At 45.9% G+C, this 57671-nt stretch carries 46 protein-coding genes (2 of these 46 only partly in view); 34 read left to right on the forward strand and 12 right to left on the reverse strand.

Features of this window, described 5'->3' with window-relative positions; all coding sequences use genetic code 11:
* The 3 genes from ACRBG0_RS01660 to ACRBG0_RS01670 all read right to left on the reverse strand — a co-directional run.
* Window positions 1-495 carry the 5' portion of a LytR/AlgR family response regulator transcription factor gene (locus tag ACRBG0_RS01660; protein ID WP_431485192.1) on the reverse strand. It extends 264 nt beyond the left edge of the window, so 495 of the gene's 759 nt are visible here — the first part of the coding sequence; it begins with the start codon at window positions 493-495; its stop codon lies beyond the left edge, outside the window.
* Window positions 476-1546: a sensor histidine kinase gene (locus ACRBG0_RS01665; protein ID WP_431485193.1), complete on the reverse strand. Its 1071-nt coding sequence runs from the start codon at window positions 1544-1546 to the stop codon at window positions 476-478. The genes ACRBG0_RS01660 and ACRBG0_RS01665 overlap by 20 nt, the downstream gene beginning before the upstream one ends.
* Before the next feature lie 156 nt (window positions 1547-1702).
* Entirely contained in the window at window positions 1703-2101 is a 399-nt protein-coding gene (locus tag ACRBG0_RS01670) for an NUDIX hydrolase (RefSeq protein ID WP_431485194.1), read from the reverse strand.
* A gap of 450 nt (window positions 2102-2551) precedes the next feature.
* Between ACRBG0_RS01670 and ACRBG0_RS01675 the strand changes: the two genes are divergently transcribed.
* From ACRBG0_RS01675 to ACRBG0_RS01715, 9 genes are all read left to right on the forward strand, one after another.
* Window positions 2552-3145, forward strand: coding sequence for an RNA polymerase sigma factor (locus tag ACRBG0_RS01675; RefSeq protein ID WP_431485195.1), 594 nt, complete (start codon window positions 2552-2554; stop codon window positions 3143-3145).
* Between the two features lie 17 nt (window positions 3146-3162).
* Complete coding sequence (locus ACRBG0_RS01680; RefSeq protein WP_431485196.1) at window positions 3163-3870, forward strand: tetratricopeptide repeat protein; 708 nt, start codon at window positions 3163-3165, stop codon at window positions 3868-3870.
* A gap of 130 nt (window positions 3871-4000) precedes the next feature.
* Entirely contained in the window at window positions 4001-4582 is a 582-nt protein-coding gene (locus ACRBG0_RS01685) for a hypothetical protein (protein WP_431485197.1), read from the forward strand.
* 148 nt (window positions 4583-4730) lie between these two features.
* Entirely contained in the window at window positions 4731-4973 is a 243-nt protein-coding gene (locus tag ACRBG0_RS01690) for an HTH domain-containing protein (protein WP_431485198.1), read from the forward strand.
* Window positions 4974-5141: 168 nt separating this feature from the next.
* Window positions 5142-6443, forward strand: a complete 1302-nt coding sequence (locus ACRBG0_RS01695; RefSeq protein WP_431485199.1) for a hypothetical protein — start codon at window positions 5142-5144, stop codon at window positions 6441-6443.
* 92 nt (window positions 6444-6535) lie between these two features.
* The gene (locus ACRBG0_RS01700) at window positions 6536-7315 is read left to right on the forward strand and encodes a hypothetical protein (RefSeq protein ID WP_431485200.1); all 780 of its coding nucleotides are present in this window, start codon (window positions 6536-6538) and stop codon (window positions 7313-7315) included.
* Between the two features lie 36 nt (window positions 7316-7351).
* Window positions 7352-9481, forward strand: coding sequence for a T9SS type A sorting domain-containing protein (locus ACRBG0_RS01705; RefSeq protein ID WP_431485201.1), 2130 nt, complete (start codon window positions 7352-7354; stop codon window positions 9479-9481).
* An 87-nt stretch (window positions 9482-9568) separates the two neighbouring features.
* Window positions 9569-10075 (forward strand): hypothetical protein, encoded by a 507-nt coding sequence (locus ACRBG0_RS01710; RefSeq protein ID WP_431485202.1) that lies wholly within the window; start codon window positions 9569-9571, stop codon window positions 10073-10075.
* A 278-nt stretch (window positions 10076-10353) separates the two neighbouring features.
* Window positions 10354-10680, forward strand: coding sequence for a hypothetical protein (locus tag ACRBG0_RS01715; RefSeq protein ID WP_431485203.1), 327 nt, complete (start codon window positions 10354-10356; stop codon window positions 10678-10680).
* Window positions 10681-10795: 115 nt separating this feature from the next.
* On the opposite strand, the gene ACRBG0_RS01720 is transcribed toward ACRBG0_RS01715, so the two are convergent.
* Window positions 10796-11380 carry a hypothetical protein gene (locus ACRBG0_RS01720; protein WP_431485204.1) on the reverse strand — a complete coding sequence of 195 codons (585 nt, stop codon included), beginning with the start codon at window positions 11378-11380 and terminating at the stop codon, window positions 10796-10798.
* A 518-nt stretch (window positions 11381-11898) separates the two neighbouring features.
* On the opposite strand from ACRBG0_RS01720, the gene ACRBG0_RS01725 reads away from it, so the two are divergent.
* The gene (locus tag ACRBG0_RS01725; RefSeq protein WP_431485253.1) at window positions 11899-13389 is read left to right on the forward strand and encodes a Na+/H+ antiporter NhaC family protein; all 1491 of its coding nucleotides are present in this window, start codon (window positions 11899-11901) and stop codon (window positions 13387-13389) included.
* Between the two features lie 46 nt (window positions 13390-13435).
* On the opposite strand, the gene ACRBG0_RS01730 is transcribed toward ACRBG0_RS01725, so the two are convergent.
* Window positions 13436-13708 carry a cold shock domain-containing protein gene (locus ACRBG0_RS01730; protein ID WP_431485205.1) on the reverse strand — a complete coding sequence of 91 codons (273 nt, stop codon included), beginning with the start codon at window positions 13706-13708 and terminating at the stop codon, window positions 13436-13438.
* Between the two features lie 33 nt (window positions 13709-13741).
* Window positions 13742-13936: a 30S ribosomal protein S21 gene (rpsU, locus tag ACRBG0_RS01735; protein WP_020536548.1), complete on the reverse strand. Its 195-nt coding sequence runs from the start codon at window positions 13934-13936 to the stop codon at window positions 13742-13744.
* A 415-nt stretch (window positions 13937-14351) separates the two neighbouring features.
* Between rpsU and ACRBG0_RS01740 the strand changes: the two genes are divergently transcribed.
* Window positions 14352-15095: a sulfite exporter TauE/SafE family protein gene (locus ACRBG0_RS01740; protein WP_431485206.1), complete on the forward strand. Its 744-nt coding sequence runs from the start codon at window positions 14352-14354 to the stop codon at window positions 15093-15095.
* Window positions 15096-15181: 86 nt separating this feature from the next.
* Here the strand turns inward: ACRBG0_RS01740 and ACRBG0_RS01745 are convergent, their stop codons facing one another.
* Window positions 15182-15478, reverse strand: a complete 297-nt coding sequence (locus ACRBG0_RS01745; RefSeq protein WP_431485207.1) for an SCP2 sterol-binding domain-containing protein — start codon at window positions 15476-15478, stop codon at window positions 15182-15184.
* Between the two features lie 272 nt (window positions 15479-15750).
* Here ACRBG0_RS01745 and ACRBG0_RS01750 point away from each other — a divergent pair, with 272 nt between their 5' ends.
* Window positions 15751-16170, forward strand: a complete 420-nt coding sequence (locus ACRBG0_RS01750; RefSeq protein WP_431485208.1) for a hypothetical protein — start codon at window positions 15751-15753, stop codon at window positions 16168-16170.
* A gap of 117 nt (window positions 16171-16287) precedes the next feature.
* A complete protein-coding gene (locus ACRBG0_RS01755; protein WP_431485209.1) occupies window positions 16288-17748 on the forward strand; it encodes a lectin-like domain-containing protein in 1461 nt (486 codons plus the stop codon).
* Window positions 17749-18106: 358 nt separating this feature from the next.
* Here ACRBG0_RS01755 and ACRBG0_RS01760 read toward each other — a convergent pair whose 3' ends face one another.
* Window positions 18107-19537 (reverse strand): T9SS type A sorting domain-containing protein, encoded by a 1431-nt coding sequence (locus ACRBG0_RS01760; protein ID WP_431485210.1) that lies wholly within the window; start codon window positions 19535-19537, stop codon window positions 18107-18109.
* Between the two features lie 164 nt (window positions 19538-19701).
* On the opposite strand from ACRBG0_RS01760, the gene ACRBG0_RS01765 reads away from it, so the two are divergent.
* Entirely contained in the window at window positions 19702-21234 is a 1533-nt protein-coding gene (locus ACRBG0_RS01765; RefSeq protein ID WP_431485211.1) for a DUF6503 family protein, read from the forward strand.
* 70 nt (window positions 21235-21304) lie between these two features.
* Here ACRBG0_RS01765 and ACRBG0_RS01770 read toward each other — a convergent pair whose 3' ends face one another.
* Window positions 21305-22909, reverse strand: coding sequence for a family 16 glycosylhydrolase (locus ACRBG0_RS01770; RefSeq protein ID WP_431485212.1), 1605 nt, complete (start codon window positions 22907-22909; stop codon window positions 21305-21307).
* Window positions 22910-23090: 181 nt separating this feature from the next.
* Here ACRBG0_RS01770 and ACRBG0_RS01775 point away from each other — a divergent pair, with 181 nt between their 5' ends.
* From ACRBG0_RS01775 to kduI, 17 genes are all read left to right on the forward strand, one after another.
* Window positions 23091-27197, forward strand: a complete 4107-nt coding sequence (locus tag ACRBG0_RS01775) for a two-component regulator propeller domain-containing protein (protein ID WP_431485213.1) — start codon at window positions 23091-23093, stop codon at window positions 27195-27197.
* A 244-nt stretch (window positions 27198-27441) separates the two neighbouring features.
* Window positions 27442-30330, forward strand: a complete 2889-nt coding sequence (locus ACRBG0_RS01780) for a TonB-dependent receptor (protein ID WP_431485214.1) — start codon at window positions 27442-27444, stop codon at window positions 30328-30330.
* Between the two features lie 404 nt (window positions 30331-30734).
* On the forward strand, window positions 30735-32327 hold the full coding sequence (locus tag ACRBG0_RS01785) for a T9SS type A sorting domain-containing protein (RefSeq protein ID WP_431485215.1): 1593 nt from the start codon (window positions 30735-30737) through the stop codon (window positions 32325-32327).
* A 79-nt stretch (window positions 32328-32406) separates the two neighbouring features.
* On the forward strand, window positions 32407-33618 hold the full coding sequence (locus ACRBG0_RS01790) for a glycoside hydrolase family 88 protein (protein WP_431485216.1): 1212 nt from the start codon (window positions 32407-32409) through the stop codon (window positions 33616-33618).
* A gap of 17 nt (window positions 33619-33635) precedes the next feature.
* Window positions 33636-36110 (forward strand): glycoside hydrolase family 2 protein, encoded by a 2475-nt coding sequence (locus tag ACRBG0_RS01795; protein WP_431485217.1) that lies wholly within the window; start codon window positions 33636-33638, stop codon window positions 36108-36110.
* On the forward strand, window positions 36097-37077 hold the full coding sequence (locus ACRBG0_RS01800) for a DUF4861 family protein (protein ID WP_431485218.1): 981 nt from the start codon (window positions 36097-36099) through the stop codon (window positions 37075-37077). The genes ACRBG0_RS01795 and ACRBG0_RS01800 overlap by 14 nt, the downstream gene beginning before the upstream one ends.
* The gene (locus ACRBG0_RS01805) at window positions 37064-38278 is read left to right on the forward strand and encodes an alginate lyase family protein (protein WP_431485219.1); all 1215 of its coding nucleotides are present in this window, start codon (window positions 37064-37066) and stop codon (window positions 38276-38278) included. Before ACRBG0_RS01800 ends, ACRBG0_RS01805 begins: the two co-directional genes overlap by 14 nt.
* Window positions 38271-39461 carry an alginate lyase family protein gene (locus tag ACRBG0_RS01810; RefSeq protein WP_431485220.1) on the forward strand — a complete coding sequence of 397 codons (1191 nt, stop codon included), beginning with the start codon at window positions 38271-38273 and terminating at the stop codon, window positions 39459-39461. The genes ACRBG0_RS01805 and ACRBG0_RS01810 overlap by 8 nt, the downstream gene beginning before the upstream one ends.
* Before the next feature lie 267 nt (window positions 39462-39728).
* Entirely contained in the window at window positions 39729-42230 is a 2502-nt protein-coding gene (locus ACRBG0_RS01815) for a fibronectin type III domain-containing protein (protein ID WP_431485221.1), read from the forward strand.
* Between the two features lie 42 nt (window positions 42231-42272).
* Window positions 42273-43070: an SDR family oxidoreductase gene (locus tag ACRBG0_RS01820; RefSeq protein WP_431485222.1), complete on the forward strand. Its 798-nt coding sequence runs from the start codon at window positions 42273-42275 to the stop codon at window positions 43068-43070.
* Window positions 43071-43079: 9 nt separating this feature from the next.
* Window positions 43080-44258 carry a mannonate dehydratase gene (gene uxuA / locus ACRBG0_RS01825; protein WP_431485223.1) on the forward strand — a complete coding sequence of 393 codons (1179 nt, stop codon included), beginning with the start codon at window positions 43080-43082 and terminating at the stop codon, window positions 44256-44258.
* A gap of 9 nt (window positions 44259-44267) precedes the next feature.
* Entirely contained in the window at window positions 44268-45665 is a 1398-nt protein-coding gene (uxaC, locus tag ACRBG0_RS01830) for a glucuronate isomerase (protein ID WP_431485224.1), read from the forward strand.
* A gap of 54 nt (window positions 45666-45719) precedes the next feature.
* A complete protein-coding gene (locus tag ACRBG0_RS01835) occupies window positions 45720-46694 on the forward strand; it encodes a TRAP transporter substrate-binding protein (protein WP_431485225.1) in 975 nt (324 codons plus the stop codon).
* Window positions 46695-46708: 14 nt separating this feature from the next.
* Window positions 46709-47203: a TRAP transporter small permease gene (locus ACRBG0_RS01840; protein ID WP_431485226.1), complete on the forward strand. Its 495-nt coding sequence runs from the start codon at window positions 46709-46711 to the stop codon at window positions 47201-47203.
* Window positions 47204-47206: 3 nt separating this feature from the next.
* The gene (locus ACRBG0_RS01845) at window positions 47207-48511 is read left to right on the forward strand and encodes a TRAP transporter large permease (protein ID WP_431485227.1); all 1305 of its coding nucleotides are present in this window, start codon (window positions 47207-47209) and stop codon (window positions 48509-48511) included.
* Between the two features lie 24 nt (window positions 48512-48535).
* Window positions 48536-49300 carry an SDR family NAD(P)-dependent oxidoreductase gene (locus ACRBG0_RS01850; protein ID WP_431485254.1) on the forward strand — a complete coding sequence of 255 codons (765 nt, stop codon included), beginning with the start codon at window positions 48536-48538 and terminating at the stop codon, window positions 49298-49300.
* A gap of 258 nt (window positions 49301-49558) precedes the next feature.
* Window positions 49559-50398: a 5-dehydro-4-deoxy-D-glucuronate isomerase gene (gene kduI / locus ACRBG0_RS01855; RefSeq protein ID WP_431485228.1), complete on the forward strand. Its 840-nt coding sequence runs from the start codon at window positions 49559-49561 to the stop codon at window positions 50396-50398.
* Between the two features lie 336 nt (window positions 50399-50734).
* On the opposite strand, the gene ACRBG0_RS01860 is transcribed toward kduI, so the two are convergent.
* Together ACRBG0_RS01860 and ACRBG0_RS01865 are read right to left on the reverse strand one after the other, a co-directional pair.
* Window positions 50735-53353, reverse strand: a complete 2619-nt coding sequence (locus ACRBG0_RS01860) for an ABC transporter permease (RefSeq protein WP_431485229.1) — start codon at window positions 53351-53353, stop codon at window positions 50735-50737.
* A 12-nt stretch (window positions 53354-53365) separates the two neighbouring features.
* Window positions 53366-53701: a PadR family transcriptional regulator gene (locus ACRBG0_RS01865; protein WP_431485230.1), complete on the reverse strand. Its 336-nt coding sequence runs from the start codon at window positions 53699-53701 to the stop codon at window positions 53366-53368.
* A gap of 387 nt (window positions 53702-54088) precedes the next feature.
* Between ACRBG0_RS01865 and ACRBG0_RS01870 the strand changes: the two genes are divergently transcribed.
* From ACRBG0_RS01870 to ACRBG0_RS01880, 3 genes are all read left to right on the forward strand, one after another.
* Window positions 54089-54940, forward strand: a complete 852-nt coding sequence (locus ACRBG0_RS01870) for an SIR2 family NAD-dependent protein deacylase (protein ID WP_431485231.1) — start codon at window positions 54089-54091, stop codon at window positions 54938-54940.
* A 129-nt stretch (window positions 54941-55069) separates the two neighbouring features.
* Entirely contained in the window at window positions 55070-55876 is an 807-nt protein-coding gene (locus ACRBG0_RS01875; protein WP_431485232.1) for a hypothetical protein, read from the forward strand.
* Between the two features lie 163 nt (window positions 55877-56039).
* The gene (locus tag ACRBG0_RS01880; protein WP_431485233.1) at window positions 56040-57056 is read left to right on the forward strand and encodes a serpin family protein; all 1017 of its coding nucleotides are present in this window, start codon (window positions 56040-56042) and stop codon (window positions 57054-57056) included.
* A 38-nt stretch (window positions 57057-57094) separates the two neighbouring features.
* Here the strand turns inward: ACRBG0_RS01880 and ACRBG0_RS01885 are convergent, their stop codons facing one another.
* On the reverse strand, window positions 57095-57671 hold the final stretch of the coding sequence (locus ACRBG0_RS01885; protein ID WP_431485234.1) for a gliding motility-associated C-terminal domain-containing protein. Its footprint extends 1289 nt past the window's final position; 577 of the gene's 1866 nt are visible here — the last part of the coding sequence; its start codon lies beyond the right edge, outside the window — the gene reads right to left on this strand; the stop codon is at window positions 57095-57097.

Here is a 57671-nt window from a genome sequence, read left to right on the forward strand (position 1 = left end):
GCTATAGAGGTAAGCGATGTCTTTTACCAGCAAATAGCCCAAGGATTTACCTTGTTTGGTGAGGAAGCGTTGGCGGTAAGCATCTCCTTGATTGATTTGGAGATTGGCAATTAATTCCTGCCATTGGGTAACTTGTGGTTGGTAATACTGACCGTATTTGTTTAATGCTGCTTGCAACTCCTCTTCTTCAATAGGTTTGAGGAGGTAGTCAATACTATTCATTTTGAAAGCCCGTAGCGTATATTGATCAAACGCGGTTGTGAAAATAATGGGCGCACTGATATTGACGTGTTTGAAAATATCAAAGCTTAGCCCATCGGCCAATTGAATATCCATGAAGATGAGCTCAGGACTAGGGTTTTGTTGCAACCATTGGACTGATGCTTCAATGCTATCTAGTGTGCCTAATATTTCTAAGTCAGTGATGAGGTTATTCAATAAGCCTTGCAGGTATTGAACAGCTCGGTATTCGTCTTCAATAATCAGCACTTTCATACAAGGAGGATTTGTTAGGGTGGATGAGGGGGAGAGTGACGGTAAAGTATTGTTCACTTTCCTCTACTTTGATATCTTCTTTGGAAAAATAGGCGTAACGCCTGCTGATGTTTTCCAGCCCGGCTTGGGTAGAATCCAGTACTTGGCGCTTGCGCTGGAGGTTGTTGCGGACGACCAGGTGCAAATGCTCATTGACAAATACTTCGATAAGTAAAGGATGTTGTTTGCTGATGATATTGTGTTTGATGGCGTTTTCGAAAAGAATCTGCAGGCTCAGGGGAACAATATGGTGTTGTTTAAAGACACTATCAATCGTAATTTCTACTTCGAGGTTACCCTGGAAGCGCTCTTGCTGTAAGAAGACATAGGCATCAATAAATTTTAGCTCTTCCGCAAGAGGGATGAGTGGAGAGGTGCGGCTTTCTAAAATATAGCGATACACTTTTGATAAACGTTGCAGGAATCGTTTGGCAAGCTCCTGGTCTTCACTCACAATATGCATGAGTGTATTGAGGCTGTTAAAAAGAAAATGTGGATTTACCTGATTGCGGAGACCATCCAGCTCGGAGCGAATCTGCGCCTGGCGTGCCTGCTCTCTTTCTGTTATTGATGCACTAAGTTGGGCATAAAAATAGATGGCTTCATAAAGCGCGATAATAGTAAAGGAAACAAAGTAAGTAGTGAGGTAGGCTTGATAAATATTGGGATCGTAAGCATCTTTCATTTGGCAAAGGTGAAAGACTGATACCAGTGTAATATTAACGATAGGGACTAGGCAGATATAATAAATCAGCATTTTTTTGATGCGAATCTTAATCTGAGAAAAAAGCGGGAAACGCTTACGTAAGCGGATCATCAATGTCCGGAAAAGGACCCAAAAAGAAAGAGTAAAAAGGAAAGATTCTTGCCATTCATGCCGAAAAATTTCCCAGCCATCCCAAGGGTACAGCTGGAAAAAAATCTGCGGAATAAAGAAACTGAGCAATGGTAGCCCAATTAGCGCAAGATAAAAATCATTAAACCCAAGATGTTTGAAGGTATTCTTTTGCATAAGCTTTGCCTGAGTTGAGGCGAACCAGACAAAAATAACAATTGGAGGCCAGTGCCCCTATTTAATTCCCGCGGATGGTCGTTTTTAAAGGATGAATGGTAATCTAAAGCTCCAAACTCCATCCAACCATCAAACAACCAAACCATCCAACCAAAATTACCAACCCAACTTTTGCAACGCCAGCAGTGTGATGTCTAGGGAATAGAAGGCGCTTTCATCGTGCTGCATCCATTCCTTAAACTCGGCCAAAGGAAGGGTGAATACCTCTAGAAATTCGTCGACATCGCCGCTAGGGGCTTGTGTTGGCGTACAATCGGTGGCCAGGAGGCAAATTCTTTTTTCGGTACTATATGCGGTGCGCAATGTGCGCAAGTATTGAATATTGCCGGCTTGGTAGCCTGTTTCTTCCAGCAGCTCACGCGCAGCGGCTTGTTCGGGGCTTTCATTCGTATCAATATAGCCTTCACAAAAACTACTAAGAACTTGCTCCGGCCCTGGGCGGAACTGACGAACCAGGATAGCATCGCGGTTTGCTGTAAAAGCAGCAACCACCACATAAGCACCATTTTCTATTACATCGTATCGCGCTCCTTACCATCTGGTTGCAGGAAGGTACGTACGAGCATACTGCGCCAGCCTTGGTAGGCGTATCGTTCTTTGATTTTTTGCCAGGGAGATGGGGACATGAAGGGGGAGTTGATTTAGCGTAATAAACGCAGGAAGTGCTTAGTTGTTGACAAAAAAGAGAGAAGAGGCCGGTGCTGTAGCACCATACCTCTCCTCAAAGACAACTGTAATCACTAAATAAAACGGGCTGCTATTAATTTGCCTACTAAATATCTATTCTAAATAATGGCGCTAATAATTGAATTATAATGTTCTTCCTTTGTATAAGATTGAAAAAGGCAAAACGTGACATTTTTAGCCTAAAAAAAATATTTTTCACTTTTTATGTCACGTTTTGCTATTTCTGAGCTTATATAAAGGAACACGGACAACTGTATCATGAAAAAAACATCCAGCGTAAAAATTGGAAGCGAAATGAAAAGTAAAAATTTCGGCCTTAGTCGATCCGCTTTTCAGGAGCTTCTCAAAGCATTGAAGGAGGGCGACGACGATCTGTATCAACAGATTTTTTTGGCCCATTTTGAAGACTGTCTTAATTTTCTGAAACGTCAGTATAAAGCCAGTCATCATGATGCCTACGACGCTAGTATGGATGCCCTGGTCGCTTTTTGCGATCGATTGAAAAAAGAGCGTATTCAGTACGGAAATCTGCGTTTTCTGTTCACCCGAATGGCTGGACAGTTGTATCTGAAGAAAACAAAAGATGATAGCAGATTAACGGAATTGACATCAGAATGGGATGTGGTAGATGAACCCGATGGGGATGTGCCCGCTGATGTAATGGATACCTTCAATGATGCCTGGCCCCGGCTAGGTAAAGGGTGTCAGAAATTGCTAAAATCATTTTTTTATGACCAGAGAAAATTGAAAGAAATCGCAACACAACTTGAAAAAAACGAAGCTACAGTGCGCAAGCAAAAGCAGCGTTGTATGAGTAAGTTGCAGGAAATATTTCAAACACTCTGTCAATAACCAAATCCGCGTTTCTTATGAAATTATTTGAAAAATACCGAGTTAATAACATCAACGAAGATGAACTCAGTACCGTGACCCAGCAACTGATAAAGCAAAAGTTTGACCGTGAGCTAAGGGACAAAATGACTTATCGCCTCCAAGAGGAATATGGCATTACTCGAGGAATGGCGACTAGCGGCCGGATCTCAGGAAGAATGATTCTACGCTGGAGCCTTAGCGTTGCGGCGGCACTACTGATAGGTATTGTTGCATGGCAAGTCGTTGGTGATCATTCACCAACTTACCAGTCACTTACCAAGGAGTATCTGGCTACCTATTATCCGAATAATGAACTCAGAAAAGGAGCCACCGAAATTTCTAAAAAGAGAAGTGAAGCCATTGCTGCCTATAACAAGGAAGATTTTGAAACTTCAGCTCGATTACGAGAAGAAGTGGTTGTTCTGCCGGGAGCTAACAGTGAAGATTATTTTTTCCTCGGAGTCAGCTACCTCTATCAGACCCCATCAAAAGGGGAGAAAGCCATCGAACCACTACTGAAAGGATTGGCAGATCCTACAAGAACTAGCTTGCTGGAAGAAGAAACCAAATGGTACCTGACACTGGCCTATGTGCAAGCCGGACAATTTGCCCCCGCTCGTGAATTATTGGAAGAAAGAATCCAAAAGGGCGGCTGGAATGCTGGTAAAGCGAGTGATTTACTCCATAGTTTACCGCTAGAATAACCTCAGTGTCGGTGTAGCCGACCTTGTTCATCATTAGATTTTGAAGCATGCTTTTTCCGTATTCGGAGGAATAATCCCCCGGATACCCTGAGGAAAGTATGCTTCCCCGAAAAACCAAAAAATCAATATCATGCGTGCTCTCTTAACTTTTAGCTTATTCCTGTTTTTTGTTTGCTTTATTCCTTCCAATGCCCAGGGCCAGAGTGCCCGGTGGAAGAAAACTCACCAGTATTGGCAAATTCGTAGTGGGGTAGGGCTGTTGCCCACCTTTGCTAAAAGCCATACGACCTCGGAAGTACCGCCGCTTTCTTTAGCGTTGCGGTATCGTCCCAGCCCTCTATTCAGTGTGAGTTTACTAGCAGGAGGTTCGGTATCCTCGGCCACTCAGCACCACCGCAGTGGGAGTAGCCTGTCGTTGAGGAATAACTTTCGAATGATTGCATTGAGGGGAGCAGTTCATGCCCAACGTTGGACGAAATGGGCGCCCTATGCAGGTATTTCCCTGGCCTATCAGCATTGTAGAGTGGAGGATATAGGAAACAGTCAGCGGGCTCCGGAGGAATCTATGATTCATTATATGCCTCGCAAAGAAGGTTTGTTTTATGGGGCTTTTGTGGGCACTTGCTATCAACCAATTCCTTCGCTGGAAATTTTCGGTGAACTGGGCTATGGGCTCTCTATTCTGACTATGGGGGTAGGCTTTAGTTGGTAACCTACCCACAAAGCTCTCCAATAAGATAAGATATAAGAATTCATGTTTGTGTGTGTATTAGTTTTTGAAAACGCGCTCGGAGGGTGGCAAGCCCTGTGTTTGCTTGCAGATATCGGTGTTTGCTGCCCCATTTTAAAATTAAAAGATTATGAGTTTTATAGAACAACTCTTACTGCTGCGTCGCCTACATAATCTTGTCCAGCGAAAGGCAACAGGCTCCTCTGAGGAGCTGATGGAAAAGTTAAATGTATCCAAGTCTGGGCTTTACCGGCAGTTAGAATTATTGAAAAATTTAGGTGCTCCTATTAGGTATGACCGTGCCGAACAACGCTACTACTATGCTCGCGAATTTGAATGGCAATGGGAAGTGCTGAGGAGGAGTGAAAATTGATTTTCTATAGAAAAGCCCCAAAGTAAAAGGTGGGCAATTAAATATCCTTCTCTGATGGTTTTGTGGTCAGGATAAAGCGAAAATAGTGAGCGACTGGTAAGGAGCGTCATTTTTGTTTTTGATTGACTTTAAACACAAAAAAGATCAGAGAACCTTAAAACACGTAAGATGAAATATTACAAGATTATCCATTATTGTTTTTTACCTATCCTGATGTTATTTTTTATGAGTTGTGAAAAGGATCGCGATAGTTACAGTGCCCCTGAGGCAAAAGCCTACGATAATTACAGCGAACTTACTACTATTCGGGCGGCCATCTATGAACAGATGAAGTATGAATTGGCCTTCATCGATCCTTATGAATTGGTGCCTGAAAACGAGCGAACAACCTTTCAGCAAAAGTTTGAAGAAGACCTCGCTGCTTTTCAAGGAATGCAGCTATCTGCGATACTCGATACCTACGTTCAGCAGGAAATCATTAGCCCGACATTCAGTGAGGTTTATACCAAACTTATGGCTGCCTATCAAGATGATTATAACGCAAGTAATTTTGCTTTCGCCAACCAACGGCTGGATCGAGAGTTGGCAGCGATCAAGAAGCATACTTTGTTGACAACAGCTGAAAAGAAACAATTGACCACAATGGTAGCAGTCTTCCAAGGGGCTAATCAATATTTCCTGGATACGGGTTTTCAACTGCCAGACAGCCAGGCACGAGGAGGGTGTAGCTGGAGAGAATCTTGGGGCTGTATTAAAGAATATACCGGAACTGGAATGCTGGTTGGTTTCGGCGTAGGTATTGGTATGGGCCCTGGTGGTGGCGTTGCTTTTGGGGTGGGTACAGCTGCAGGTTTTACGATAGGCTTGATCCAGGTAGTTCGTGGCGAAAACGGCCCTTGTTGTGAATCTCCGGATTGTAATTTAGTACTGGGAGTATCATTGCGGTTTGATGATTGTAACCCCACGGCCACCTACCTTGCTTATGGTTTTGGAGCAGACAACACGACGCTGGATTGGACGAATACTGGCGGCACTCCTGCCTCAGCGACTACGCCAACCAGTGATCCCAGGGTAGTGATTACTCAAGATAATCCAACAGTAGCAGTCAATACAGACATTGTAGCCGTTTGTGTAGATGGCACAACAGAGGCTAATACCTTGAGTTTCTCCCGCAACCTCGCGGAACTGGTCAAGAGCGTTAGCGGTGTCAATTTATTAGGGCCTGATCAGATTTACCCAGGCGAAACCTATACTTATACCGGTTATGGCATTTCTGCCAACAGCAACTATACCAGCCAGTGGTTTGTGGATGGCGGCACGATTGTTACTTCGTCTTATAATAGCGCTACTGTCCGTTGGGATGATAATTTGAGTGAAGGCCGTTTACAGCTGCAGGTTGGTAATAATTGCCCCGGCGGAGAACAGCGCGTCTTTACGCTCAACGTTAGCGGCGATGGGCCAATTCCTTAGGGTTAATTTAATTGATTTTAATATTCTTCTAACAAAAAGAGATTTATTCAGGCCCTATATTTCGGTCCAGTAAATTCTAAAATTAACAGCTTATGAATCGGTGCCTTTCACTCTTGTCTTTTGTAGCCATTGTTTTAATTTCGGCTTGTGGTAAAGAAGAATACGATGTACGTAAAGCTTCCGAACAGTATTGCCGAGATAATATGGTCTTCAAGTGTGAGGATGACCCCGATGCGGAGATTTATTTTCGCGGTAAGCTGAATGGAGAAGAATTTTGTATTTCCGTTCCTCAGGACGGTTACTTTGCGAGCAATGGTGTGGCCACGACTTCCACTACTTCGGTAGAAGAAGGTTACAATGCGAATACACCCCTTACAGGAAGCTTTTACCGAATGTCGATCCGGCCACCCATTTTTGATAACCTCAATGGTATTACCCGCGATTTTGCGCCGGTATTTACCCTGGATTCACCGACGATCAATGATACCGTTGCTTATGCTCCGGAATATTACCTGGATGAATACTTTCAGGAAGGTGAACTCCCTATTCGTAAAGACGGGGAAGCAAACACAGAAGGCTATCGCTTTTTTATCACCTGGTCTACGGTGTTGCGCCCAGGGTACGATCATTATCAGCGCAAAGATCCCTTTATGATTCCTGTCGTAGGGATGGGAATAAGCCCCACTTTCGGGCCAGCCAATCACGCAAAGCTGGAGTTGACGGAAATGGAAAAAAGAGAAACCCCAGAAGGGATACGGTATTACTTTACATTTAAAATAGAAGCAGAACTTTTTTACCTGTGTCAGTATTTTTCTGGCGACCGTTTTGGGACTTTAGAAGATGGAGAATTTAGAATGATTATTGATATCTAGTTTGTTTATAAAATTTAGTATTTAAAATTTAGAAAAATGAAAAATTTAAAAACGCTTTTCTCTCTTACATTGATGATTTTAATTTATTGCAGTAATTTTTCCTGGGCGCAAGTAGCGCATGAAACGAAAAATCATGAAACTGGAGCGGTGTACAAAAGCCCGGAACGAATAGATCCAGTCGCGGCCGTGAGTATTCGCTTTCGAGGTGATGCGACGGGTTACTTGAAATGGAAAGCCGTGGACAATTCAAGCAGTGATTACCTCTTGCGTTACAAGCCCGCTGATAGCACAACGGAATGGGCAGAAGTGACCGTCCGTGAACCAGAAGCAGTGATCGAAAATCTACCATTGGATACGGAATACCTGTGGGAGATAATGGTTGCTGTAGGCGAAGAAATGATGAGCTCTGGTACGGGTAAGTTGTCGACTTTTTCGCAATCAGAACCGATTGCGGTATCTGATCCATTGTTCCGGAGGTTATCGGGCTGGTTTGCCCAAAAGAAGGGGCAGCGACCTTTTTGCAGCTTTATCGAAGAGGTAAACCTACACCCTCTGGAAAAGCTGGCTTTCTTACAGGCTTATTCTTTTAACAATGAGCCGTTGCTCAAGAACCAGGACATGAATAACCTGAGTAGCTGGTATCCGATGGCGTATCAGGAAGACTGTACCGGTTTTGTGCCAAACAGAGATGTAGAAACCAACTGTCGCTGCCAGGTGATCACCCGGGCCAGTATTAATGTAGGCCCTTACGAGGAGATTGACTACGTGAACAGGGTTATTTACCCAACGATCGACCAACATACAGAAGAGAGTGGTAATGATCGTACTTATGTTGACCAGTTTAAAGCAGGGGCAGCTAAGTACCTGGCTTTACGCCAAGATGAGAGCGGCGGTAGTGCCGATTTTTCTCTCTCTAATTTACAAGGAGATGAAGCCGCACAAGGTATTTCCACCACATTTTCGGAGATAAAGTTCCTATTGGGGTGTATCCGTTACGGAGGGTTTAGTACCGATTTGCCGAAAGATTGTACCTGCGACCGTCCATTGGATGTAGAGTATGAATATACCACTAGTTTGCACATTAAAGCTCGGAAAAAGGGCTGTATTTTCAGTAAAGGAGCTGCTGCGCAGGCCGAAGATTTTGCCTTTGTTGTTGCCCGAAACCTAGGCACCGGCGAACTCACGCCATTGGATGCTGGACACGCAATGATTGGACGTCGTTGTAGTTCTAGCTGGAATCCAGAATTCTGGATCAATACCTTGAATGTATTAAAGCCAGTATTCGATTTCTTTCTGGATACACAGCAGCAGGAAGAACCAGAGGAAGGCGAAGAACCAGGTCCGGTACTCCCCACAGAAGATCAGGTAGATAGCTTCTGGGATGCGATTACGGTCTTAGCGGGTACGCCTTTTAGCAATAATGAGGGCTACTGTTCCAATTCACCACTGGTTGAAGAGCAAACGCTTGTGTCTGGGATTGGTCTCTTGACGCTTTCTCCGAATCAGCCTATGGAGGTGATCCTTTTTTCTAATCATTATCTGCGCACCCGTGGTTATGGCTGTTATGAAGCTCAGGCCAGTGTTGCTAGTGATTATTACTTGGTAGGCGTTGTGGAAAGTGGTGGTGTTCAAAACTCCCTTTGTTGTTCCGATAAGGTAGCCACTTACGTTGCCGGATCTATTCCCACACCTGGAAATGCAGGTATTCAGAACGATCCTGTGAATAATATCAATAATCGTATAGGTCAGGTGGGCAGCTTCCTGGCTAACTACGGAGATTGGTACGACCATGAGCTTTTATCGACCGGTACCATCAAAGTTAGTGGAGAGTTTGACCTCTTGTCTGGTCCTTCTTGTAAAAATACTAATACTACGGATTACAGGCTGCCTGGTGGCACAGAACTGACACCAAGTCCGAGCGCGTTTAAGGTCTATCCTACGTCTGCCAAAGACCAGGTGACCATTGCTATTCCGGCTGCGGCCCAAAGTGGTGCGACCCTCCGTATTTATTCTGCCCAAGGGCAGGAGCTACACCGAGAAGTACTACTCAACAAGGATGCTGCTATCCAGCGGTCTATTGATATCAGCAACTGGACTGCCGGTAGCTATTGGGTAGAGGTAGTGAGTGGTGACAATGCCAGTACACAACCCTTTTTGAAAATTTAAACCATTGATTCCAGGCAGCTCGCTGCCGTAAATACAGTTTGGGGCGTGCCAATTAGGTACGCTCCCTACTATCAAAACCAATTTCAGATGATTCACAAAATGCTATTAGGGCTTATACTGCCCGTTTTATTTCTTGCCTCCTGCTGCGATGATGACGAGAATGCTTGCGTCTGCCCTGAGCCGCTAGAATGTGTAGAAGGGGAGTGTGTATGGCCAAGCAATTATGTCAACATTGGCGGGAGTGGCATTATCAGTGACAACCTCTATTTCGGGGTTTTGCCGGACCACCTTTGTCTGGATACGATTGCTTTCATCACCTATCCGGGAGAAGAACGCTTTTCGATGCACCTCAATACAGTGCCCAGTAATGTGACTGGTGTGGACATCGTGCCCATCGAAGAAATTACACCGGACGTTTGGACATTGGGTCACGTTGAGCCTTTGTGCAGTAACGATGGTGGCTGGTACGCAAACATAGTAGCGGAATTGTTTGAGCCTGATAGTGTGCGCCTGAAATTCCGGTTTTGGTTAAATGATACCCCCGAAGGCGAATTTATAGATAGTACCACTGTTACGTTGGTAAAGCCTGGGTAAGACAGACTTTCGGCTTTTGCCAAAAAGCCGGAGTAAGACGTTTTGTTTTTTAAATAATTTGTCACGCCCCATCTGCTGAACAGAACCATGTTTTGTGCAGATGGGGCCTTTTATTGCGCAAAAAACAACTTGTGATTTTTTCAAGTTTCCCGAACAGCCGACACGCTTAAAATGAAGCGCTTAGCCACCTGTTCTGGAAACAAAATCACAATTTATTTTTGTGCTGTTCTTTTGTTGCGCAAAAAAAAACAATTGCGATTTTTTAAAATAGAAATAGTATGAAAAAGAAATATATCCTCTTAGTTATAGTCATATTGAGTCTGGGTAGTTTTTATGCCAAGAATAATTTAGTAAGCATGAAAACTCCTGCTAGGCAACAGATAGAAAATACAAAGGAATGGCGAGAGTCCTATGAACTGGAGCGAACTTCACCGATAGAGGAGACTCCCCAAGCACTTTCGCCATTGCCACCGAAGCAAGCATCTGACAGTGTTGTTTTTATCCCGCGAGGCGTAGGAAAGCATTTTATTTTCAATGAAAATGCTTTAGCAACGTATCATTCAGGTCATGCCTCGGGCTGTTTAGGTAGGAAGCACTGGGTGTAGTGGCTTTGGGTGTCCCCAAAGGATACGCTCTGCCTTAGTCTAGTATATACAAAAAAGCACATTGTGGTCTGGATAAGACCACAATGTGCTAGTTTTTCAGGGAGGGGGCTATCGATTAATCTATTGATTCCACAGTCAAGACACAATCTTCGCAAGAACAAGATGCAGCAGGAGGATCAAATTCAAACCTAGAGCGACAATCGCAAGTCCCGTCGCAGGATACTTTGTAAGTTTTTCCTCCTCGTTCAGAAACAATAATTACGTCATCGGCGACCAGCTTGTTGACAAGGTAATCAAAACGAACGGCCTTTGATTCACCCGATGTTTGTATTTCAATTTCAGTGATGGAAATATCATCGCTTTCTTTATAGTTTTCACTGATGTGTTGGTAAAAATCCTTGAGGAAGGGAATCTCTATTTCCGCATCGACCAATTCAAATCGCTTGCCGTCTCGCTCAATAATCATGACGCATTCTTCACACTTGCAGGATACGTGATCAGTTGTGTTTCCTTCAAGGCCGCAATCGCATGGCCCTTCACAGTGAATTTTGTAGTTGTTGTTGATGGCGCTAACGTCAGGAGAGGTATTGGCGTCAGATTTTTCCAGGTTCTCTACCGAGGGTTGAATGGAATGAATGGGTTCAGCTTTCTCACACGCTAAGAGGAGGAGAATAAGTGAAAAATAAATAAATGGTTTCATGATAAATAAAATTTTTATTTGCCTTCATTAACCCATTCAGGCGCCGGGTCTTACTTTCCTATTTGAGAGCGGCTGGTTTCAGAGGTTATTCCACCGAATTAGTACTAATTTTAAAATTCAAAAACTAATTTATTTTTTTTTTGAATAATGCAAGTATTACAATGTTTTTTCTGGTAAGGGATGATTCAGTAATTAAGTTTACATTTCTCTGCTTGTTATTTTCCCCTTTGCAGAAGGAAAATTAACTAACTCAATAGTGTAAGCTATGTGGGTTGAGAAGTGTAAACTATGTCCCTTACTATACACACCATTCCTAAGGCTACGGTTTTTGCCTTGCCAGCTAAAAAAAATAGCGTTGTCAAATTTTTACACCACGGAGCAGCCGCGAAGCGAAATCTAGGCTTACCAAAGTATAAACATCAGCCTAAATCCTTATATTCCATCCAAAATTGGACCACAGGGTGATACAAAGGTTGACCACCAACCTTCAACCACCAACGATCAACCACCAACTTGTTATGGAAGAAACACTCCACCACGGCTTTTGGAGCCTATTGCCGCCACTTATTGCTATCATTTTGGCCATCCTGACCAAGCAGGTATTTATCTCCCTGATCTTTGGCATCTTTTTGGGCTGGACGATGCTCAACGGCGGCAACCCACTTTATGGCTTATTTGATACGCTGCAAGCTTTGGTTGATGTATTCAAAGATGCTGGCAATACTCGTACCATCATGTTTTGTGCCTTGGTAGGAGGACTCATCGTTTTCATGCAGCGCTCGGGTGGGGTAGCTGGTTTTATCGCTTTGGTACAGCGAAAGCTCCAGGCTTACGAAGGCCAAGATGATCAGAAAAGCAAAGTTATCGTCAGTCTGTTGGCTTGGTTTACGGGTGCGCTTATTTTTGTAGAGTCCAGTATTTCTGTGCTTACAGTGGGTGCGCTTTATCGCCCGTTGTTTGACAAGCTGGGCATTTCACGCGAGAAGCTGGCTTACATTGCCGATTCCAGCTCTGCACCCAGTAGCATCCTCATTCCATTCAATGGTTGGGGGGCATTTATTATGAGTTTGTTGGCTGCGCAGGGTTTTTCTGACCCCTTTGCTACCATGCTTCGTAGCATCGGGTGGAATTTTTATCCCATCTTGGCCCTTTTGATTGTGCCGGCGATTATCCTCTGGAAGAAAGATTTTGGGCCTATGAAAAAGGCGGAGGATCGTACTCAAGGTGGAAAATTACTTTGGGACGATGCTCAACCCATGGTTACCGATGAACTTACCGAGCAGGAAGTAGCTCCGGGGGTTACGCCCAAGGCTTATAATATGGTAGTTCCTATCGTGGTGATGGTGGTGCTTATGCCCGTGATGCTGGCTTATACCGGTTGGGCAGATGCGGCTACCGCTGTACCGAGCAGTGGGTGGGACCATTTACTGCTGGCGATCGGCAAGGGCTCAGGTTCTACGGCGGTGCTTACCGCTGTTGTTGGAGCGTTGCTGGTGAGTATGGCGTTTTACAAAGCACAGGGCATCATGGGCATTCGCGAGATGGTCGACCTCACACTCAAAGGTATTGCGGGCATGATTCCGCTTTCCTTACTTATGCTGCTTGCTTTTGCGATAGGTACACTCTGTAAACAACACCTTGGTACCGGTATTTATGTAGCAGAGATTACCCAAAGCTGGTTGTCGCCTGCTTTGGCACCCTTCCTTGTCTTTGTCGTGAGTTGTTTTGTAGCCTTTTCTATCGGCTCCTCCTGGGGGACCTTTGGCATCATGATCCCTATCGCCGTAGGCATGGGGCAGTCATTGGGGGCCGATCCTCATATTATCATTGCTGCAGCCTTGGGTGGTGGTGTCTTTGGTGATCATTGTTCACCCATCAGTGATACGACAATACTTTCGTCAATGGCTTCCGCCACAGATCATGTAGATCACGTCAAAACCCAACTACCCTACGCTTTGATCGCGGGTGGTTTGGCTGCGCTGGGGTATTTGATACTAGGATTTGTGTAGAATAGGGTAGCGGTATGATCGCAATGGTACGATGTACGATCAGTACTTACTTTACGACCTCTACTTCGCGCGCACGCGGTCCCTTGTCTTCCTGTTCAATACGGAAAGTAACACGGTCGCCTTTTCGCAACGACCCGTTGGTGTCAGAAACGTGGACAAAGGTGTCATCTTCCAACTCTGGGCAGGAGATGAAGCCGTAGCCTTTGCGGTAATTGAAATAACGAATGGTGCCAGTACGCTGGCCACCGGTACGCTTGGTAGTGCTGCTGCCGCCTTTTGATCCGGAACGGAAAAAGGCTTTAATCTTGTCGAGAATCATAACTCAAACGGTTAAGAAGAACCCTATCTTAATCTAAAGCTCTTCGTTCTGTATTTTTTGGTCGCGGTAGATGGCCTTCAGGACCTCTTTGCGTCTCACGTCAGATGGCTTTTCAAACTGCTTGCGATTACGCAATTCACGGCGTAATTTCACATCGCGGTGCTTGCGTTTGTAACGGCGCAGCATACGATCAATGTTTTCTCCATCTTTACGGTCAATAATAATCATAATACGTTTAAACTTATTTGACTTAGCCTGTCAATCATCCACTGGATCGCAAAAGGCCAAGTAGTTAGTGTTACGGAAATGCCAGTTAATCAGGTACGCGGAATTTTTCTGTACATATTCCATGAAGGAATGTGAAGCTCGTTTTGATATGTTGCACCTTTATTTAAGTGCATAAACAGCAACCCGACTACAAGAAAAAGCGCTAGCTTAGATAAAACTATTGCAACTAATAAAATGCAAAAGTAGGCCTAACTAACGAATATATCTACCATTTTTTTATAATTAATACAAGATCATCTTGGTCTTGGTGCTTAATTGGTTGATTGTTAGTTTTTTGTGTGTGTTTTTGTGGTGCGGTTTTACTGCTTGTTCATCACCAATAATCAAGGTATTTGTCAGAGAATCAAAATAAGTAATGAACGATTTACAAACAATTCAGTGGATTACACTAGCTGGGGCCGCCTTTATGGTCGGTTTATCGAAGGCGGGCCTCAAAGGGTTGGGCATGGTTTTGGTCGTGTTAATGGCACAGGCTTTCCCGGCCAAAGCATCTACGGGCCTGGTGCTGCCATTGTTGATTATTGCGGATACACTAGCAGTGATTTATTATCGCCGCGACGCCAAGTGGCCTTACCTGCTGCGTCTGTTGCCAGCGGCGGCTATGGGGGTGTTGTTGGGCGTCTGGATAGGGGAAAGTTTGGATGACGAAACCTTCGGTAATATCCTCGCCTGGATTGTTATACTGGGCCTCGTACTGCTCATTTGGCAAGAACGTAGCCCCCCTTCTGCAAGTTTTATGAAGCATCCCTTGGTGAGTGGCTTTGCAGGGCTGGCTGGTGGTTTCACGACGATGGTGGGCAATGCTGCCGGCCCTGTTATGTCTGTCTACCTTCTGGCTACACGCTTACCCAAACGGCAATTTATTGGCACTGCTGCATGGTTTTTTATGCTCATCAACTGGTTCAAGGTGCCCTTTCATATTTGGTCGTGGCACACCATCTCCTGGCAGAGTATACGCCTCAATTGCTACGTTATACCTGTCATTTTTATCGGCTTTTGGGTGGGTATCAAGGTGGTAGCAATGATTCCTGAAAAGGCATTTCGGTATTTTGTCATGGTGGTTACTGCCCTCACGGCGCTACGGATATTGTTGGGGTAGTGTTAGTCGATTTTGGGCCCTGCTAACAAGAAGAGGGTATAGCCAGCAAGTGCCAGCTATACCCTCTATGTTTTTGGAAGGATAAGTTACCCCACCAACGACTGTAGTTTCATCGCTACACCCATATCTCCTTTAATCTTCACTTTGCCAGTCATGACGGCCATCATGGGGTTGAGTTCTCCTTTGACCAGTTTCATGAAGTTCTCTGTAGTGATGATGATGACACAATCAGCATCAGCGTCACTGGCTGTTACGACATTTTGATCGCCGGTACCGTCTACGTGTACTTGGTGTTCTCCGAAATCAATTTTAAGGGTGTTGCCTAGTGGGGGAGCGGCGGCTGCTTTGGCGTTAATACCTTCTACTACTGCGGAAATATCCATTTAGTTCTTTTTTATTGATGTATTGAAGAGAAAACACAATATCCGTAATTATTGTTGTTTTTCAGCAATACCAAACGATCGGAAATATGTTTGTATTCTAACTCATCAAGAAATAAGGATTCTCTGACAATTTTTGTGTTTAGAGTCAACCGAAAGTGAAAATAACGCTCCTTAACAGTCGCTTAGCATTTTCACTTTAGCTTGACCACAAAAATTGTCAGAGAAGGGAAATAAGAAGCAGCAAGAATTGATTAATTTGGGGTCAATTTTGTGTGTTAGGAATGGATGACGGGCTGTTTGAAATGGAAGTATTTAAGGATGACGTGAATGCCGATCCATTTGCGGAAGACTACAAAAGAGAGATTTTGGAAGTAGAGAAAATCACGAAAGAACAAGCGGAAATCCTTTCCCGGATAACCAAGAGGTCTCTTGTTGCAACACCCCGAAAATACGATAACTATGTTCTTGTAGAGCGGAAGGGGAAAGCATTTATTGTGAAAACAACAAGCGGTATCTTCCAAAAACGACTCATTAATATTTTTGACGAGACTCAAGTAAGTGAATCAACGACTGTTGTATTGATCGGGCAAGCAGAGTCGACCATTTTTATGCTTTGCACCCGCAAAGGAGTGAGCGATATTCAGCGCTATGATTCATATATGGATTATTTAGAAAAAGGAGCGTTTGAATAGAAAATCTATGGTGCGAAAAGTGCTAAGTACAGGCGGAGTAAATGCCATAGAGTGGCTATTTATTGATAAATTTGCTTCGCATTAGATGACAAAATATTGCGCAAAAAATTAGTAAACATGAATCACATTGCCCAAAGGCTTAGTTTATTCGCTATCCTTTATCTCTTTACCTGCTTTTCCGGGCAGGCACAATTTTTTCTGAATGGAAATGCCGTCGCTACCAATGACAGTTGTTATCAGCTTACTGCTGCCGTAAATTGGGAAGCAGGTTCCTTGTGGAATGGGCAAAAAATCAACCTGAATTCATCTTTTGATTTATTGGCAGACCTGTTTCTTGGTTGTGAAGACCTGCAAGGAGCAGATGGAATTGTTTTTGGTTTACAACCCATTAGTACGTCTATTGGGACCAGTGGAGGAGCGATCGGTTTTGGTGATGTAGAACCCTCTCTGGGAGTTGAGTTTGATACGTATCAGAACCTGGATTTTGGAGACCCCGATTTCGATCATATTACCATTATTAGCGACGGTATCGTTAATCATATACTGCCTCAAGGAGCATTAGCCGGCCCTGTTCAAGCGAATGTAGATGATCCTAATATTGAGGATTGCGAATACCACCAATTACGAATTACCTGGGATGCAGAAACACAAACGCTTTCTATTTATCTTGATTGTGATCTGCGTTTAACCTACACAGCTGACATTGTCAACGATATTTTCAATGGCGACCCACTCGTATTCTGGGGGTTTACCTCCGCTACAGGCGGACTCAATAATGTCCATGAGGTCTGTTTTTCTTATACTTCTTTCCTTAATGAATTGGCGGATCAGACCATTTGCCCCGGTGAGTCGCTACAATTAGAAGCAAATGGTGGTGCAAGTTACCTTTGGTCGCCAGCAACCGGACTATCTGATACGGGGATTTCCAACCCTATTGCTTCTCCTACGGAAACCACCTTGTATACCGTTGAAATTCTCGACGATTGTGGCATTCCTTTTTATGATGATGTCTTGATCACAGTAGATAATGATCAGTTTGATGTGGCTATCGATATCATGCCCAATACAACTACCGCCTTTCCTGCGGGTACGGAATTGGAGTTGAGTGCGAATCCTACGCCGGGTGGAGAAAATTATAGCTATATCTGGTCTTCTTCTGTGAATAATACTTTTTCTGATCCGGCAGCAGACTCAACTACGGTAACTACCTTAGTGGATCAGGAGGGGACGGAAACCTACACGGTCACCGCTACTTCCGAAGATGGTTGTGTACAGGAGGCCAGTATCAGCATTGAGAACCTGGGGATACTCTACAGTGTTCCGAATATTTTTTCGCCAAATGGCGATGGCAATAATGACGTCTTTGGTCTATTCACGAATGCTGATGTTGATACTTACACCTGCAAAGTTTTCAACCGCTGGGGCAAAGTCGTTTTTGAAACCAGTACGCCAGAGGTGTTTTGGGATGGCTCCTTCAATGATAATCAAGCTCCTTCGGAATCTTACCTTTATATGATCAACTTTCAAATTGGCAGCCAGCAGTTTGAAGAACAAGGTAGTCTCACTTTGGTGAGGTAGGGGAACCTTACTAGGTGCTTAGTGTAAGGGGTAGTGCCCGATCTGGCTGGTTTAATTTGGCTTAGATTCACGACCCACCCCAACCCTTCCCTGTGAGGCGAGGGGCTTTTGCAAACTACCAAGTCGCGGCCAAAAAATATTAAAACGTCATCTAAATCAACACTTTATATATTGCAAGTCCTCCCTCCACCACAAGGGAGGGAGATAGAGGGGGGGTCGTGAATACAGGCCTAAAGTTGTCACGCTCCTTTAACATCAGATTGAACAGCGCTATAGCGCATAAGTAATGTATGCATGCCAAATAAAAATGCCGCTACTGATGAAATCAGTAGCGGCATTTTTATAAAATCCAAAGGATTTAGTTCTTGATGAACTTCATCACTTTGTTCCCTTCTTCGGCTTGAACGCTAAGGAAGTAAGTACCAGCAGCTAGATTTGTTACATCTATCTCCTTGGTAGCGTTACCACGCTGTACCGTCTGCCCTAAAAGCGTTACAATCTGGTAAGATTGAACTTGTGCATCACTTTTGATGAACAACGTTTCATGGGTAGGGTTAGGGAAAACGCTCATCGCGATTTCTAGATTGTTCAAGTCGTTGACAGACACCGTGCCTGGACCGATGACTACGCTACCCAATGCCGCTTCGTTAGCAGGGTTTGCATTTCTACCGGTAACGCTGAAGCCGCACTGTATAACTAAGCCAGGTGCCAATTCAGCACCAGTTGCGCTTACCGTAAATGCTCCACTGGTAGGCAGGTCAAGAGTTTTTGAACCAGCCAAAGCATCAGTAAAACCATTATTGGGATCAAGTGCTTTGATAAAGAACTTAACTGTGTAGGCGTCATCTAGCGTGTAAGAATCGACCGTTCCTGAAAAAGTGAGGTCAGAGCCATTAAAGGTAGCCCCAGGCTCTAGTATGGTGTTAGCCTCCATGGTGGCAACGCCCTCGCCAGTTGTCTGGTCTACCCATTCTGGATCCATGGAGTTGGCAGCATAAGTATTGAAATTAGGCTGCAATATAATGTTATTCGCGCCTACATCAAGTGTTGTCTTTAGATCCGCAACACTCCAAGGGTCACCAAACCAATAATCACCATTGGCTCTGAAAACATTCATAAAGGAACTCCAGTTGTCGCTGGCATTACATAGAATATTGTTTGAACCAGAAGGAGTACCTTCTCCTGTAATCACAACGCTACCCAGGGCCGCTTCGTTAGCAGGGCTTGCATTTACACCAGTAACACTGAAGCCATACTGGACAAGTAAGCCAGGTGCCAATTCAGCACCGGTAGCGCTTACCGTAAAGTCTCCACTGGTAGGCAGGTCAAAAGTTTTTGAACCACCCAGAGCATCAACGAAACCATTTTCGGGATCAAGTGCTTTGATAAAGAACTTAACTGTGTAAGCGTCGTCTATCGTGTAAGATTCTACCGTTCCTGAAAAAGTGAGGTCAACACCATTAAAGCTGGCCCCTGGCTCTACGAAGGTACTAGCTTCCATAGTGGCAACGCCTTCACCTGATGTCTGATCTACCCATTCTGGATTCGTGGGATTATCAGCGTAAGTGTTAAAGTTGGGTTGCAATGTCATTGTGTTTGCGCCCGTACTAATTGTGGTCTTGAGGTCAGCAACACTCCAAGGGTCACCAAACCAATAATCACCATTGGCTCTAAAAACATTCATAAAGGAACGCCAGCCGTCGCTGGCGCTAAACTCTACATTGTTTTGCCCCACCAACAGCGGAAGCGAAAAAAGACAGAGTACAATACTTGTAATAAAAGTTTTCATAAATACACTTTTAAATGGTTGAAAGTAAGAACTGCCAAGATAGGGCAATTTGAGCTACTGTGCAGTCATTCTATCTGACATTTTTACGATATACAGTGTCCTCTTTTTGCACAATACTTGCGTATATTAGCAGGATTGCCGTTACCCTTCAACCCCCAATTGCTATGAAACTTAGAACATCTTATTCATTCTCTGGACTACTAAAGTGGTACAGCCTGTGCCTGTTGTTGTTTCCAATGGCGCTCAGTGCTCAGTTTACTTTGCCGCCAGCCAGTGCGCCGGCACGTGTAGAAACGCAGGTTGGTTTGACTAACTTTACCTTGGATTATCACCGCCCTGGCGTGAAGGGGAGAACGATCTTTGGAGAGTTGATCCCCTATGGAGAAGTTTGGCGTACAGGTGCTAACGAAGCGACTCGATTCCGTTTCGATCGGGAGATAAGCATTAAAGACGAGCTGGTTTCGGCAGGTACCTATGCACTTTATACGATTCCACGGGAAGATGCCGAGTGGACGTTGATCCTGAGTAAAGATACGAGCCTTTGGGGTGCTCGCGGTTACGACCCTTCCAAAGATGCCCTACGGGTAGACCTACCCACAAAAGCCCTCTCCGAACGAGTAGAAAGCATGGAGTTTCGCTGGATGAACATCACGCATGCGAGCGCTGACCTTGTGCTGGAGTGGGAGAACACCCGTCTGGAAATTCCAGTGACTTTGGCGACCCATGATCAGGTTGAAAAACTAATTAGCCAATCTTTTGGAGCAAAGACCACCGGCCCCGACTATTACCGTGCTGCACGCTACTATTTAGATAATAACCTGGATCTGGAACAGGCTAAAGAATGGATGGATCGCCGGCAGAGCCTCGATGGCGACCAGTTTGGGGTGATGCGCTACCATGCCATTATTGAGCATAAATTGGGCAACTATTCCGCCGCCAATAAGATCATGGCACGTTCGCTGGAGCTGGCCGAGGCGGCTCCCAACCCGCACTACGTGCGCATGAATACCCAAACCCTTCGTGAGTGGAACAAGGAGAGCGTCACCTTCCTTAGCGGTACCCAATTGCTGGAAAAAACCATTGCTTACCATGATCCTCAGGCGCAGTGGGGCGTGCTGCCTGTTAGCATTAAACTTTACGAGTCGCGCCCCGGTGGTAGCTACCGTCGCTCGGAAGTGACGATGGATGAAGGACACGAAATGTTTACCCTCGCACAGCTACGAGGGAGAGACGAAATCTATCGAGCATACAATGCAGAAGGTTGCACCTTTAGCCTTAATGGCCGAACCGATGGGTTTACTCCCGAAGAAATTCGCCAGCACCGATTAAGTTGCGAAGCCGGCGCTGTTTATAGCAACTACTACACCTACCTCTGGGGCCTGCCTATGAAGCTGCGGGACCCTGGTACCATCATCGACGATAAGGTTTACCGTGTTGACTTCTTCGGCCAAGAGCTGCTAGAAATGAAGGTCACCTATACCGAAGAAGTGGGCGGCGATATATGGTACTTCTACTTCCACCCGGAAACCTACGCCCTGAGCGGCTACCGCTTCTACCACGACGAAGCCGCCAACGACGGCGAGTACATCCTGCTAGAGGGTGAAGCCCAAGTGGGCAACCTCCGCATTCCCGCCAAGCGCCACTGGTACACCCATGGTGATAGAGCGTATTTGGGGAGCGATGAGGTGTTGAAGTGACTTGATATGATCCATCCCGAATTTTGATGACAATCAAAATTCGGGATGGATCATATCAAAAAAACTCCCCTTAAATCTTCACCACCTTATAACTAACGCGCTCACCCCCTGCTTCAAAGACCAGGATGTAAGTCCCCGCCGGATAACCCGACCAGTCGAGCGTCAGCGAGGTAGAATCCTGTATGAATTCCTGTACGAGTACCTGCCCAGCGGCAGCGTATACCTTCACCTGAGCCTTTACCAGCGTGGCAGGAACAGTAATGTTTAATGGCCCTTCTACCGGATTCGGAAACACTTGAATCTGCTGCAATTCTTCCGTCTCAGAGCTTGCATTCGTGCCTTCCTGGTAAACCCTGATGTAATCAATCACCATCGGGCTTTGGGTGAAATTACTAGCCACTTCGCCTTGTATGGCTACATTGAGCAGCAGGTATTGGTCGGCATCAAAAGGCCAGGTTGCCGGGTTTTGGTTGTTCGGAGCATAGGTGTAGTACACACTCCCGTCAATACTGAAACGCATCTCCTCTGGTGTCCATTCCAGTGCGTAGATGTGGAAAGTATTCGAAACATCTTCTGCCAGTGTGCCTCCATGATTCTCTGTAGCGCCAGATGAAGAAGGCGTGTGCAAGGCACTTTGTACAAAATTCTGGTTGTAACCCCAATGCTCCATGATGTCAATTTCGCCACACGCTGGCCAGCCGGTAGTGCCGTGGGTACTGGCCCAGTAGCCGCCAGTTTCTGTCACGTTTTTGCCCAGCATCCAGATGGCAGGCCAGGTGCCTTGGCCGAATGGTAATTTAGCCCTTGCTTCTACCCGCCCGTAGGTGAATGCAAATTTGGAGTTGAGCCGCGCTGAGGTGAAAGATTTGGTATGGCCTTGGTCGGTAAAGTTTTCTCGCTTGGCTACAATGTGCAAAAACCCATCCTCCACGTACGAATTGTCTATTCGGTTGGTGTAGTGTTGGCGCTCATTGTTGAACCAGCTGCCACCATTAGGTAGCTGCGTTTGATGGTGCCACTTGGTGGGGTCAACAGGGCCACTGCCGTCAAACTCATCGGCCCATACCAGTTGGTTGTAGATGGTCTCTTCTCCCGTGTCAACGCCGTAGACAAAATCATCAATATAGGCTGTAACGAGATCGTTGTTGTTTTCGCCGTTTACCTGCAAGACGACCCGGTTGAAGTCGGTACGTGTGACAGGATGCGGCGAGCCCTCATTCAGGTTCTGAAAAGGGTCATTCGCAAAATCAAAGGTCACCACCTGCCATTGATCCAGCACAATGGGTTTGATGATTTCCGTCTGTGTAGACCACGGCTCTGGTAAATCACCATCCTGAAGTTTAAGTGACACCTGGTTGGGTTGATTACCAGTGATACTGCTGGACGTAACGTAGATTTTTAAAGCAAAAGCTGCGTTTTGTGATAAGGCAAAGGTCTCGTCAATCTCGAACCGAATATTGGCATATTGCCCACCATTATCCTGGTACTGCAAAACCGTAGCCGAAGTATTAATGCCTTCCTGAAATGGATTGCCATAGGCATTGTCCATCCCACAGTCGTCGCCATACCAGCTAGTGATGGTACTGCTGCCCTCGAAGTCGTCTTCGGCACTTTGCGTGAACCCAAGAAGAGGGACAAAAAGAAGAATGCTTAGTAGAAAGTTTAATTTATGCACTGTATTAAAAATTTGAAAGTTGAAAGTTGCGCTAAAGATAAGGCTAAAAAGGTTTTTTACTTTGAAATTAACAGCGATCAATAGGATAGATACTGTAGAGGTAGACAGGTTATTTGAAATTTAAGGGGGTGACTCATGTTTTACAAATACCCTATCTTTGATGAGGTAAAGCAGTGAGGCGATGGACACAAACCGATTGTTAATATTTGGGGTATTATTTTTCCTTTTCAGCACGTCCGAAACACAAACGGTATCCTTCCAGCATTTGTCGAAGAAAGAAGGATTGTCGCAAACCTCCGTATTTGCTATTGCCCAAGATGCGGCAGGCTTTATGTGGTTTGGTACCAGAGATGGCCTCAATAAATTCGATGGCTATCAATTCGAAATTTATCGCAACGATACTACAGATAACAGCTTGGCAGGCAACGATATTCGGACTTTGTATGCCGATACCCTAGACCATAAGTTGTGGGTGGGCACTATTTCGGGGCTCAGTTGCTATGATTCTTCTACAGATAAGTTTACTAGTTATTATCATAATGAAGACGATACTTCAACGCTGTCGGATGATGCAATTCGAAGTGTTTTCCGTGATCGTAAGGGCCGGATATGGGTAGGTACTTCCGTTGGGTTAAACCTTTTTAACGAAAAAGAAAAAACTTTTCAGCAGTACTATTTTACCAATAATTCTTCACCCCAGTTAGGGAGCAACGATATTGAAGTTATTTTTGAAGATGCACAGGGGCAGTTGATTTTTGGTACAGCTAGCGGCCTGTACTATTTGTCGGAAACAGCCGAATCTGAGCCTTACGAGTTTCAACGATTATTTTTGCCTTTATCTTCTTGGCCTACGGATATCCACATCAAAAGTATCCAGGAAGATGAAGCGGGCAACCTTTGGCTTGGAGCCCTCAAAGACGGGGTTGCTTACTGGAACCGGACTAGCCATACTTTGACGGTTTACCGTAATGAGAAAAATGCAGCCAATGTATTGAGTAACAATAATATCCGTGCAATGTGCCTGGATAACAATGGCGATCTTTGGGTAGGCACTTTCGATGGGCTCAATGTTTTGAAAAAAGGGTCGCACGAATTCATCCGCTATAAGAAAGCTACCACAGGTAATGACGGTTTGTCCGACAATTCTATCCGCTCCCTTTTTATTGATCAGCGGGGCAGCTTGTGGGTAGGAGCCTACTATGGGGGAATCAATCATTTTGACGAAAACTACAATCGCTTCACCAATTTTCATTATGCCCCTTCCGGAGATGGCCTGGGGGCTGATGTGGTTAGCTCTTTTGCGGAAACGCCTAAGGGGAATCTGTGGATTGGCACGGAAGGCGGCGGGCTGAATTTCTACGACCGTAGCACGGGTCAATTTAAACAATACCCGGCGCAACTGCAACAAGGGAATGCCCTGAGTGGGAACAATGTGAAACAACTACTGCTAGATGGCAACCAACTCTGGATTGGCACCTTTCAGGCGGGCCTTAACCTACTGGATTTAGAAACCGAAACTTTCCGTCATTACCAACACGATCCGCTGGTAGAGAACTCGCTGGCCCATGATAATGTCTACGGGTTGAAAAGAAAGGGCCACCATCTGTGGATACTGACCTATGGAGGTGGGCTTGATATATTGGATTTAAAGGAGGACCAGTTTTGCAATTTTCGGCATGATGATCTGGATAGTAATAGCTTAAGTTCAGACCTTGCCAGGGTTTTTCTCGAAACCCAGGATGGTCAGCTTTGGATCGGCACCGAAAGAGGAGTGAATAAGGTATACCTGGGAGAAGATGGGCTTCCTGCCCGATTTGAGGTTTTTCTGGACGAGGAGAGAATTTATACCCTTCAGGAAGACAGTAAGCAACGAGCCTGGATCGGAACCATCAGTAATGGCGTTTATTGTTTGAATCTCAAATCAGGAAAACTCGACCACTTTACCATGAGTGACGGCCTTCCAGGGAACACGATCTTTGGTATTCTGGAAGCAGCTAATGAAGAGTTATGGATAAGCACCAATAATGGACTGTCGAGGTATAGCCCCGAACAAGGGACTTTTACCAATTACAATTATTCCAATGGATTGGAGAACCTGGAGTATAACTTCAACGCCTATTACAAAACCCGCGCCGGGGAGTTGCTTTTTGGAGGAATCGATGGTTTTACCTTGTTTGATCCGGAAAAAATATTGGCCAATGAATTTATACCAGCCCTCGTATTTACCCAGTTGAAAAAAAATAACAGACCAGTTGTTATTGCGGAAGAAGGAAGCTGCTTACAACGAAGTATCAATGAAACCGAAAGCATCACTTTTAAGTACAATGAAGCCAACTTTACCCTGGGCTTTTCTGCGCTTGATTATTTCAGTCCAGAGAATAATCACTACGCCTATAAACTGGAAGGGCTTGATCGGGAATGGAAATACAGTGTGGGGGAAACCGAAGCCTCTTACACCATTCAACGAGAGGGCACTTACGTCTTTCGCCTGCGAGGAGGCAACAGCGACGGTATCTGGAATCCAGAGGAACGCACCTTGGAAATTATTGTTCTACCGCCACCGTGGCGCAGCTGGTGGGCTTACCTTATCTACCTTGCTTTGGCTAGTGGCCTGGCCTTTGGTCTGGTTAGGTTTGTTCGTTTACGGCACAGGTTGCAGTTGGAGCAAATTGCCAAAGAGCAGCAGGAGGAACTGACGGAGATAAAGTTGCGCTTCTTTACCAATATCACCCACGAGTTTCGTACGCCGCTGACGCTTATCCTCGGGCCGCTACAAGACTTGTTGAGGAGGGAGAAACATCCGGAGCCCGTTTTTCAGCAATTGTCATTGATTGAACGCAACGCCCAGCGCTTACTCAATTTAGTGAACCAGGTATTGAACTTCCGAAAACTGGTGACCGACCACGAGACGATGAAGATCGTTCACAGTGATTTTGTCAATTTTATCGGCGAGCTGTTTTTACCTTTTCAGGAAACGGCTAAATTGAAGAACATCACCTACACTTTCGTCACAGAAACACCAGCTGTCAATTTATGGTTTGATCAAGATAAGCTGGAGAAAGTGTTTTTTAACCTGTTGTCCAATGCCTTCAAATTTACGCCACCAGGTGGTGAAATCACCTTGCTTATTACCGAAAGTGAAGATTATGTGGAGGTCAGGGTAAAAGACAATGGTGTAGGAGTAAGCCCTGAGTTGGAGGGGCAAATCTTTAAGCGATTTTACGAAAAATCCAACCTGGCTAATTCTAGTATTAAAAGTACAGGAATTGGGCTGGCAATTTCCAAGCAGATGGTAGAGCTCCATCACGGGAAAATCTTCTTGGACCCTACCAGTAACAACAACGATGAAAAGGCAAAAGGGGCTACGTTTGTGGTACAACTCCTCAAAGGCCGTAACCATTTCACAGATGCCGAAATCCTTACGGACTATTCGGACCCGGAGGAAACGGCGAATTACGAACCCATGTTAACTTTGCCTGCCACCTTGGCGGCACCCCCAAACAAAGGAGAGCAAGCGTCTCCTCCTCCTACTGCTCCCCTGTTGCTGATCGTAGAAGATAATCCTGAAGTACGCAGCTATATTGAGCAGGTCTTCGCGGAGCAGTACCGGTTGGTTACCGCAGAGAATGGCCTGGAAGGTTTAGCGATGGCCAAGAAGCATTTGCCCGACCTCGTTGTCAGTGATGTGATGATGCCCGAAATGGACGGGATTACTTTTTGCGGTAAGCTGAAAACCGACCTGGAAATCAGTCATATTCCCGTGATATTGCTTACTGCTCGTACGGCCTCCCTCTTCAAAATTGAAGGCCTGAGGATAGGAGCCGATGATTACATTACCAAGCCTTTTCATCCTGAGGAGCTGGTCTTGCGGGTGCGCAACACCATCCAGTCGCGGCAGGAAGCGAGAGATAAATTTGCCAGGGTACTCACGCTTGATCCTAAGAAAGTAACGATCACTTCGGCTGATGAGGATTTTTTAAATCGCGCACTTCAATTTGTAGAAGTTAATATGAATAACACGCAACTTTCGGTAGAAAATTTTGCACATGAAATGGCTGTTAGTCGTCCTTTGTTATTTATTAAAATTAAAGCACTTACCAATCAGACGCCAAATAATTTTGTGAAAAGCATCCGGCTCAAGCGTGCTGCTCAGCTCTTGCAGCAGGGGAAGTTTCGCGTCACAGAAGTTGCTGACCATGTCGGTTTCCGAGACCCACGTTACTTCAGTAAATGCTTTCAGAAAGAATTTAATCAGACCCCTTCTGAGTACATGGAGGCGAATGAATGACAATGAGTTGTCTTTGCTTTTCTGCCAAAAGAAAAGTTTCGGTTCAATTATTATAAATAATACTTCAAATAACTAGACCAATTATTGTTTTGGTAATATATTGATATACAGGGTGTTGTGCTCGTTTAGACTTTTGTCCCCCCTTATTTAGACTTTTGTTTTTGTATTCCGAGATACTTTAGCGTCTGAAGATATGGCCAGATTATTTGGTTTGGCCTAGGTTGATTAAAATAAAATATCAATAATGCAGGTAGGAAAGGATATTATCTTTGGAATATTTATTGGCTTCTTGTTGCTGAGTATTCAAGTTAGTGCACAGACAGGAGCAATAAGTGGTGTCATTAAAGACGGAGAAGATAAGACGCCATTACCTGGTGTTAATATTTTTCTGGAAAATTCTAACCTAGGGACAAGTACGGATATCGATGGCCGCTTCACTTTGGTAGGTCTGCCAGAAGGTGAACAAGTGTTGATGATCTCATTTATAAGTTATCAGACCGAAAGAATCCCCGTAATACTAAAAGCAGGTGAGGTTTATACGGTAGATGTTGACCTGGAAGTGGAAGCCGTTCAGGGAGTAGAGGTTATTGTGACCGCCCAGGCACAGGGGCAGGCACAGGCGATTAGCCAACAGCTCAATTCTGATGCTTTGGTAAATATTGTTTCTGCTGATCGGATTCAGGAATTACCAGATGTCAATGCTGCCGAAGCTATTGCTCGCTTACCGGGTATCGGAATTGATCGTAGCGGTGGCGAAGGTCAAAAAGTTGTCATCAGAGGGATGCAACCTAAATTTGCTGCCATCACCTTGAATGGAGTGAGCTTGCCGTCTAACTCTAGTACAGATCGTTCGGTTGATCTGTCGTTGATCTCTCCAGAGTTACTTGATGGAATTGAAGTATACAAAGCTCCGTTGCCTTATATGGATGCCGAAGCCATTGGTGGTACCGTCAACTTGAAGTTGCGCAAAGCAGCCGAAGAATTCAAAATGACCGCCAAGCTTTTAGGAGGGGCCAATTTCCTGAACAGTGACTATGGCGACTACAAAGGCGTTTTACAAATGAGCAAACGCTTGCTTGCCAAAAAGCAACTAGGATTTGTTATCCAGGGCGGCGTCGAACGCTTCAACCGCGGTGGAGATATTCAAACCAATAACTGGCGACGCGGTCCTACCGATGCAGAAACAGGCATCACAAGTATCTTTGGCAACTCCCTACGACTAGAAGACAGGCAGGAGATTCGCCGCCGCTATAATACCAGCATAAGTTTAGATTATGATCTAGAAAAGCACGACTTTTCCTTCTTTGGGATCTATAGTCGTACCGAGCGGGATCGCTTTGTCATGGAGGAACGCTTCCTGCCGTCGGAGCCAGGTATTGAGTATTGGGGGCGCGGTATTGATAATCAACTGGATTTGTACTCCCTTTCTTTTACAGGAGAGCACATCCTTGGCCCTTTAAAGGTCGACTGGACGGTCTCTTCTTCTGAAACACGCGGAGAAACGCCTTACGATTTTTCTATGCGTTTTGTTAACAATAGTCAAGTATTCGATGCTTCAGTAGATCCTAATGGTCAGCCCAGTACCTTCTTCTCTTCGGCTAAGCCTGAATTGAGTAGGTCTTTGCTGCGTAGCAATAGTTTTCAAGCATCCAGTACTAACGAAAAAACCAATACTGCCTTGGTAAATATCCAATTGCCAATACGGATCAACGATTGGTTGCAGGGTTATTTGCAAGTAGGTGGTAAGTACAAAACAATCGACCGTACACGTAGCCTCACTCGTCAGGCAGAAGATTTTTATTACCTCGGCGGAGGCATTGTTAATGATGCTGTAGCACGCTACGATGGGCCAATTACTTTCTTGCCGGACAACAATCAATTGATCAGCATCCTGAGTTTCACCGCTGAGGAAAACGATATAGAATTTGAAAATGAAACGGGTGGCAACATCGGGCTAAGCGCTGATTTAGACCCCGATCGGGTTCGCGATTGGTACGAAGCGCAGCGTTCGATTTTGAATACTGATCGTTCTGCACTTTTGGAAAATTATTCTGTAGAAGAACAGGTGAGTGCCGGTTACATCATGATGAAGTTAAATGTAGGGAAGAAAATAACCGTCATTCCTGGAGTTCGGTACGAAGCTTCTAATAATGTCTACAGCGGAGGTGTTTCTACCCTTAACGGGTGGTACGGTGTCAATGGCACCTTTAATAAAACGACCAGTGAACAGGTTTACGACGAACTACTCCCACATTTGCACATTAAGTACGAGCCACTTCCTTGGTTGGATATACGTTGGTCTTCTGCGCAGACATTAGCACGCCCCGACTTTCTATACGTCACACCTCGTACAGAAATTGATGATAATCAAACACGGATCACTACTGGTAATCCTGATCTTTCTTATGCGAAAGCAACAAATTACGATCTCTCTTTTGCAGCATATAAAGGAGGATGGGGCTTGTTTTCCGCTGGCGTATTCTACAAAGAGGTAGACAATATATTCTATCCTTGGACCACCAACCTCTTTGACCAGGAGACGGCCGATGCTTTTGGTTTTCCTGATAACCGGGGGTATGAACTAAGTTCTTATATCAATTCTCCTGAATCGAGGGTGTATGGTTACGAACTTGAGCTGCAGGCCAATTTGATGTTTCTTCCCAAGCCTTTTTCAGGGATTGTTCTCAATGCGAACTATGCCAGACTGTATTCGGAAACGGAAGTCTTCTTCCTTACTTCAGAGACCCGGCTGATTGTTCCTGTACCTCCGATTTTTGAAACAACCTTTACCAATACCAGTCGAGCGGTGAATATGCCTAGCCAGTCACCTCATATTCTGCGCTTATCCATTGGGTATGACGTCAAAGGCTTTTCCGCGCGTGTTTCTGGCGCCTACCAAGGCGAAAAAGTACAGAACTACTCGGTCAATAAAGATTTTGATACGTTCACGGCGGATTTCTGGCGCTGGGATGCCTCCTGCAAACAACGCTTCGGAGACCATTGGAGCGTGTTTTTAAATCTGAACAATTTAACCAACCAACAAGATATCAGCTTTACCCGAACGGAAGCCTTCTTAAATACCATTGAGAACTATGGTTTTACAGGGAGTATCGGAGTACAGTACAAGATATAACTAGGAGACTAATTTCCTCCAACTACATTTTTTGTAGCCAAGAGCTTGTTGAGAAATTTAATTTTGTAAAAACCAGATAGTTGAAATATTTGACGGAAGCAACTTGATGCTTCCTGGTTTTCAAGGATTTTCGAACCTGTCTTCGAACTAAAAACCTCACTTAGCCCGCTAAGTTCGATTTTGACTTCTTCGTCAGAACCGTAAATCCTTGAAAACCAGTTCGCAAATTTCCCAACAAGCTCTAAGCTGAAGTAAGGCGGTAAGTGGCTGTGCCATTGGTATCCCTATGGGGACAAGGATCGTCATTTCTGCATTCAAGCACAAAAGCGGTGAAAGGAATCAACACTGTTTTAACACGACAACTAATTACAATAAAATTCAAATCATTTTAAATAAACTTTATTATGCAAAAATGTTACCAATTTATCGCCTTAGTTCTCTTCGTATGTGGAGGAATCGGGCTGCAAGCACAATCCGTCGTTACCATTCCAACGGACCCCCTGGCACCTGCTGATATTTTTGAGGTTATTATGGGAGATACCACCGTTACCGGGGATCGTAACGATAATAATACCATTTATAAACTACAGAACGGCGGGGTTTACCTGTGTAATGACCGTCTTGTAAATACCGGTGAATGGGCCCTTCAAATTGAAGCAGTTGATTTAGAAGACATAGAAAATAAACCAGTTATTACCCGAACGCCCAATGCAGATGGAGGATACCAGGATATTATGCGTGCTGGTGGTGATGTTACCTTCCGTAATATTTGGATTATTGCTGGGCAAACAGGGCCACTAGAACAGCATGACTGGGGCAAAATGCGTATTCAAGGCGAAAATTCTCGCGTAGTTGTTCAAGACTGTATCCTTGAGAAAGACCGTGGAGGTTTTCTACAGTTACGTGCCAATGGAGTGAGAATGTTTGTAGAGAATACTGTTCTTCGTAATGGTGGCAACCGGAGAGTACTACAAGGTAATGGTCGTGGAATTGATGCCCGTGATTTTTTCATGGACACTTTGGTAATGCGTAACGTCATTGTCTATAATATCCAGGATCGGTTTTTCCGTAGCCAAGGCGGTAGCCAGCCTCACAATTACATTGAAATTGATAATTGCACCAGCTTCAATACCATTGGCCGCCATGGTCATATCCAGCTAGGCCGAGTACTAGAAGCAAAGATCACTGATAATTTATTTATGAACCCTATCATGTTAGGGTCTAGCCCTGCTTATACCGATGAGCAGACACAGCCGGATGGTGATCTTCATAAAGTAATCACCCTTGATACTTTATACGAAAATACCAGCCTGGAAATCAAATCGAACAACATTTTTTGGACAGAAGATGTGACGAATTACTGGGCTTCCAACGACAGCATATCTGCTCCTGGCTTCCTATCTGATCTTATCGTTCAGCATTTGGGCGCTGAAGTAAGTGATGCTTATTTCTCAGAAACCCTGGAATTGGAAAGCATTCCTGCTACTATTCTACAGTACGTAGTAGACCTCTATGCGGATCCTACAGCAACGGATATGTATGATTTCATCGTGGAAGATGTAGCAGTTTCCGGCACTCCTTTTGATTCAGGTAACCTGTTTGACTTTTCGGGATTTTCTCCATGTTATGATCCTGCTTCTGATGCTGCAACGGCAGCTACAGATGGTGGCCCCATTGGCGCAGTAGACACTTGTGATGATCTAATTAACGCTGTTGATGATTTGAATATCAACCCTGCATTAGGTCTACAGCTTAGCCCTAATCCGGTATCGAGTAGCACTACTTTAAGTTTCACTACTACCCAGGCAGGGATGGTGAACCTGACCATTTATGACCTTATGGGACGTGAGCTTGCTTCCCTTCATAGTGGTAATTTGATGAGCGGTGAGCACCAATTCAACTGGGCACCCAGTAGCATGTTCAAGCAAGGCATGTACATCGTATATTTACGTACGGAAGAAGGACAAATGTTCAAACGAGTAATCGTTAGTAAATAATTGGGTACCTTTTGAAGGCAGACCATTTATAACCATTTGGTCTGCCTTCATTTTTTGTATTGAATTTAGTCTATCTGTCATGAAAATAGTACCAGTATTTCTTTTTTCGTTAGCCCTTTTGCTAGTCAATGCCTGCCAATTGGCTACAGCTGAGTCTGCAGCAGCTGAATCCGTACAGGTAGCGAAAAATGACCGGTTGCAGGAGTTGTCCGATAAAATGGTGGCTTATCTTCCCCAATTACCACTGGATTCTGTCCATATTCCACGCACCATTGAGAACGGAAAAATGAAAGGTACCCGCTCCAAAAGCTGGACCAGTGGTTTCTTTCCTGGTGTGCTCTGGCAACTGTACGATGCAGGCCGGCAGGATGTCATTAAGGAAGCTGCCCTGAACTGGCAGTCTTTTGTAGAAAAAGAGAAGTACGACAGCACCACGCATGATTTGGGCTTTAAGCTCTATTGTAGCTTTGGGCAAGCTTATCGCATCACAGGTGACGAGCATTTTAAAGACGTATTTCTAACCGCAGCCAACACCCTCAGTACGCGATACAACGCTACAGTCGGTGCGCTCCGTTCTTGGGATCACCACGAACACCTTTGGGCTTTTCCGGTCATTATCGACAATATGATGAACCTGGAGATGCTTTACGAAGCTACCCGCTTGACGGGAGATTCGAGCTATTATCATATTGCTACCCAGCATGCTGAAACGACACTAAAAAACCACTTTCGTGGCGACAACAGCTCCTACCACGTAGTTTCCTACAATCCTCTTACGGGAGAAGTAGAACAAAAAAACACCCACCAAGGCTACAGCCACGAGTCGGCCTGGAGTCGTGGGCAAGCTTGGGGACTTTATGGCTACACCGTAGCTTATCGCTACACCAAGCAACCGGAATTTTTGGCACAAGCTCAGAAGATAGCGGACTTTATCTTCACTCATCCGAACCTACCCGAAGACCTTATCCCTTATTGGGATTTTGATGCGCCAAATATTCCCGACGAGCCCAGAGACGTTTCGGCTGCTGCTGTGGCTGCCTCTGGACTTTTTGAGTTGAGTACCTATGACCAGGAAAACGCTTCGCGCTATCTCGGTTGGGCCAACCAGATTCTGAACAGTTTAGAAAAAGAAGAATACCAAAGTAATACGGCGCCTTTCTTTTTAAAGCACAGTGTGGGGAGTATCCCCGGAGAGTTTGAGATGGATGCTCCGATCATTTACGCCGAATATTTTTACTTGGAAGCGCTGCGTCGGAGCGATAATTTTGTAGGTAACACAAAAGCAAATTGAGCAAGAATAACGGATCAATGAAAAACAAGGTATCTCTATTTCTGGGCCTAGTAGGGCTTTTTTATATTCTTTCCAGCAGCAACATTGGGGCCTTTCTGCAGCCATTACAGGAACGGATTCGGGAAAATATCAATGCGGATTGGCAGTATCTCCCTGACAACACCCAGGACGTTGATCAGTTGAAAGATAAAACGAATTGGCAAGCAATTGATTTGCCTCACACGTGGAATCAGTGGGATGCCTTAGACTTTGAGCCAGGGTACCGTCGGGATGCTGGCTGGTACCAAAAGGAAATTTTCCTCAGCGACTATGACCAGGCAGAATACCTGCTTTATTTTGAAGGAGCTAACATCAGCACCGAGGTTTACGTCAATGGCGCATTGGCGGGCACCCACGTCGGAGGCTACGTTGGGTTTGAGGTAAACATCACACCCTATGTTCGCCGGGCCCAAAAGAATACCATCAGTATTCGGGTAGATAATAGTTACAACCCTAATGTTATTCCTTCGCAGAAGGCTGATTTCTTCATCTTCGGTGGAATCACTCGTGATTTGTGGTTGGAAATTGTACCGCAAATACGGCTACAGGATATAAAAGTGAGTACGCCAAGTGTAAGTCTAGCCAAAGCAGAGACCATCTTAGAGGTTAGTTTGCCAGAGGGAGTAATGCTTACAAAAGACTACGAGGTAAGCGCAAAAATTATCGCCAGTGATAAGCAGGTAGTGGCAGAAAAAACCTTTGCTGGTACAAGCCTCAATGACAAGCAAGCATTGGTGATGCCGGTAGTGGATCAACCACAACTTTGGTCACCAGATCACCCAAACCTTTATCAGGTGGCGGTTCAATTATTGAGGAATGGCCGTGTTTTAGATGAAAAAACAACAACCATAGGCTATCGTTGGTACCATTTTGAGCAGCATGGAGCCTTTTATTTGAATGGCGAAAGATTGCTCTTGCGCGGCACCCATCGGCACGAAGAACACGCTGGCTACGGCGCCGCAATGCCCAATGAGCAGCATCGCAAAGACATCGCGCAGATCAAAGAGATGGGGGCCAACTTTATTCGCCTTGGGCATTATCCTCAAGACCCGGAAATCTACCGCGCGTGCAATGAGTTGGGCTTGATTGTCTGGGATGAGCTGCCTTGGTGCCGTGGAGGAATGGGGGAGAGCGAATGGCAAGCCAATACCGAGCGCTTGCTCCTGGAGCAGATTCAGCAAAACTATAATCACCCCAGCATCATGTTCTGGGCCTTGGGGAATGAAATTTACTGGCTGCCAGATTTTGAAAATGGCGACGATGAAGAGCGGCTGAATGCCTACGTTACCAAACTCAATAACCTCGCCCACAAGGCAGATCCTTATCGCCTGACGTCCTTGCGGAAATACTATGCAGGTGCTGACTTGGTAGACGTTTTTTCACCATCCATCTGGTCGGGTTGGTATGCTGGTGTTTATACCAATTACAAAAACACCCTGACCCAAAATCAGAAAAAATACGCGCAGTTCCTCCACATGGAGTACGGTGGATCAAGTCATGTGGGCCGCCATACAGAAAACCCCATCACCGGAGAAGGCGCACTGAGTGACGACGACTGGGCGGAAGTCGCCAATCAGGTCAATGTTGAAAATGTGGCCAAAAAGGGAGACTGGACGGAAAATTACATCGTCGATCTTTTCGATTACTACCTCAGCGTGACCGAAACCCAGCCCAATTTTGCGGGAAATGCCCAATGGGCTTTCAAAGATTTTGGTACCCCGTTGCGACCCCAAAATGCCATCCCTTACCTCAATCAAAAAGGCTTGGTAGACCGTGATGGTAATCCCAAAGATGCCTATTACGTATACAAAAGCTATTGGGGGAAAACCCCTTTTGTATACATAGAATCGCACACCTGGACCTATCGCCGTGGCCCGGAAGGCAAAGCCCGTAATATCTCGGTCTATAGTAATTGCGAAACAGTAGAATTAATTCATAACGGCCAAAAACTAGGGCGTAAAAATCGCGTTCTGGGGCAGCTCCCTGCTGGCGGTCTGAACTGGGATGTGAGTTTCACGGCTGGTGAAAATACGCTCATCGCGGTAGGTTTTGCTCCCGATGGCAGCAGCACTTCGGATACGCTAACTATTACCTATGATTTCCAACAAGCCGGCAAAGCCGATAATATCCAGTTGAGTAAAAAAACACTACCCAATGGAAATTTTTTGGTGGAGGCAGTAATGCTCGATAAAAGCGGTGTTCGCGTACTCGATTACGAAGAAGAAATCTACTTCACCTGCGATGGTGCGGGTACTTTGCTTCGCCATTATGGAACCCCCACCCGCAGTCAGGTACTACAAATGGCGAACGGACGGGCAGCTATCGAATTGACACCAGAGGAGTCTGGGCGAGCCATCATCGAAGCACGGAATCAAGATTTCAAAGGCAGTTATTTGGTCATTGATTTTACCAAAGAAAACGCCGCTAAAACGAAAGACAATGAAACAGAATAAACTACTGTTATGGCTGTTGATAGCGGCCCAGTTTTCTTGCGCCCCTCCACCTGCGGAGGAAGGGAATCAGACAGCAGAAACTGCTGCTACCAAAAAGACCCAGGCATTACTTCTGACCCAGGATTTTCCTTTTGATCCTGCGGATAAAGACAAAGTAACTGGCGATTACGTGGCACAAACCCGTATTGTTGTTCCCTCCAATCTGGCGACCCAGAGCAAGTGGATCATGTTTGAGGGGCCCGTTTTAGAAAACGACCTCATTGCTTACCGCTACTATGCCGACAGCCGTCATCGCTTTGATATTTACGGTAAAACCGTAACCGACCTTGTGATGGATACGGTGAGTTGGCAATACCACGATATCATGAATTGGGGTTCGGACGTGCTCAAGGTGGGAAACTCCCTCGGCCTTGGCAGTCCGGCTATTTGGCACCAGGATTCGTTGTATACCCTTTCGGAATGTACAGCGAAAACCATCGAGGTGATCGAGAATGGCGATGATCGTTCGCTTATTCGGACCACTTTCGACGGATTGAAAATAGGGGAGGAGACCCTCGATCTTATCCAAGACTGGAGCCTGGATGCTGGAGTATCGTGGTCGGAAATACACCTTTATTTGAAAAACGGAACCTTGCCTGAAGGGATGTTTTTTGCTACTGGTTTTGTCAAGCATTTACCTGAGTTGACTATCGGAAATACGGATACTTACGCTTATTTGATGAACTGGGGGGAACAGTCGTTTCACCACGAAAATATGGGTATGGCTGTTTTGGCCGAAAAGGTTTATCAGCCTGTTTCGATCGAGGATGAATGGAGTCACGTTTATATTTTCGAAAAAGCACCACAAGAAATTCGCTACCGTTTCCTCGCTGCTTGGGAACGAGATAATAGCGGAGTGAAAGATGCCGAAGGCTTCCGCCATTTAGTGGAGCAATCTGGAAAAACGCAGCGTGATGGCCAGAAGTAAAAAACAGTACAAAAGTTCAACTTGGTTCTTACGCAATAGAAAGGACCATCGCAAAAATAAGACCTTCGGTTTGCTAATTTTAATGATTGGCTTGTGCTTGCCCAACTGTACAAACCAAGAAAAAGAAGTAGAGCTGCCTTTCAACGATAAGGCAATTGTCGCTCAGGCCGATGAATACCTGGATGAAGCTCCCATCACCATCACCGCTTTTCCAGCCGAGCGAAGTGCAGGCGGAGTAAATGACTACTTTTCAGAGGGTTCCTACTGGTGGCCTGATCCTGAAAATCCAGATGGCCCTTACATTCGTAAAGACGGCCAACGTAATCCCAATAACTTCGGTGCTCATAAAAAAGCCCTCAAGCAAATGGTGGAATGGGTGACCACCCTCACCGCCGCTTACCAAATCACGGCGGATGAAAAGTATGCACAGCAGGCTATTCGCCATTTGACAGCATGGTTTGTAGCCCCTGTCACTCGTATGAACCCCAATTTGCTGTACGGCCAAGCCATTCACGGCATAAGCACGGGACGAGGCATTGGTATCATCGATACCCTAGGCTTGATTAATGTTTCCTTGAGCATCCGACTATTGGTCGCCGCAGGAAAATTAGGCGGCGAGAATTACACCGCTATCCAGCAATGGTTCAGTGACTATGGTGATTGGCTCACCACTCATCCTTATGGGATAGAAGAGCGCGATAACAATAACAACCACAGCACTTGGTGGGGGGCGCAAGTAGCAGCCTATGCACTGGTGGCTCAGCGGGAAGACCTCTTGGTAATCAGCCGCGAACAATTCAAAAAGCAACTTGATCTTCAGATGGCGGCTGATGGTAGTTTCCCAGATGAATTGGGACGTACCAAGCCGTTTCACTACACCAGCTATAACCTGCGGGGCTGGACAACATTTTGCCAACTTGCTTCTACGGCAGAAGAAAACCTGTGGACTTACGAAAGCAAAAACGGCAACTTGAAAAAAGCATTGGAATTTGTCCTTCCCTATTTGGAAACACCTGCTAGTTGGCCCTATCTCACCCACTTGGAAACCAGCCTCCATGTGAGTCGGAATGATTATCTGGTTTTTGCATATTGGAGCTCAGGGGAGGAGAAATACCTTGACTTTTGGCACCAATTGCCTCAGGGAGAAGACGATCATCACGCAAATTTGGTGCTATGGCAAAATAAGACCTTGAATGAATAATAGTTATCTCATCGCACTCTTCAGTGTATTGTTGTTGACAACTTGCAACGAAAAGTTAGCACCAGTCAAGGATACTTCTACCTCGGTAGTAGAGCTTGGCCTTGATTTTAACAAAGAACAAATTATTGCTACGGCGGACAGCTATCTCGCGCAAGCGCCTGTACCCATCACCAGTGCTACTTGCTCGCGCAGCGCTGGGGGTATCCACGATTTTTATTCCGAAGGTGATTACTGGTGGCCCAACCCAGAAGACCCGGAAGGCCCCTATATTCGTCGGGATGGGAAAACTAACCCGGAAAATTTTATTGCCCACCGACAGTCCATGCGCAACCTCAACCGCTGGGTAGCTGCGTTGGTAGCCGCCTACGAAATTACGGGTGATGAAAAATATGCAGCTCATGCGCTACAGCACCTGAATGCTTTCTTTCTCGATCCGGCAACGCTGATGAATCCCAATTTGCTGTATGCCCAGGCCATCAAAGGCAAGGTTACGGGGCGCGGAATAGGTATCATTGATACGATCCATTTGATTGAGGTCACCAAGGCCATTGAAATCCTTGCCCAGCGTGGGTATTTAAAAGGAAAACCACTGACCGGACTGAAAGAATGGTTTGCCGCTTACGCTACCTGGATGAATACCCACCCTTACGGCCTCGACGAAAAGGACCACGGCAACAATCACAGCACCTGGTGGGCTGCCCAAATAGCAGCTTTCGCTCAATTGACGGGGCGGGAAGATTTGAAGGGAGTAGCCCGTCAGCAGTTCAAAAAACTCCTTGCTGCGCAGATGGCACCAGACGGTAGTTTTCCTGAAGAAATGGAAAGAACCAAGCCTTATAATTATACCCTTTTTAATTTGGAGGGGTATGCAGTGCTCTGTGAATTGGCCTCTACACCTAACGACAACCTGTGGAATTACGAAGGTCCAAACGGCAGTATCCGCAAAGCCTGGGATTTTATGCTTCCTTACATAAATGATAAATCAACGTGGATCAAAGCACCCGATGTGCAGCATTTTGATGAATTGCCCATCCAGACGACGGGTTTGTTACTGGCGGCCAGAGCTTATGATGATGCCGAAATGCTAGCCATTTGGCAACAGCTTGACCCCACCCGCAAGTCGGAAGAGATCAATCGCAATTATCCTGTTCGGGAACCGACCCTGTGGGTGGCGACACAATAAGTGCTTGAAAACCAAAAGAACTCAGTGTCTCCTGACCAGCTTGCAGAACACTTGACGATTTGGCTGTAAAAAAACTATGTTATTCCGCGTCTAAGGAACAGCACGAAAATAAAATGCGATTCGCTTCGCGGCTACTTCGTGGTTTGTTTTTATAATAGTTAAATAAACGCTTCATTTTGAGTGTTTTAACTGTTTAAAAACCTCAGGAAAATCGTCATTTATTTTCTGCGCAATACTAATGGATTTTACAAAGAGAAATTAAACGAAATGATGAAAAAATACCTCCTTCTTAGTTTGCTCTGCTCCAGTAGTCTGTTGCTCCGGGCACAGGTAAACTGTTCTGCGACAGCAGCAGCAGGAAGTGGCTATCCGGTCTTTCTGGCAGCAGGCCTTGATATAGAAACACCAGATTGTGAACACACAACGTTCGGACCACACATCACACAAGCCTACGACGAAAATTTGGAGCGTAACGTCTTTGTTTTTCATAGCCACATCGTGGAAGACAACGACCGCTGCCAGGTTTTCGATCGGGTACGTATGGAAGTAAAAGGTGGGCCTAACACCAGTACGGAACTACAGCACAACTTGGGAGGAACCTCTCACTATCGGTGGAAATTCAGGGTTGACGAAAACTTTGTGGGCGCTTCTTCTTTCTGTCATATTTTTCAGAACAAAATCTTCGGCGGAGCAGATAGTGGGTTTCCGGTTATTACCCTTACACTTCGTGCGGATAAGCTGGAGGCGCGGCATAATGGAGGTGATACAGGAGCTGACCTTGGAGTGTTAGCTGAGGCTGATCTTGATCACTTTCGCGGTAAATGGGTGGAAGGCTATCTACGTCAGGTACACCGCGAAGACGGCGCTATCTTCTTGACACTTAAAGACATGAATACGGGCATCACGCTGCTTTCTTACGAAAATAACAACATCGACTTGTGGCGGGATGGTGCAGAATACAGTCGCCCCAAGTGGGGAATGTATCGTTTGAAAGGCGGCAGCCTGCAAGATGAAGAAATACGCTTTGCAGACTTCTGTGTTTCGGAAGTAGAGGAGGAGCTGTGCCCGGAAGAGGCTGTATTGGTGCCCGATACGGTTGCGCCTACTGCTCCATTGAATTTAGCAGCCTCGAATGTTACGATCACAAGCGTGGACCTTAGTTGGTTGGCTGCTACCGACGAATATGGCGTAACGGCTTACGATGTTCTTCAAGACGGAATGGTTGTTGAGACGGTGACCGGATTAACAGCCACAATCAATGATCTGATAGGATCTACCACATACACCTTTACCGTCCAGGCGCGCGACGAGGCGGGTAATGTTTCCGCCGCTAGCAATGCCGTCACGATCACCACCGATTTGACTACGGCTTTGCCCGATCCGGCCAGTGCGCCTAGCCCAGGAAATGGTGCTACGAACGTGAGTAACGCTACCAATTTGAGTTGGTTGGCTGGCGGAAATACCGGTGATTTTGAACTCTATTTTGGTACGACTAATTCTCCCCCGTTGGTGAGTACTCAGAATACGACCACTTATTTGCCAACTTTGGCACCTAACACGACCTATTTTTGGAAAATCATAGCGCTCAACGAAAACGGAGCCACCGAGGGGCCACTATGGTCATTTACCACCGGCGAACTCAATAGTGATATGCCTTGGGAAGTGTACCGGGCCGATGCGCGGCCAGAAGTAGAAACCAATTTTTTTGCACTCAATGCCGCCCCTGCTGTCCCTCCTGTGGATGAAATAGTAGCCGACCCCAATGGGGCCGATAATCGCTATTTCGGTTTCCGTAGTAATAGCAGTGAAAACTTTCGCTGGCGCTATGAACTTGAAAGTACCGACACTGTCTATACCATTGTTGCCCGCCTCAAAGCAGTAAGTCCGGACGTGAATGGTGTCTGCTATTTTGATATACGTATCGGTGGCTGGCGCCAAAAAGTAAGAATCAATCAATCTACGATCAAGCTGGAAAAGTCGTCGCCAGTAGCGGAACAAGAGGTGCCTTTTAACTGGAACAATGAACTACACATAATGCGCATGACCGTCAATGGTAGCCAGACTACTATTTATGTGGATGAAAACCCCGTTCCTCTGGTAAGTGGAATAAGCAATGAGCAAAGTGCCATTAGTTTCTTCGAGTGGGGAAAGTCAGGTGGAGCAGATTATGGCGCTTATATAGATTGGTTAGCAGTAGATAAAACAGGTGTTTACGCTCCGGGAGAGGGTACGCCTCTACCTGCGGATTTGTTTCTAAGTAGTGATGCTACGTTAGCTACTTTAATAGTAAATGGAACACCTGTAACAGGTTTTACACCTTATCAACTGGCATATACGGTAGAGTTGGCAACAACAGAAGTACCGACGCTGACTTATATGCCCCGTTCGCAATTAGCAACGGCGACTGCTATAAACCCCTCGACTGTCCCGAATACTGAAGCTACGGTGACTGTTACTGCCCAAGATGGGTTGACGGTAAAAACCTATACCATTGATTATATAGGTGCCACTGCTGTGGAATCTCCTGTTACGGATTTACAGTTACAGGTGTTTCCTAATCCGGTGCGGGAGCAGTTGCAGATTGTACTTTCAGAAACAGAGGCTGCTACGGGTACTATTTTTAGCCTGAATGGTCAGGTGATGAAAGATGGTTTACTTTTACGAAATGGCACCTTGGTCGATGTTTCAACCTGGCCGAGAGGCGTCTACGTTTTAACTGCTTATACTTCCAGTAACACCTCTTCGGAGATCAAATTTGTTTTGGAGTAACTTTAGGAATAGCACAATTTATTTTTTGCGCAATAAAAGGATATGAAAGATAAAGTAGCCGTCATCACCGGCGGAAATGGGACACTAGGTAGTGCTTTTGCAAAAGGTTTTGCAGAAGCAGGAGCCACGGTTTTTATTTTGGGCCGAAATGCAGAAAAATCTGCTGCCAGGGTTGCCGAATTTAAAGAATTGGGCTTAACCATCCATGCGATTACTTGTGATGTACTCAAGGAAGATTCCGTCAACAAAGCCGCCGAGCAAGTCATTGCTAAAGCTGGGCATGTCGATGTTTTGGTAAACGGTGCTGGGGGCAATCGTTCAGGAGCAACCATTATGCCTGAGCAGACGATCTTCGATATGCCCATTGATGAGTTTCGCAAGGTCAATGACCTCAATTTGGCTGGTACGGTACTGCCTTCGGTGGTTTTTGCCCGACTTATGGCTGAACGGGGGCAGGGGTGTATCGTCAATATTTCATCGATGGCGGCTCAGCTACCCCTTACGCGGGTAGTGGGGTATTCGGCGTCAAAGGCGGCGGTCGATAATTTTACTCGCTGGCTAGCGGTCGAGCTGGCAGTGAAGTACGGTGGAGGAATTAGGGTCAACGCCATTGCGCCCGGCTTTTTTATCGCCGAGCAAAATCGCAGTTTACTGCTAAAAGAAGACAATACGCTCACCGACCGTGGGAATACGATAATCAATCAAACACCCATGCGCCGCTTTGGCGAACCCGACGAGTTGATTAGTACACTTCTGTGGTTGTGCGATGATCGTTCGGCTTTCGTTACCGGAATTGTGGTGCCAGTAGATGGTGGATTTAGTGCATTTAGCGGTGTATAAAAGATAACTATGAAGCATTTAGAACAAACCTGGCGTTGGTACGGACCCAATGATCCGGTAAGCCTGGCAGACATTCGGCAAGCGGGAGCTACGGGCATCGTTACGGCTTTGCATCATATCCCTAGTGGAGACGTTTGGCCGGTGGCAGAAATTCAAAAACGGAAACAAGAATTGGAGGACAACGGCCTGCGCTGGTCGGTGGTAGAGAGTATTCCTGTACACGAAGACATCAAACGGGCAACGGGCGATTACCAGCGTTACATCACCAATTATCAGCAAAGTATACGCAACCTCGCGACTTGTGGTATATCTATCGTGACCTACAACTTTATGCCCGTGCTCGACTGGTCGCGCACCGAGTTGTATCATCCTATGCCAGATGGGTCTACAGGCCTTTATTTTGAAAAAGCAGCTTTTGCAGCTTTCGATTTATTCCTACTGAAGCGTGCTGGAGCAGAGGCAGATTATAGTGCTGAAGAACAGCAGAAAGCAGCAGCTGTTTTCGCAAAGATGGACGAAGCAGCCCGCCAGAAATTGGTGAAGAACATTATCGCCGGCTTGCCTGGCGGAACGACAGAAGGTGTACTGGATCTCGAAAGATTTCGTGCCATTTTGGACACCTATAGTGGCATTGATGCCGATAAACTACGAGGAAACCTCATTTACTTTTTACAGCAGATCACTCCCGTAGCGGAGGAAGTAGGGGTAAAGTTGGCTATCCATCCGGATGACCCACCGTTCCCTCTTTTGGGTTTGCCCAGAGTGGTGAGTACCGCCCAAGATGTACAGAAGCTGATGCAAACCGTTGCGTCCCCCTGTAATGGTTTGTGCTTCTGTACGGGGTCTTTTGGGGTACGCCCTGATAATGACCTGCCAGGTATGGTAGATCAATTTGGCGAACGTATTCATTTTATCCACTTGCGTGCCACCAAGCGTGATGCCGAGGGCAACTTCTTTGAGGCCAACCACCTCGAAGGCGATGTGGATATGTATGTTGTAATGAAAAACCTGCTCCGGGCGGCGCACCAGCAAGGTGTAAACATCCCCATGCGCCCGGATCATGGCCATCAGATGCTGGATGACTTGCGTAAACAAACCAATCCCGGTTACTCGGGCATCGGTCGCTTGCGTGGGCTGGCGGAGTTGCGTGGGTTAGAAATGGGCATTTTAAGATCAGCGGAAAGTTAAACTAGTCACATGAAACCATTTTTGAACGAAAATTTCCTTTTAGAAAGCGCTACTGCTGAACGCTTGTATCACGAGTATGCACGCGAACAACCCATCATTGATTATCACAATCATTTGTCTCCACAAGAAATTGCAGAAGACAAGCATTTTTCGACCATTACGGAAGTTTGGCTCAAAGGCGACCATTACAAATGGCGGGCTATGCGAGCCAATGGTATCTCCGAGACCTTCATTACTGGAGACGCTGATGATCGCGAGAAATTTTTAAAATGGGCAGAGACTGTGCCTTATACCCTGCGCAACCCACTCTATCATTGGACGCACCTGGAATTGCAACGGTATTTTGGTATCAATGATTTACTCAGCGCAACGACTGGGGAGGCTATTTACGAGCAGACAAATACAGTGCTGGCTACGCCAAAATTTGCCGTTAGTGGCCTTTTGGCGAAGATGAAAGTAGAAATCGTTTGTACCACTGATCACCCTACCGATGATTTAGCATTTCACCGCTTGCACGCGGAAGCCGGACGAAGTTTGAAGATGCTGCCCACTTTCAGGCCCGACAAATTTCTGGTGGTTGATGGTGCTGATTTTCTTCTCTTTTTGACCAAATTGGAAGCCATCATTGGTACATCCATCAATACTTTTGATCAACTACTGGCCGCCCTTGAAAATAGGATCGACTACTTTGCTGCACACGGTTGCCAATTGGCCGACCATGGCTTAGGCCAGCTTTATCCCATTGATTTCGGAACAGTCAAGCTAGATGATGTGCTGGTTAAAGCAAAAAATAAGCAGTCTTTGGCCTCCGAGGAGGTAGAAGCCTTCCAGATGGCAGCCCTCCATGAACTAGGAAAAATGTATCACCAGCGTAATTGGACGATGCAGTTGCACCTGGGGGCTATTCGCGACAACAATCAGCGTTTGCTAAAAAGCATCGGTGCTGACGTTGGCTGCGACAGTATAGGAGATTTTGATCAAGCCCGTGGGCTGGCAGCTTTTCTGAACCGATTGGACACAGAAGACAAATTGGCTAAAACCATCCTCTATAACCTCAATCCTCGCGACAATGAAGTATTCGCGACAATGGCAGGGAACTACAACGATGGTACGTTAGCTGGAAAAATTCAGTGGGGCTCGGCTTGGTGGTTTCTCGATCAGAAGGATGGTATGGAGAAGCAGCTCAATACACTATCGCAACTAGGTTTGCTCAGTCGATTTATTGGTATGCTTACGGACAGCAGGAGTTTTTTGTCCTTCCCAAGGCATGAATATTTTCGGCGTATTCTGTGCAATCTCCTAGGCGATGATGTAGAGCAAGGACTACTACCGAATGATCTGCCTTGGCTGGGTGGAGTTGTAGAAGACATCTGCTATCGTAACGCCAAGAAATTCTTTGATTTTTAATAAGGAACAGCACGAAAATCGCATTTTATTTTCTGCGCAATACTTAGGAAGAATATGAAATATTGCTTTTATCTGTTGGTCTTTACATTCCTACTCATGGCGGGGTCTTGTGAGAAATTGGGAACAGCCAAGGTGGTTTACCTGGCGCATACATTGCCAATTACGCACCCTGTACACCAGGGGATGGAGGTTTTTGCTGCTAGCGTAGAAGAACAGTCGGGCGGCGCTCTAACGGTAAAGATTTTCCCCGACGGGCAGCTGGGCACAGAACGGGAAGTACTAGAGTTACTACAAATTGGTAGTATCGCGATGACCAAGGTGAGTGCCGCTGCTATGGCCAATTTCGCACCAGAATACCAGGTGATGGGCGTCCCTTATCTCTTTCGCAACAAGGATCACTTTTTTTCGGTGTTGGAAGGCCCAACGGGCGAGGCCATCCTCGAAGCGGGCAGCGAGTACCTTCTCAAAGGCTTATGTTTCTACGATGCCGGTAGCCGTAGCTTTTACACCAAAAAGAAACCCATCCGGACGCCAGAGGATTTGAAAGGATTGAAAATACGGGTGATGAGCCACCAGATGTCTGTAGACATGGTCAACGAAATGGGAGGCTCCGCTACGCCTATGGCTTATAGTGAATTGTATACTGCATTGCAGCAAGGGGTAGTGGATGGTGCGGAAAACAACCCGCCTTCTTTTGTGACCTCAGGGCATTACGAAGTATGCAAATTCTATACCCTCGATGAACACAGCTCTATCCCCGATGTGCTGGTGATGGGTACGAAATATTGGGATACCCTGGAAGCGCAAGAACAAGAATGGTTGCGCGCTGCGGCCAAAGTTTCGGCCACTGCGCAGAAGCAGTTTTGGGAAGACAATGTAGCGGAATGTATGGCCAAGTTGAAAGCTGAAAATGTAGAAATCATCCGTCCTGAAAAAAGCTTGTTTGCGAATAAGACACAAGCCGTTTTGGAGGAGTTTAGCAAAGACCCGCGCATGAGAAAGTTGGTAGAGGAAATTCAGGCACAATAATAAGAACCAGAGGTATGATGAAAATATACGACAGTATAAATGGGTTTATCGAAAAGCTACTAGTGGTCATTTTTGCGCTGCTGGTACTAGATGTACTCTGGCAGGTGTTTGGCCGCTATGTTCTCAATCAGTCGTTTTCCTTTACGGAAGAATTTGCCCGCTTTGCCCTCATCTGGCTGGCGGTCTTGGGAGCAGCTTACCTGAACGGGCAGCGAGAGCATTTGGCGATGGATTTCTTGCTCAATAAGCTTTCCAAAGAACGCCAGCAGGAACGACTACAAGTTATTGAAGCCCTCATGCTGGTCTTTGCACTGGTGGTGATGGTAGTAGGGGGTGGCAATCTGGTCTACACGACTTTACGCTTGGGCCAAACCTCGGCAGCGATGCATATTCCCTTGGGGTACGTGTATGCCATTGTGCCCGTTAGCGGCTTGCTGATTATGTTTTTTTCGATCTGCAATATTTCTCACTACCGCCAGAAAAAGGCTTCGTATTGCGCAAAAAAATAAATCATGTCTATTGAACTTATAAGTATACTGCTCCTTTTTCTGAGCTTCTTTTGGTTGCTGGGCTATGGAGTGCCGGTCGCCTATAGTATAGGTATTTCCACGACGCTGACTATTTTGCTCAACATCGCTGTTGTGCCAGGTATCACTACGGTAGCTCAACGAATGACGACCGGTATTGATAGTTTCGCTTTGTTGGCGATTCCTTTTTTCGTTCTTGCGGGCGAGCTCATGAACCAAGGTGGTGTTGCCAACCGGCTTGTGAATTTCGCCAAATCGCTGATGGGGAGCCTCCCAGGCGGGCTGGCTTACGTCAATACGCTGGCGGCGATGTTATTTGGCGCTATTTCGGGTTCCGCAGTAGCGGCGGCCTCCGCCATTGGTAGTGTAATGACCGACCGGATGGAGGAAGAAGGCTACCCACGCCCCTTCAGTGCGGCGCTCAATATTACGGCTTCGACCACGGGGCTGTTGATCCCTCCGAGCAATGTCCTAATCGTATATGCATTGGCGAGCGGAGGAGCGGCATCAGTAGCGGCGCTGTTTATTGCGGGGTACATTCCCGGCATTTTGGTGGGGCTGGCCTTGATGATCGTTGCTGCGGTGGTCGCCCGGAAACGAAAATTCCCGAAAGGAGAAAGGGTGAAACTCAGTAAAGTCTGGCAAGATTTCCGACGAGCATTTTTCAGTCTGCTAATGTTGGTGATCATTGTTGGAGGAATTGTGCAAGGTGTTTTTACTGCTACGGAAGCTGCCGCAGTAGCCGTGTTTTATGCCCTTGTTTTAGGATTTAGCTACAAGACGATTCGCTTTGCCGATTTATCGGGTATCCTGCTCAATAGTGCCAAAACGACGGCAATTGTTATGTTCCTGATTTGTACATCAATGGCTATGTCGTGGTTGTTCTCTTTTGAGAGTATTCCTCAGTTGATGACAGGCTTTTTGTTGGATACTGTCAGTAGCCCCATCCTGATTTTTTTACTCATCAACCTGACCTTGTTGATCGTAGGGACTTTTATGGATATGACGCCAGCAGTGCTGATTTTTACCCCCATTTTCCTTCCTGTTGTAACCCAATTGGGAATGGACCCTGTACACTTCGGTATCATTATGGTGCTGAATCTCTGTATTGGTTTATGTACGCCACCTGTGGGGACAATTCTATTTGTCGGAGCGGGTGTTGCTAAAATATCGGTGTCGAAAGTGATCAAACCATTGATGCCTTTTTTGTTAGCTATGATTTTGATGCTGATGGTCGTAACCTTTTTCGAGGGACTTTCCTTGTGGTTGCCGAGCCTCTTTAACTTATAACCTCAATCAAAAATATATATGAGCATCCTCAACGCATTTGACCTTAGCGGGAAGACTGCCCTCGTGACGGGTTGTAAACGCGGTATTGGCAAAGCTATGGCAATAGCTTTGGCCGAAGCAGGTGCCGATGTGATCGGTGTATCTGCAACATTAGCACTGCAAGGCAGTGAGATCGAAAAAGAGGTGACGGCTTTAGGCCGAAAATTTAAAGCTTATCAAGCTGATTTTTCCAACAGAGAAGCCCTATATGCTTTTATTAAAAAAGTAAAAACAGAGGAAGCACCGGTGGATATTTTGGTTAATAATGCCGGGACAATAATGCGTGCTCCTGCGGCTGAGCATTCTGATGACTTTTGGGACAATGTTTTAGATGTGAACCTCAATGCACCATTTATTCTGGCCCGAGAATTTGGCCGTGATATGTTACAGCGAGGACACGGAAAAATAATCTTTACCGCTTCTTTATTAACCTTCCAAGGTGGTATTACAGTCCCTGGTTACGCAGCTAGTAAAGGAGCCATAGGTAGCTTAGTCAAAGCCCTTTCTAATGAATGGGCAGGGCGTGGTGTTTGTGTAAATGCCATTGCGCCAGGCTACATCGCAACCGATAATACCCAGGCACTACGTGAAAACCCTGAGCGAAACGACGCTATCCTGGCACGGATTCCAAGCAATCGCTGGGGTACGCCTGCCGATTTTAAAGGCCCAACTGTATTTCTGGCTTCTTCAGCCGCTGATTATGTCAGCGGAGAAGTGCTGGTGGTCGATGGTGGCTGGATGGGGAGGTAGTGGGATCCCGTAAGAAACGTTAGAAACTATAGGGTAGGCCACTGATCTAACGAACCTGACTGATTTACACGGTTTTTAAATCTGTTTAAATCCTGTTTGATCCGTTAAATCTGTGTTCTATCCTGTTTTAAAGGAGTTTTCTGTTATTCTGTGGACGCTCCAAAATCGTCACGGCTGTAGCTTGACAGATTGTACACCCAGGGTATACAGGGACCTTGATAGCCCAGATTTGATTAATTACGAACTAAAAACTCAATTATGAAAACGATAGAACAACGTTACGAGGCCAGTCCTCGAGAAGTAGAAAGAATGAACACACAGGAATTGCGCAACGATTTTTTGGTGCAAAACCTGTTTGTGGCAGGAGAGCTGAATTTCGTGTACAGCCACTATGATCGTATGGTAATGGGAGGCGCAACGCCAAGGGCTACTGCTATTGAGTTGCCTAATTATGAGACGCTAAAAAGCGAGTTTTTCCTGCAGCGTCGTGAGCTTGGGGTCATCAATATCGGTGATTCAGGTAGCATCACTGCAGATGGAGAAACGTACAAGCTCGACAAGCTGAGTTGCCTTTATCTCGGCAAGGGTACTAAAGAAGTAAGTTTCCAATCGGCAACAGCGGATAGCCCAGCGCAGTTTTTCCTTTTCTCTGCACCAGCGCATCAGTCGTTTCCTAATAAGATGTTTACGAAAGAAGATGCTGCACCTGTAACCCTGGGAGCTACGGAAACAGCCAATCGGCGGACCATCTACAAATACATTCACGATGCAGGAATCAACAGTTGCCAAGTTGTAATGGGACTTACTGTCTTGCAAGACGGAAGTGTATGGAACACCATGCCTGCACATACTCACGACCGCCGCAGCGAGGTGTATCTATATTTTGATGTGCCCGAAAATCAAGGGATCATGCACTTTATGGGCCGCCCTTCGGAGACGCGCCACTTGTGGGTGAACAACCAGGAAGCCATCATCTCGCCGCCGTGGTCAATCCATGCTGGTTCAGGTACGGCCAGTTACTCCTTTATTTGGGCGATGGCCGGTGAGAACAAAGACTTTACTGATATGGACTTCCTTGAGCTGAAGGACATCCGGTAAGGCTATGCGTGCGAGGTGCGGCGTGCGGGAGTGCGATATATGGGGAGAGCCCCCCGTGAGTACCAGCGTTGGATTGGTTGCAACTTTTCCCAAAGAATCACCATCAAAATGTGTCCCGCTGGAGGGACCGATCCACAGGATCGAGCCTGCCTGCCCAGCGGCACGGTAGGTAGGGGGAGGATAAGCCTTGCGACTAGGGCTCTCCTCCCCCGTCACTGTGTGACACACCCTCCAAAGGGGATATGGAAATCCCTTTGATTTGGTGTAAAACTAAGCGTATTCAGTACTAATCTGACGCTGCGTAGGCGCCAGCGAACACTTTCACGAGAAACAAACTCACTCTGTTTTTATCGATTCCACAGGATTGGCCAGTGCTGCCTTTAAGGTTTGCAAACTAATGGTAATAAACGCTATCGCGATAGCAATAGCTCCTACTAGCGCAAACACCCAAAGCGGGACCTTGGTATGATAGGCAAAGCCTTGGAGCCATTGCTGCATCCCCCACCAGGAAAGTGGGATAGCAATGAGTGCCGACCAAGCAACAAGCCGCAGAAAATCACCCGAAATTAATCCTATGATATCTGTGACAGCAGCCCCCAATACTTTGCGAATGCCGATCTCTTTGGTACGTTGAAAAACAGTATGGGTGACCAAGCCAAATAGCCCAATACAGGCAATAAACAGCGCTAGAAAAGTGAAGACTTTGAAGGCCTCACCAAATCGCTGTTCGGCACGGTGGAGCTGATTGAAGGAATCATCCATGTACCGCAGGTCAAAAGGCACCTGTGGGATGATCTTTGCCAGTGTTTGCTGAATGTGAGCCATCGTTTCTTCTGGGGTGTCGGAGTTTATTTTCATGGCAATATTACCAGCGTAGTAGCTGCTGGTCCGTGTTTGGAAAGTGATAAACATGGGCTCAATTGCCAAGTTGAAAGGCTGAAAGTGGAAATCCTTGACTACACCGATAACTTTGCCATCACGGAAGGATTTTCCGGCAGCCTTGGCCCACCCCATCGTTTTTAGGGCAGTCTCATTGAGAATGTAAGTAGCCGCTGTGTCTGAAGGGAAATCCGGCGAAAAATTGCGGCCTTCGACTAGCTCCATCTCCAGAAGTGGTATAAAGTTTTCATCGGAACGAAAACGATAAATGGGAAGTTCTTGCTGATTGGCGTTGCCTTCCCACTCCGTTACAATACCTTGGTTATTGGTGTTGAGTGGGAGCACGTTGGTAAATGCGACCTGCTCTATGTGCGGGTCCTTCATGAGCTCTTCTTTAATCGTTGTGGTTTTGTCAAATAACTCCTGGTTGCGATAAGGCACGTAGACGACTTGGTCACGATTGTAGCCGAGTTGTTTGTTTTGGATGTATTGCAGTTGTTGGTAAATAACAATACTGCCGGTTGCCAAAACAATAGCGGCCGTAAACTGGCCAATGATAAGCGCATTGCGCAATAGCCCCGATTGTTTTTGATTACCGAACCATCTTCCTTGTAGTGCTTTCACTGGCGTAGCCGCCGATGATATAATCGCCGGATAGAAGCCCGAAAGTCCGCCCATAAGAAGTGCCAGGAGTAAAAGGGTGCCTAAGATCATTTTGTTGCCACTAAGCAGAAATGGCATTTCCAGGTCTAGCAAGCGGTTGAAAGCTGGTAGCAACAATCTGGCCAAGCCTACACCGAGTAGTAAGCTAATTCCGGTCACCAGCATGGATTCCGTCATGAACTGTTGGATCAGTTGCCTCCTTTTTGCACCTAATACCTTGCGGACGCCAACTTCCCTTGTGCGTTGCTGGAAACGAGCTACCGAGAGGTTCATGTAATTGATCAGCGCCAGGAAGAGAATGATAAAAGCAATAGTTGCCGACAAGTACAGGTAGCGAATGTCACTCTTGCTACCTTCTCCAAAATTTGCTTTAGAGTGCAAATAAATATCGGTGAGCGGTTCGAAAAAATAGCTCACAGAGAAAGGGAATTCTGCATAAGCAGCTTTGACTTTATCGTCGAAAACGGACATCTTTTTTTCCAGTTGCTGGTAGTCGGCACCCTTTTGCAACAGGACATACGATTCATAATTGTTGCTTTCCCAACGTTGCGCCTTGGTATCTTCCACGTATTCTCCGTAGTTGTCAATGGAAGCTACAAAGTCAAATTTGAAGTGCTGGTTACCAGGGAGGTCTTCCATGACCGCTTTTACGGTAAGGAAGCGGCCGCTACTCAGGTTCATCGTTTTGCCGATGGGGGAGGCGTTGCCGAAGTATTTTTTTGCCAATGCTTCGGTAAGGATGATCGCATCCTTGTCGGCTAGGGCAGCCTTCGTATCTCCTTCGATGATTGGGTAGGTGAAAACCTCAAAAAGTGATTGAGTGGTGTACAAGCCTTGTTCGTAAAAGACCTGATCTTCTCGCCCAAAAAGTGTGGGCAATACCGTGAAGGTTACTGTTTTTTCTACCTCCGGAAACTCAGCCTCCAGGGCGGGGCCAATGGTCGCAGGGGCTACTGCAAACTGGTCTGTACCACGAAAAGTATTGCCTTTCTGGGTCTGTGCAATTCGGTAAATACGATCAGCATGTTCGTGTTGCCGATCATAGCTGTATTCATATTGAACATAGAGCGCCAACAGTAAGAAACACGTAAGCCCCAGTGTCATGCCCGTAATGTTGATCAACGAATACCCTTTTTGCTTGAAGAGGTTGCGCCAAGCAATTTTGAAATTAGTACGAAACATAAAGAAGGGATTTAGGGAAGTGAGCAAATCCTCGCGCAAGGCAAATGGGCGGAGGTAATTGATGACCTGAAACCAGTAATGGAAATTGGCTTGTCGTTGAGAGCTGTTTTCCATGCGGGCAAAATACCTTTCCTCTAGGTCACCGGCAACCTCTTCCCGGAGGTCAGGTTTGAGAAACCACAGCAGAAATTTCGTGGCAATCCTAGGTGGCTGAAAGTTGTTTTGTTCCATGGAAATAAGGGACTAGAAATTGAGACTTAAGGAAAATCCGGGATACTGGTCCCAGAGCGATAGACGTAGATCTCGTGCTTTTTTGAGAGCAGCTTCTCCTGTAGCTGTGATTTCGTAGATGCGTTTGCGGCGGCCACCACGTTGGGCGGTAGGTTCTCCCATTTTTGATTTCAAGAAGCCTTTGTCGCCCATCCTGCTGAGGGTAGCGTGTACAGAACCGATAGAGGCCGACCGTTTGGTCTGTGCCTCAAATTCATCGGCAATTTTTAATGCATAAGCATCATCGCCCAGGATGCCCACCAGGAGTAGAATCACTTCTTCAAATTCGCCGAGTCTGGTTTCTTTCATGCCAGTTTAATTGTTATATCTTACTTTATTGTAGAACAAATATATGCGGAAAATTTTATTTAATCTACAATTAAGAAAGAAATGAAGCCTTTTTCCTTGCCGCTTATTTTCTCGAGCTTAATATCGAAGTAGGAAAAGGAGTGGCAGCTCCTGTCTTTATTCTAGCAATTGCAGCCTTTGGGAGTTCAAAGTTGGCTGGGTTTTATCAGTGATAATGATTATAATTGGAACAACAATTACGTTGAAGGTTAGGAATAATCAGAATAAACATATTTTCACCCGGCGACAATAATTCACAAGTAAACGCATAGTTTTTTTTGCGTTTATAGAACAGGAACTATTCTTTAGTTAAATCATGTAGTTATGCTAAATTAAAAGCCATGTTAGATGCTTGACCAGAGAACGAAAGGATTTTTGGAGGATGCGCTGAAAGGAGATAGATTGATTACTTTTTTAGTAGGAGCTGGTCTTTCGGCTGATAGCGGGATACCTACTTTTAGGGGTAAGGAAGGTTTTTGGACAATCGGTTCAAAAAATGCTACGCCTCAATCAATGGGGACAAAGAAGATGTTTGATGTTAATGCAGACGAGGTCTGGCGCTGGTTTTTGTATCGAATCAGCATTTGTGAGCAAGCAAAACCAAACTTGGGACATATAGCGCTATCTTCTATTGAGAAACGACTAGGGGCTAGGTTTGCCTTGATTTCCCAAAATGTAGACGGTTTGCATTTTAGGCCCGAAAGCCTGGTCAATAATCTGTACTTGATTCATGGTGATCTCAGGTATATGCGTTGTGCTGATGAGTGCTCAAAAGCATTGTATCCAATCCCTCTCTTTTTTAGAGAGCAGATCAGAAGTCGAGAAACACCGCTGACATTTGAGGAGAAGCAAAAACTGATTTGCCCCAAATGCGGAGAAATGACCCGACCTCATGTACTTTGGTTCGATGAGTATTACAATGAAAAATACTATCATTTAGAGACAACACTCAGGGTAGCAAAATCAACAGGGTTGTTGGTTGTTATTGGTACATCTGGAGCTACAAATTTACCTCAACAATTGGTCGCAAAAACACTGTCTCGAAATGGGGTAGTTGTTGATGTAAACCCTGAAACGAATATCATTTCTGACAAATTGAGAGGGCTTGCTCATGGTCATCATTTACGGGGTAAAAGCTCTGAGGTTCTTCTTGCTATTGACGGGTACCTTAGAGAGAGAGGAAGTGAATTAAAGACTTAAACAAGAAAAAACCTCCTTCAAGGTAAGATTCCGTATTTTTCAGTGATGGTAAGGAAATGAAGGTCTAAAAGAAAAAATGCATCTCCTTAAGTGCCCTTGGTGGTTCAAAAAAAACGAAACCCTCACAAAATGTTCACTAAACTAAGCCATTGGCTAAAACGACTAACCGATACTTTCCCCCTAGAGCGCAGTCTGCCAGATAAAGTTCGGGAGTTATTGAAGCAGGCAAAGTTGGAAGCGGCTTTGCAAATGCTCATGGATGCGGGGTATACCGATGCTATTGCCCTCAATTTGAAAAGGGAGGAAGCATTGGATCAGTACGAGAGAAAGTTGATCGATGACGAAGACTTTAGGATTGCCAATAGTCGGATTACTCACGCTTCGCTGAGAATTTTAAGAGATGACGAGGCGGCGAACTCAAATATGCCAGCAATAAACGAACTAGAGGACACTAGCGAAAGCCTCCCTGTGCATTTCACTGAAGATCAATGCCAACAGATACGAACACTCCTTCTCCAAAAAGATTATGCCACCGCAATAAAATTGGCGGGGAATTGGAGCCAAGATGGGAAATTGCTTTATCAAGGCTACCAGAAGACTAAGCGCGACTTAATGATCGGGCTTATTCGTCAGGAAGATCACCTGCGGATCATCGGGCAGATCATCAAGGAAATCACGGTTTTAGCATCTCCCGATACGGCACGCGGCCCTCTTACGGTCGAACAGCAATTACAACTTCGTCAGTTGATGAAAGACGGGGAGTGGTCAGCATTACTTGCTCTTGGCGGAAAATGGAATGAACATTTTCTACTGTTGTCTATCCAGTATAATCAAGTTGAAAATTCTTTCTCAAATGGTTTGATGTTGAAATTGAGTTACGAAAAATTCATTGGAGATATTCAGCAGGAAGCGAGAAGGTTTTTGGATGAAAAATAAAACTTGTCATTGAGTATGCTACAAATTAGTGGCATTCCGATAGGTAAACCGCTGAAAAGGTTCTTCGTCCTTCAGGGCGAATGTTGCACCCGCCATAAATGACGGGGAACCAATAAATAAACCACGAATTTGTAATTAACACACCTGACCTATCTTAAATAAAATGAACAATAACTTCCTCTGGAAAGCCCTCCCTACCGCCTTAAAATCCGCGCTGGAAAACGGCGAAAACGGCGTGGTGAGCCTCTATTCCTATACGACCATTTTGCGAATGATGGCCTTGGACAACCCCGGTTTTTCGGACATCCTGGTTAATGAAGGCGTACCTCTGACAGAACCTCCCGCGCACGACCAATTACTGTCGGTTAATTCCTGCTGGCTACAGCAAGGGGAGGTGGTGCCTACGGCGGCAACACTGGCAGGTTTGCAAGCCATGGGTGTACAACCCGTAGAAGTTGATTTTCGGGAAGGTACCGCTGCTGCACGAGCCATCAATGCGGCCACTGATGAAGGTACCCAGGGGCGGATTCCTGAGATGAAGCCAGAAGAAGCCTTGGCAGGAGAGCTGCGCGAAGCCATTGCGCTTTATCTGAACACCTTGTGCTATACAGGTGCCTGGGAAACGGCCTTTGATCCCGAGCGAACGAGCCGCCATGATTTTTATACACCACAGGGTACCGTGACGGCGGAATTCATGGTTTCCAAAGAAAAATTCAATACCGTCAATGGTTACGAAGACCTTTGCTCGGCTACTGTCGCCAATTGTATGCAAGATGGCGAAACCCTGTTTTGCGCTATGATGCCTCACGGGCACATTTCGATGCTTCAACTGTTGGAACGACTCGCCCAGAGCGGGATAGCCAGCTGGGGAAGCGCCGAGTTTGAACTTCATTTACCCAAGTTTATCGCCTCGGGAGAAACAGATATGTCAACCCTGTTTCCTGCGCTTGTGCCAGCTTCTATGCCTGGCCTAGGCTGGTATGGAACTCCGGTAAGGATAATGCAAAAAGCTAGCTTGAAGATTGATGAAAATGGCGTAGAAGCCGCTGCTGCCACCATGGCCATATTTTCGAGGACTATTCCTCGAAGGGTGGTTTTCGATCGGCCTTTTCTGGTATTAATCCTCAATGCGCAGGATGATCCGATCTTTGCGGCGGTGGTGAATAACCCGGTGGGGTGAAAGAAATCTTGGTGCCTTTGGTGGTTAAAAACGAGAGCTTACCGTACCAAGACCACATCTCCACTAAATTCCCGAACAACACCATCGAGGAAAACAACCTCAATCGCGTAGACGTAGACCCCTTGGTCAACAATTTTGCCTTTTACGCGACCGTCCCAGCCTTGGCCAGGAACACCGGGGAACAAGTCTGTCGCTTCGTACATCGGCTGGCCCCAGCGGTTGAATACCCGAAAGGAGCGGATGCTTGTTATCCGGTTGGCATTACCGTAAACGGTGAAATAATCATTCACGCCATCCAGGTTGGGACTAAAGGCATTGGGGATATATAGGTCATAATTTGGGGTGACGGATATAAAAACGGAGTCGGTCACCGCACAGCCGTTAGCGTCCTCTGTCGTCAGGTAGACGGTCTGGCTCTGCGTAGGTTGCCAGCTGATCTCTGGGCAGTTGGGGTCTGTGGTGCAAGGCAAGAGGTTGTTGGCATTATCGGTAGCCCACGAATATTGGCTAACAGAGAAGTTGGTGTTGGCCGCAAGGCTTACCTGCTCACCCAGTTCGATGTCGAGGTTTGGCCCCAATTCGAGGGTGATTGCCGCTGGGGAAGTCAGGGTAATA

Origin of the sequence: Lewinella sp. (genome assembly GCF_050633125.1) — a bacterium.
GTDB lineage: Bacteria > Bacteroidota > Bacteroidia > Chitinophagales > Saprospiraceae > Lewinella.

Bases quoted from the DNA above. Each gene is read 5' to 3' on its own strand.
- ACRBG0_RS01760 (WP_431485210.1), bottom strand. From the start codon at position 19,537: ATGAAAACTTTTATTACAAGTATTGTACTCTGTCTTTTTTCGCTTCCG.
- ACRBG0_RS01740 (WP_431485206.1), top strand. From the start codon at position 14,352: ATGAACGATTTACAAACAATTCAGTGGATTACACTAGCTGGGGCCGCC.
- uxaC (WP_431485224.1), top strand. From the start codon at position 44,268: ATGAAACCATTTTTGAACGAAAATTTCCTTTTAGAAAGCGCTACTGCT.
- ACRBG0_RS01880 (WP_431485233.1), top strand. From the start codon at position 56,040: ATGAACAATAACTTCCTCTGGAAAGCCCTCCCTACCGCCTTAAAATCC.
- ACRBG0_RS01730 (WP_431485205.1), bottom strand. From the start codon at position 13,708: ATGATTCTCGACAAGATTAAAGCCTTTTTCCGTTCCGGATCAAAAGGC.
- ACRBG0_RS01690 (WP_431485198.1), top strand. From the start codon at position 4,731: ATGAGTTTTATAGAACAACTCTTACTGCTGCGTCGCCTACATAATCTT.
- uxuA (WP_431485223.1), top strand. From the start codon at position 43,080: ATGAAGCATTTAGAACAAACCTGGCGTTGGTACGGACCCAATGATCCG.
- ACRBG0_RS01675 (WP_431485195.1), top strand. From the start codon at position 2,552: ATGAAAAAAACATCCAGCGTAAAAATTGGAAGCGAAATGAAAAGTAAA.
- ACRBG0_RS01755 (WP_431485209.1), top strand. From the start codon at position 16,288: ATGAATCACATTGCCCAAAGGCTTAGTTTATTCGCTATCCTTTATCTC.
- ACRBG0_RS01665 (WP_431485193.1), bottom strand. From the start codon at position 1,546: ATGCAAAAGAATACCTTCAAACATCTTGGGTTTAATGATTTTTATCTT.
- ACRBG0_RS01725 (WP_431485253.1), top strand. From the start codon at position 11,899: ATGGAAGAAACACTCCACCACGGCTTTTGGAGCCTATTGCCGCCACTT.
- ACRBG0_RS01715 (WP_431485203.1), top strand. From the start codon at position 10,354: ATGAAAAAGAAATATATCCTCTTAGTTATAGTCATATTGAGTCTGGGT.
- ACRBG0_RS01845 (WP_431485227.1), top strand. From the start codon at position 47,207: ATGTCTATTGAACTTATAAGTATACTGCTCCTTTTTCTGAGCTTCTTT.
- ACRBG0_RS01860 (WP_431485229.1), bottom strand. From the start codon at position 53,353: ATGGAACAAAACAACTTTCAGCCACCTAGGATTGCCACGAAATTTCTG.
- ACRBG0_RS01870 (WP_431485231.1), top strand. From the start codon at position 54,089: ATGCTTGACCAGAGAACGAAAGGATTTTTGGAGGATGCGCTGAAAGGA.
- ACRBG0_RS01685 (WP_431485197.1), top strand. From the start codon at position 4,001: ATGCGTGCTCTCTTAACTTTTAGCTTATTCCTGTTTTTTGTTTGCTTT.
- ACRBG0_RS01865 (WP_431485230.1), bottom strand. From the start codon at position 53,701: ATGAAAGAAACCAGACTCGGCGAATTTGAAGAAGTGATTCTACTCCTG.
- rpsU (WP_020536548.1), bottom strand. From the start codon at position 13,936: ATGATTATTATTGACCGTAAAGATGGAGAAAACATTGATCGTATGCTG.
- ACRBG0_RS01795 (WP_431485217.1), top strand. From the start codon at position 33,636: ATGAAAAACAAGGTATCTCTATTTCTGGGCCTAGTAGGGCTTTTTTAT.
- ACRBG0_RS01820 (WP_431485222.1), top strand. From the start codon at position 42,273: ATGAAAGATAAAGTAGCCGTCATCACCGGCGGAAATGGGACACTAGGT.
- ACRBG0_RS01790 (WP_431485216.1), top strand. From the start codon at position 32,407: ATGAAAATAGTACCAGTATTTCTTTTTTCGTTAGCCCTTTTGCTAGTC.
- ACRBG0_RS01700 (WP_431485200.1), top strand. From the start codon at position 6,536: ATGAATCGGTGCCTTTCACTCTTGTCTTTTGTAGCCATTGTTTTAATT.
- ACRBG0_RS01875 (WP_431485232.1), top strand. From the start codon at position 55,070: ATGTTCACTAAACTAAGCCATTGGCTAAAACGACTAACCGATACTTTC.
- ACRBG0_RS01775 (WP_431485213.1), top strand. From the start codon at position 23,091: ATGGACACAAACCGATTGTTAATATTTGGGGTATTATTTTTCCTTTTC.
- ACRBG0_RS01780 (WP_431485214.1), top strand. From the start codon at position 27,442: ATGCAGGTAGGAAAGGATATTATCTTTGGAATATTTATTGGCTTCTTG.
- ACRBG0_RS01720 (WP_431485204.1), bottom strand. From the start codon at position 11,380: ATGAAACCATTTATTTATTTTTCACTTATTCTCCTCCTCTTAGCGTGT.
- ACRBG0_RS01840 (WP_431485226.1), top strand. From the start codon at position 46,709: ATGATGAAAATATACGACAGTATAAATGGGTTTATCGAAAAGCTACTA.
- ACRBG0_RS01800 (WP_431485218.1), top strand. From the start codon at position 36,097: ATGAAACAGAATAAACTACTGTTATGGCTGTTGATAGCGGCCCAGTTT.
- ACRBG0_RS01710 (WP_431485202.1), top strand. From the start codon at position 9,569: ATGATTCACAAAATGCTATTAGGGCTTATACTGCCCGTTTTATTTCTT.
- ACRBG0_RS01695 (WP_431485199.1), top strand. From the start codon at position 5,142: ATGAAATATTACAAGATTATCCATTATTGTTTTTTACCTATCCTGATG.
- ACRBG0_RS01705 (WP_431485201.1), top strand. From the start codon at position 7,352: ATGAAAAATTTAAAAACGCTTTTCTCTCTTACATTGATGATTTTAATT.
- ACRBG0_RS01745 (WP_431485207.1), bottom strand. From the start codon at position 15,478: ATGGATATTTCCGCAGTAGTAGAAGGTATTAACGCCAAAGCAGCCGCC.
- ACRBG0_RS01805 (WP_431485219.1), top strand. From the start codon at position 37,064: ATGGCCAGAAGTAAAAAACAGTACAAAAGTTCAACTTGGTTCTTACGC.
- ACRBG0_RS01810 (WP_431485220.1), top strand. From the start codon at position 38,271: ATGAATAATAGTTATCTCATCGCACTCTTCAGTGTATTGTTGTTGACA.
- kduI (WP_431485228.1), top strand. From the start codon at position 49,559: ATGAAAACGATAGAACAACGTTACGAGGCCAGTCCTCGAGAAGTAGAA.
- ACRBG0_RS01680 (WP_431485196.1), top strand. From the start codon at position 3,163: ATGAAATTATTTGAAAAATACCGAGTTAATAACATCAACGAAGATGAA.
- ACRBG0_RS01815 (WP_431485221.1), top strand. From the start codon at position 39,729: ATGATGAAAAAATACCTCCTTCTTAGTTTGCTCTGCTCCAGTAGTCTG.
- ACRBG0_RS01785 (WP_431485215.1), top strand. From the start codon at position 30,735: ATGCAAAAATGTTACCAATTTATCGCCTTAGTTCTCTTCGTATGTGGA.
- ACRBG0_RS01835 (WP_431485225.1), top strand. From the start codon at position 45,720: ATGAAATATTGCTTTTATCTGTTGGTCTTTACATTCCTACTCATGGCG.
- ACRBG0_RS01765 (WP_431485211.1), top strand. From the start codon at position 19,702: ATGAAACTTAGAACATCTTATTCATTCTCTGGACTACTAAAGTGGTAC.